The organism is Lacticaseibacillus boliensis, assembly GCF_054784775.1.
This window is the reverse complement of the sequence record NZ_BAAIHN010000016.1, coordinates 1-57484: the sequence shown is the minus strand read 5'-3', so window position 1 is coordinate 57484 and position 57484 is coordinate 1. Positions and strand designations below refer to the sequence as shown.

At 51.2% G+C, this 57484-nt stretch carries 54 protein-coding genes and 1 riboswitch (1 of these 55 cut by a window edge); of the genes, 41 read left to right on the top strand and 13 right to left on the bottom strand.

What is annotated here, in order from left to right:
* The 3 genes from aroB to ACYVRB_RS08160 form a co-directional block, all read left to right on the top strand.
* A protein-coding gene (gene aroB / locus ACYVRB_RS08170) for a 3-dehydroquinate synthase (protein ID WP_461214666.1) crosses the window boundary here: on the top strand, nt 1-1031 show its 3' portion. The gene continues 34 nt to the left of window position 1, outside the view; the window shows 1031 of its 1065 coding nt (coding positions 35-1065); the start codon falls outside the window, past its left edge; its stop codon occupies nt 1029-1031.
* Nucleotides 1032-1125: 94 nt separating this feature from the next.
* Nucleotides 1126-1854 carry a type I 3-dehydroquinate dehydratase gene (gene aroD / locus ACYVRB_RS08165; protein WP_461214665.1) on the top strand — a complete coding sequence of 243 codons (729 nt, stop codon included), beginning with the start codon at nt 1126-1128 and terminating at the stop codon, nt 1852-1854.
* Nucleotides 1851-2705 carry a shikimate dehydrogenase gene (locus ACYVRB_RS08160; protein ID WP_461214664.1) on the top strand — a complete coding sequence of 285 codons (855 nt, stop codon included), beginning with the start codon at nt 1851-1853 and terminating at the stop codon, nt 2703-2705. Before aroD ends, ACYVRB_RS08160 begins: the two co-directional genes overlap by 4 nt.
* A gap of 50 nt (nt 2706-2755) precedes the next feature.
* Here the strand turns inward: ACYVRB_RS08160 and lepB are convergent, their stop codons facing one another.
* From lepB to ACYVRB_RS08145, 3 genes are read right to left on the bottom strand one after another with little or no spacing between them, the layout of a single operon-like run.
* Complete coding sequence (lepB, locus tag ACYVRB_RS08155; RefSeq protein WP_461214663.1) at nt 2756-3343, bottom strand: signal peptidase I; 588 nt, start codon at nt 3341-3343, stop codon at nt 2756-2758.
* A 4-nt stretch (nt 3344-3347) separates the two neighbouring features.
* A complete protein-coding gene (mscL, locus tag ACYVRB_RS08150) occupies nt 3348-3713 on the bottom strand; it encodes a large-conductance mechanosensitive channel protein MscL (protein ID WP_461214662.1) in 366 nt (121 codons plus the stop codon).
* A 28-nt stretch (nt 3714-3741) separates the two neighbouring features.
* Nucleotides 3742-4782 (bottom strand): YdcF family protein, encoded by a 1041-nt coding sequence (locus ACYVRB_RS08145; protein ID WP_461214661.1) that lies wholly within the window; start codon nt 4780-4782, stop codon nt 3742-3744.
* 81 nt (nt 4783-4863) lie between these two features.
* Here ACYVRB_RS08145 and ACYVRB_RS08140 point away from each other — a divergent pair, with 81 nt between their 5' ends.
* A complete protein-coding gene (locus ACYVRB_RS08140; RefSeq protein WP_461214660.1) occupies nt 4864-5313 on the top strand; it encodes an NUDIX hydrolase in 450 nt (149 codons plus the stop codon).
* Nucleotides 5314-5897: 584 nt separating this feature from the next.
* On the opposite strand, the gene yidA is transcribed toward ACYVRB_RS08140, so the two are convergent.
* The 3 genes from yidA to ACYVRB_RS08125 are packed head-to-tail and all read right to left on the bottom strand — an operon-like array spanning nt 5898 to nt 8860.
* Nucleotides 5898-6707 carry a sugar-phosphatase gene (gene yidA / locus ACYVRB_RS08135; protein ID WP_461214659.1) on the bottom strand — a complete coding sequence of 270 codons (810 nt, stop codon included), beginning with the start codon at nt 6705-6707 and terminating at the stop codon, nt 5898-5900.
* A 13-nt stretch (nt 6708-6720) separates the two neighbouring features.
* The gene (locus ACYVRB_RS08130) at nt 6721-8049 is read right to left on the bottom strand and encodes an HD domain-containing protein (RefSeq protein ID WP_461214658.1); all 1329 of its coding nucleotides are present in this window, start codon (nt 8047-8049) and stop codon (nt 6721-6723) included.
* Entirely contained in the window at nt 8042-8860 is an 819-nt protein-coding gene (locus tag ACYVRB_RS08125) for a lipoyl protein ligase domain-containing protein (RefSeq protein WP_461214657.1), read from the bottom strand. Before ACYVRB_RS08125 ends, ACYVRB_RS08130 begins: the two co-directional genes overlap by 8 nt.
* A 110-nt stretch (nt 8861-8970) precedes the next feature.
* On the opposite strand from ACYVRB_RS08125, the gene ACYVRB_RS08120 reads away from it, so the two are divergent.
* The 6 genes from ACYVRB_RS08120 (at nt 8971) to ACYVRB_RS08095 (ending at nt 15192) form a co-directional block, all read left to right on the top strand.
* Nucleotides 8971-9417, top strand: a complete 447-nt coding sequence (locus ACYVRB_RS08120) for a YwiB family protein (RefSeq protein ID WP_461214656.1) — start codon at nt 8971-8973, stop codon at nt 9415-9417.
* Nucleotides 9418-9508: 91 nt separating this feature from the next.
* Nucleotides 9509-10051 carry a DNA-directed RNA polymerase subunit delta gene (rpoE, locus tag ACYVRB_RS08115; RefSeq protein WP_461214671.1) on the top strand — a complete coding sequence of 181 codons (543 nt, stop codon included), beginning with the start codon at nt 9509-9511 and terminating at the stop codon, nt 10049-10051.
* 280 nt (nt 10052-10331) lie between these two features.
* A complete protein-coding gene (locus ACYVRB_RS08110; protein ID WP_461214655.1) occupies nt 10332-11933 on the top strand; it encodes a CTP synthase in 1602 nt (533 codons plus the stop codon).
* 382 nt (nt 11934-12315) lie between these two features.
* Nucleotides 12316-13599, top strand: a complete 1284-nt coding sequence (locus tag ACYVRB_RS08105; RefSeq protein ID WP_461214654.1) for a UDP-N-acetylglucosamine 1-carboxyvinyltransferase — start codon at nt 12316-12318, stop codon at nt 13597-13599.
* 81 nt (nt 13600-13680) lie between these two features.
* Entirely contained in the window at nt 13681-13932 is a 252-nt protein-coding gene (locus ACYVRB_RS08100; RefSeq protein WP_461214653.1) for a type B 50S ribosomal protein L31, read from the top strand.
* Nucleotides 13933-14454: 522 nt separating this feature from the next.
* A complete protein-coding gene (locus ACYVRB_RS08095) occupies nt 14455-15192 on the top strand; it encodes an SDR family NAD(P)-dependent oxidoreductase (protein ID WP_461214652.1) in 738 nt (245 codons plus the stop codon).
* 218 nt (nt 15193-15410) lie between these two features.
* On the opposite strand, the gene ACYVRB_RS08090 is transcribed toward ACYVRB_RS08095, so the two are convergent.
* Both ACYVRB_RS08090 and ACYVRB_RS08085 read right to left on the bottom strand, forming a co-directional pair.
* On the bottom strand, nt 15411-15893 hold the full coding sequence (locus tag ACYVRB_RS08090) for a NanQ anomerase/TabA/YiaL family protein (protein WP_461214651.1): 483 nt from the start codon (nt 15891-15893) through the stop codon (nt 15411-15413).
* Between the two features lie 86 nt (nt 15894-15979).
* A complete protein-coding gene (locus ACYVRB_RS08085) occupies nt 15980-17731 on the bottom strand; it encodes a PrpR N-terminal domain-containing protein (RefSeq protein WP_461214650.1) in 1752 nt (583 codons plus the stop codon).
* Between the two features lie 230 nt (nt 17732-17961).
* Here ACYVRB_RS08085 and ACYVRB_RS08080 point away from each other — a divergent pair, with 230 nt between their 5' ends.
* The 9 genes from ACYVRB_RS08080 (at nt 17962) to ACYVRB_RS08040 (ending at nt 28956) form a co-directional block, all read left to right on the top strand.
* On the top strand, nt 17962-19194 hold the full coding sequence (locus ACYVRB_RS08080; protein WP_461214649.1) for a four-carbon acid sugar kinase family protein: 1233 nt from the start codon (nt 17962-17964) through the stop codon (nt 19192-19194).
* Nucleotides 19195-19212: 18 nt separating this feature from the next.
* On the top strand, nt 19213-20640 hold the full coding sequence (locus ACYVRB_RS08075) for a sodium:solute symporter family protein (protein ID WP_461214648.1): 1428 nt from the start codon (nt 19213-19215) through the stop codon (nt 20638-20640).
* Between the two features lie 2 nt (nt 20641-20642).
* On the top strand, nt 20643-21785 hold the full coding sequence (locus tag ACYVRB_RS08070; protein WP_461214647.1) for a sialidase family protein: 1143 nt from the start codon (nt 20643-20645) through the stop codon (nt 21783-21785).
* 1 nt (nt 21786) lies between these two features.
* A complete protein-coding gene (locus ACYVRB_RS08065; protein WP_461214646.1) occupies nt 21787-22944 on the top strand; it encodes an iron-containing alcohol dehydrogenase in 1158 nt (385 codons plus the stop codon).
* Nucleotides 22945-22965: 21 nt separating this feature from the next.
* Nucleotides 22966-23868 carry a 4-hydroxy-tetrahydrodipicolinate synthase gene (dapA, locus tag ACYVRB_RS08060; protein WP_461214645.1) on the top strand — a complete coding sequence of 301 codons (903 nt, stop codon included), beginning with the start codon at nt 22966-22968 and terminating at the stop codon, nt 23866-23868.
* A 12-nt stretch (nt 23869-23880) separates the two neighbouring features.
* Entirely contained in the window at nt 23881-24906 is a 1026-nt protein-coding gene (pdxA, locus tag ACYVRB_RS08055; RefSeq protein WP_461214644.1) for a 4-hydroxythreonine-4-phosphate dehydrogenase PdxA, read from the top strand.
* Between the two features lie 194 nt (nt 24907-25100).
* On the top strand, nt 25101-25469 hold the full coding sequence (locus ACYVRB_RS08050; protein ID WP_461214643.1) for a helix-turn-helix domain-containing protein: 369 nt from the start codon (nt 25101-25103) through the stop codon (nt 25467-25469).
* A gap of 700 nt (nt 25470-26169) precedes the next feature.
* A complete protein-coding gene (locus tag ACYVRB_RS08045) occupies nt 26170-27168 on the top strand; it encodes an aldose epimerase family protein (protein ID WP_461214642.1) in 999 nt (332 codons plus the stop codon).
* Between the two features lie 168 nt (nt 27169-27336).
* Nucleotides 27337-28956 (top strand): xylulokinase, encoded by a 1620-nt coding sequence (locus tag ACYVRB_RS08040; protein WP_461214641.1) that lies wholly within the window; start codon nt 27337-27339, stop codon nt 28954-28956.
* 61 nt (nt 28957-29017) lie between these two features.
* Here ACYVRB_RS08040 and ACYVRB_RS08035 read toward each other — a convergent pair whose 3' ends face one another.
* Both ACYVRB_RS08035 and ACYVRB_RS08030 read right to left on the bottom strand, forming a co-directional pair.
* Entirely contained in the window at nt 29018-29869 is an 852-nt protein-coding gene (locus ACYVRB_RS08035) for a patatin-like phospholipase family protein (protein WP_461214640.1), read from the bottom strand.
* A gap of 10 nt (nt 29870-29879) precedes the next feature.
* Complete coding sequence (locus tag ACYVRB_RS08030; RefSeq protein ID WP_461214639.1) at nt 29880-30299, bottom strand: winged helix-turn-helix transcriptional regulator; 420 nt, start codon at nt 30297-30299, stop codon at nt 29880-29882.
* A 166-nt stretch (nt 30300-30465) separates the two neighbouring features.
* Between ACYVRB_RS08030 and ACYVRB_RS08025 the strand changes: the two genes are divergently transcribed.
* Nucleotides 30466-30924 (top strand): universal stress protein, encoded by a 459-nt coding sequence (locus ACYVRB_RS08025; RefSeq protein ID WP_461214638.1) that lies wholly within the window; start codon nt 30466-30468, stop codon nt 30922-30924.
* 367 nt (nt 30925-31291) lie between these two features.
* Nucleotides 31292-31942 (top strand): hypothetical protein, encoded by a 651-nt coding sequence (locus ACYVRB_RS08020; protein WP_461214637.1) that lies wholly within the window; start codon nt 31292-31294, stop codon nt 31940-31942.
* 15 nt (nt 31943-31957) lie between these two features.
* On the opposite strand, the gene ACYVRB_RS08015 is transcribed toward ACYVRB_RS08020, so the two are convergent.
* Entirely contained in the window at nt 31958-32575 is a 618-nt protein-coding gene (locus tag ACYVRB_RS08015; RefSeq protein WP_461214636.1) for a hypothetical protein, read from the bottom strand.
* Between the two features lie 120 nt (nt 32576-32695).
* Here ACYVRB_RS08015 and ACYVRB_RS08010 point away from each other — a divergent pair, with 120 nt between their 5' ends.
* The 8 genes from ACYVRB_RS08010 (at nt 32696) to ACYVRB_RS07975 (ending at nt 39790) form a co-directional block, all read left to right on the top strand.
* Complete coding sequence (locus ACYVRB_RS08010; protein WP_461214635.1) at nt 32696-33436, top strand: hypothetical protein; 741 nt, start codon at nt 32696-32698, stop codon at nt 33434-33436.
* A gap of 26 nt (nt 33437-33462) precedes the next feature.
* Nucleotides 33463-34851: a UDP-N-acetylmuramoyl-tripeptide--D-alanyl-D-alanine ligase gene (locus ACYVRB_RS08005; RefSeq protein WP_461214634.1), complete on the top strand. Its 1389-nt coding sequence runs from the start codon at nt 33463-33465 to the stop codon at nt 34849-34851.
* Nucleotides 34852-35059: 208 nt separating this feature from the next.
* Nucleotides 35060-36586, top strand: a complete 1527-nt coding sequence (locus ACYVRB_RS08000; protein ID WP_461214633.1) for a DEAD/DEAH box helicase — start codon at nt 35060-35062, stop codon at nt 36584-36586.
* A gap of 183 nt (nt 36587-36769) precedes the next feature.
* Entirely contained in the window at nt 36770-37126 is a 357-nt protein-coding gene (acpS, locus tag ACYVRB_RS07995) for a holo-ACP synthase (protein ID WP_461214632.1), read from the top strand.
* Nucleotides 37127-37128: 2 nt separating this feature from the next.
* Nucleotides 37129-38244 carry an alanine racemase gene (gene alr / locus ACYVRB_RS07990; RefSeq protein ID WP_461214670.1) on the top strand — a complete coding sequence of 372 codons (1116 nt, stop codon included), beginning with the start codon at nt 37129-37131 and terminating at the stop codon, nt 38242-38244.
* Nucleotides 38245-38362: 118 nt separating this feature from the next.
* Nucleotides 38363-38611: an antitoxin gene (locus tag ACYVRB_RS07985; RefSeq protein ID WP_461214631.1), complete on the top strand. Its 249-nt coding sequence runs from the start codon at nt 38363-38365 to the stop codon at nt 38609-38611.
* Between the two features lie 21 nt (nt 38612-38632).
* Entirely contained in the window at nt 38633-38995 is a 363-nt protein-coding gene (locus ACYVRB_RS07980; protein WP_461214630.1) for a type II toxin-antitoxin system PemK/MazF family toxin, read from the top strand.
* A 227-nt stretch (nt 38996-39222) separates the two neighbouring features.
* A riboswitch (PreQ1 riboswitch) is annotated at nt 39223-39268 on the top strand.
* Between the two features lie 6 nt (nt 39269-39274).
* Entirely contained in the window at nt 39275-39790 is a 516-nt protein-coding gene (locus ACYVRB_RS07975; protein WP_461214629.1) for a QueT transporter family protein, read from the top strand.
* Between the two features lie 63 nt (nt 39791-39853).
* Here the strand turns inward: ACYVRB_RS07975 and cbpA are convergent, their stop codons facing one another.
* Together cbpA and ACYVRB_RS07965 are read right to left on the bottom strand one after the other, a co-directional pair.
* Nucleotides 39854-40522 (bottom strand): cyclic di-AMP binding protein CbpA, encoded by a 669-nt coding sequence (gene cbpA / locus ACYVRB_RS07970; protein ID WP_461214628.1) that lies wholly within the window; start codon nt 40520-40522, stop codon nt 39854-39856.
* A 174-nt stretch (nt 40523-40696) separates the two neighbouring features.
* Complete coding sequence (locus ACYVRB_RS07965; RefSeq protein WP_461214627.1) at nt 40697-41674, bottom strand: L-lactate dehydrogenase; 978 nt, start codon at nt 41672-41674, stop codon at nt 40697-40699.
* Nucleotides 41675-42060: 386 nt separating this feature from the next.
* Here ACYVRB_RS07965 and pth point away from each other — a divergent pair, with 386 nt between their 5' ends.
* The 12 genes from pth to lysS all read left to right on the top strand — a co-directional run bounded on the left by pth (nt 42061) and on the right by lysS (nt 56987).
* The gene (gene pth / locus ACYVRB_RS07960) at nt 42061-42618 is read left to right on the top strand and encodes an aminoacyl-tRNA hydrolase (RefSeq protein WP_461214626.1); all 558 of its coding nucleotides are present in this window, start codon (nt 42061-42063) and stop codon (nt 42616-42618) included.
* Nucleotides 42619-42661: 43 nt separating this feature from the next.
* On the top strand, nt 42662-46186 hold the full coding sequence (gene mfd / locus ACYVRB_RS07955; RefSeq protein ID WP_461214625.1) for a transcription-repair coupling factor: 3525 nt from the start codon (nt 42662-42664) through the stop codon (nt 46184-46186).
* A gap of 2 nt (nt 46187-46188) precedes the next feature.
* Nucleotides 46189-47766 (top strand): putative polysaccharide biosynthesis protein, encoded by a 1578-nt coding sequence (locus ACYVRB_RS07950; RefSeq protein WP_461214624.1) that lies wholly within the window; start codon nt 46189-46191, stop codon nt 47764-47766.
* Between the two features lie 45 nt (nt 47767-47811).
* Nucleotides 47812-48075, top strand: a complete 264-nt coding sequence (locus ACYVRB_RS07945; protein ID WP_461214623.1) for an RNA-binding S4 domain-containing protein — start codon at nt 47812-47814, stop codon at nt 48073-48075.
* A gap of 65 nt (nt 48076-48140) precedes the next feature.
* Complete coding sequence (locus ACYVRB_RS07940; RefSeq protein ID WP_461214622.1) at nt 48141-48518, top strand: FtsB family cell division protein; 378 nt, start codon at nt 48141-48143, stop codon at nt 48516-48518.
* A 55-nt stretch (nt 48519-48573) separates the two neighbouring features.
* Nucleotides 48574-49059, top strand: a complete 486-nt coding sequence (locus ACYVRB_RS07935) for a S1 domain-containing RNA-binding protein (RefSeq protein WP_461214621.1) — start codon at nt 48574-48576, stop codon at nt 49057-49059.
* Between the two features lie 258 nt (nt 49060-49317).
* Nucleotides 49318-50646, top strand: a complete 1329-nt coding sequence (gene tilS, locus ACYVRB_RS07930; RefSeq protein WP_461214620.1) for a tRNA lysidine(34) synthetase TilS — start codon at nt 49318-49320, stop codon at nt 50644-50646.
* Nucleotides 50636-51184, top strand: a complete 549-nt coding sequence (gene hpt, locus ACYVRB_RS07925; RefSeq protein WP_461214619.1) for a hypoxanthine phosphoribosyltransferase — start codon at nt 50636-50638, stop codon at nt 51182-51184. The genes tilS and hpt overlap by 11 nt, the downstream gene beginning before the upstream one ends.
* Before the next feature lie 55 nt (nt 51185-51239).
* Complete coding sequence (gene ftsH, locus ACYVRB_RS07920; protein WP_461214618.1) at nt 51240-53369, top strand: ATP-dependent zinc metalloprotease FtsH; 2130 nt, start codon at nt 51240-51242, stop codon at nt 53367-53369.
* A 149-nt stretch (nt 53370-53518) separates the two neighbouring features.
* Nucleotides 53519-54412, top strand: coding sequence for an Hsp33 family molecular chaperone HslO (gene hslO, locus ACYVRB_RS07915; protein WP_461214617.1), 894 nt, complete (start codon nt 53519-53521; stop codon nt 54410-54412).
* Nucleotides 54412-55428, top strand: coding sequence for a tRNA dihydrouridine synthase DusB (gene dusB / locus ACYVRB_RS07910; RefSeq protein ID WP_461214616.1), 1017 nt, complete (start codon nt 54412-54414; stop codon nt 55426-55428). Before hslO ends, dusB begins: the two co-directional genes overlap by 1 nt.
* Before the next feature lie 104 nt (nt 55429-55532).
* Nucleotides 55533-56987 carry a lysine--tRNA ligase gene (gene lysS / locus ACYVRB_RS07905; RefSeq protein ID WP_461214669.1) on the top strand — a complete coding sequence of 485 codons (1455 nt, stop codon included), beginning with the start codon at nt 55533-55535 and terminating at the stop codon, nt 56985-56987.
* Nucleotides 56988-57484: the final 497 nt, after the last annotated feature.

Here is a 57484-nt window from a genome sequence, read left to right as displayed (position 1 = left end):
CTTACGACATCATCATCGAAGCAGGGGTCAGTGAAAACCTCGGCGAGCTGGTGGCAAACCAGTGGGCCAAACGTCGGGTGATGATCGTCTCTGATACCAACGTCGCGCCGTTGTACCTCGCGGCGGCTCGGGCACAGCTCGAACAGGCAGGGTTTACGGTTGCCAGCACGGTGATCGCTGCTGGTGAAGCTTCCAAGACCTTGGCCGGTGCGCAGCAAGTCTATGCGGCCTTGATCGAAGCAGGCTTTTCCCGTTCCGATGGGGTGCTCGCGCTTGGCGGCGGGGTCGTCGGTGATCTGGCAGGCTTTGTCGCGTCGACCTTCATGCGCGGCTTGAGCTTCATCCAGGTGCCAACCAGTCTGCTTGCACAGGTGGATTCGTCTGTCGGGGGTAAAACGGCCGTCGATTTTGGCGCCGGGAAAAACGTCGTGGGCACCTTTTACCAGCCTGACTTGGTCGTGATCGATCCCGACCATCTCAAGACGCTGAGCCAGCGCAACTTGGTGGAAGGGTACGGTGAGGTCGTCAAGATGGCGGCCATGTCGACTGACCCCGAGTTCTGGGCGCTGATCGAAACCATCAACTCACCAGCAGACCTGCTCGCCAACGCCGCGGCTTGTTCGCGGTTAGCGATCGCTGCCAAGGCGGCGTTAGTGGTGGATGACGAGCACGACACAGGCGCGCGGCGCTTGTTGAACTTCGGTCACACCTTGGGACACGCGGTCGAACTGTTGGTGCCGGACACCTTGCACGGCGAAGCGGTGGCAATGGGGATGGTCGCGATCACACGGTTGTGTGAGAAACACGGTTTGACCGCCCCAGGAACCGCGGCGGCGATCAAGGCGCGGCTGGTTGCTGTGGGTTTGCCAACGGCATTTCCCCAGATCACCACTGAGCAGCTTGTGCAACAGATCCGCTTGGATAAAAAGGTCAAAAACAACACAGTCGTTTTGGTGACATTGAAGCAATTGGGCGAAACTGCCTTGCATCCCGTCGCCTTGACCGACCTGCCCGCGTTTTTGAATGTCTGATTGTAATGATGACTGGCGGTGAGACGGTGCCTCTTAGATGAAGAGACGTCGTACTCACCGTTTTGGTGCTAGGGGTCAAATATGGAGGATGATGATGAACGCATTCATTCAAGCACTGCAGCAGCCCCAGCCGGCGATCGCGGTACCGTTGACAGCCGCTGACGGTGCGACGCTACTGCAAGAAGTCGATGCGGTATGCCAAAGCCCGGCGCAAGTCGCGGAGTGGCGGCTTGATGCATGGCCGGAAGTTCCTGATAAGATCGCCCAGCTGCTGGCAAAACGGCTGCGCGAAGCAGACAAGTTGTTGTTATTAACGCTTCGCACGCGTGCTGAAGGTGGGGCGTTTGCCGGCACGGTGGCAGACTATGTCGCGTTGTACCGGCGTCTGTTGCCTTTGGTGATGCCTGACGCGATCGACATCGAAGCGAGCGTTCCGGTGGTCAGCCGCAAGGCGCTGGTCAAGCTGGCACATGATCAGCAATGTGTGGTCGTGGGCAGCCATCATGATTTTAAGCAGACCCCACCTTTTGAAACGGCACAAGCGCTGTTGCAGTCTCAAAGTCTCTGGGCTGACGTCGTAAAATTGGCGGCCATGCCCCAGATTCCAGCAGACACCTTAAATTTGTTGGCGACGAGCGCTTGGGCACGCACACATCTGTCCCAGCCTGCAATCGTGATCGGAATGGGGGCGCTCGGGCAGCTGACACGGATTGCGTCGGGGGCGTTCGCGTCGGCATTAACGTTTGCAACACTCGATCGCAATAGCGCGCCGGGACAGTTGCGGGTTCAGGTGATTCAAATGCTTCAGGAGGCAATGCAATGATCGATGGGCACACACGTTTATATGGTTTACTCGCACATCCGGCGGCACACTCGCTGTCACCGGCAATGCACAATTTAGCGTTTGAGCGCTGCGGCATCAACGCACGCTACCTCGCGTTTGATGTCACAGAGGCCACGTTACCGACCGCCGTGGCTGCGATTCGCGATTTACATATTGGTGGTGTGAACCTGTCGATGCCGTTGAAGCAGGCAGTGATCCCGTTGCTCGATGAACTGGATCCGCTGGCGGCGCTGGCGGGTTCTGTGAACACGATCGTCAACCGTGACGGCCGGCTTTGTGGTTACACGACCGATGGGGTCGGCTTGGTGGCGGCATTGCCGAAAAATATTCAACTAGATCGTAGTGCGGTGGTGCTTTTTGGTGCCGGTGGGGCGGCACAGTCTGCCGCCTTGGCGCTGGCACAAGCGGGGTTGGCTCGCCTGACGATCGTCAACCGCCACGTCGAAGTCGCCCAAGACCTGGCAACGCATTTGCGCGCGCATGTTGCGTGCGCCGTCGATGTGCTGGCGTTGGCCGACGCCACCGCCGTCAATACTGCGGTGGCGGCCAGTCAGGTGGTGATCAACGCCACCAGCATGGGAATGGGGCCTCAGCGCGACCTGTCGCCGTTGACCGATCCGAGCTGTTTGCGGCCAGACCATGTCGTCTTGGACATGGTTTACTCACCGCTTGAGACCAAATTCTTGAAGCAGGCCGAAGCTGCCAAGGTGCAGGTGTGTCTCAACGGCTTGGCGCTGTTAGTCGCCCAAGGTGCCGCCAGCTTCAAGCTGTGGACGCAGGCAACCATGCCGGTCAAAGAAGTCGAAGCTCACCTTGCGACGCTGTTGTGAAGTGAAAAAAAACAGCGTGTGACTGTTGCGGTCACACGCTGTTTTTGTCGTTAATAAGTATGCATCTGATTCAGCGGCCAATAGCGCCAGACGACGACAGACTCGATTTGGGCGCGGCTGATGAAGCCAAAGGCACGCCCATCATGGGAAACAAACCGGTTATCGCCCATGACAAAATACTTACCGGCAGGCACCCGTGTGCTGTGGGTGGCCGGGTTCGATTTGAGATCAAAGTCGTTGGTGAACGGCTTGTTAGAGCCTTCCTTGTGGTTGAGCATGGCCCAAGCCTGGATCTCTTGGCGCATGAAGCTAGGTTTGAGATAAGGTTGCGCTTGTTGTTTACCATTGATATATAACCGTTCGTTCTTAACGCGGACGGTGTCGCCGGGCATGCCGATGACCCGTTTGATATACAGCGTGCCGGCAGGAGCGTCAGGGGCTTTGATCACGACGATCTTGTTGCGCGCGATCTTGGCGTGACGAAGTGACAACAGACGATCGTTGTTCTCCAGGGTCGGCTGCATAGAGTCTCCTGAGACTTGGTTGTTGCCAAGGACCTGCGTCATCAGCAGACGAGCGGCGGCAAAGGCAATCACCATGATCAAGAGGAGTTTTAAGAACCACGGAATTCGTTTCATTCAATTACTTCTTTTCGGCTAACAAGTCGCGGATCTCAGTGAGCAAGGCTTCTTCTTTGGTGGGTGCCGCGGCTTTGGGTTTTTGAGGGAGCACGCGGTTGGCTCCTTTGACCATTAAGAACACCACAAAGGCGACGATAATAAAGTTGATGACATCGTTGATGAAGGCGCCATAGGTGAACTTAGCGCCTAACACGGTGACGCTCAGCCCTTCCAGGTTAGTGCTGCGAGTGAACAGCGCTAAGATCGGGTTGATCAGGTTTTTGGTGAGACTGGTGACCAGGCCGGTGAAGGCGGAACCGATGATGACCCCGACGGCAAGATCTAAGACGTTCCCCCGCATAATGAATTGACGAAATTCTTTCCACATGTTGTAACCCCCTTTTGTAATCAGTATATCAGAATAAGCCTTGGACGCCCACGACGCTCAGGGCTGCCAGCGTGATCAAGATGAAGGCGACGAGATGCCGGCGCTTGTGGAGAAGCACCATGGCTAAGTATTCTCGGATCACGGCATTAGGCAGAAAATAAAAGCTGGTCGCAGCGCCTTTGCCGTTGGCATTCAGCCCGGCGGCTTTAGCGAAGATTCCGGCGCGGAAGAGGTGATAATTGTTGGTGAAAAAAGCCACCTTGCCGCCACCGTCAGCGGCGATCACCTTGGCCGAAAAGCGCATGTTTTCAAGCGTGGTCGTCGAGCGGTCTTCAATCAGCGTATCTTGTTCGGGGATGCCTTGCGCTAAGGCGTAGTGCTGCATTGCTACGCTTTCTGGGAGCTTTTCATCAGCGCCTTGACCACCGGAAAAAACAAGCTTGGCGTGTTGGCCTCGCGCAAGCTGTTTGCGATAAAAGCGGATGCCGGCATTGATGCGGGCGGCGAGTAAGGGACTGACGGCATCGCCGTTGATCAACCCGGCGCCTAAGACGACCAAGTAGTCCTTGTTGTGGCGCAGCGGGCGCAGGTTATAAAGCACGAGCACTGTCAAAAAGTTATACAGCGACACCAAGACGTACCCGATCGTCAGCGTGAAGAACACGGCCAGCCCGTTGTATAACGGATCCGGCAGGAACTGGCGGCCAAAGCTCGCGCCGATTTCCAGCAACAACAGCCCCAGCGCCAACAATAAGGTCAGCATGTTACCGAGGCTGTGGCTTTCCCGACGCCAGACGATGATCGCGTTCCACGCCAGCCACAACAGGTGCAAGGCAAACATGGCCAGCACCACCAACAAGGCGATCCCAAACAACGTGACCGACACTGCGATCAAAAGCCGGTTGCGGGAGCCGATAATCAAGATGGCGGCGGTCGCCAAGGCCGCCAGCAACCACAGATTGAACAACCAGCCGTTGAGCAGGCGCCGCGGTTCAATGGTGAAACTGATGGCGAAGATGGCGCTGAATAAGATCAGCGGCAACAGCACGACAAACAGATTCGGGAGCATTGAGACACTTCCTCCTAGGAATAAGTTTTTGGTGAGTGTATAATGAGAAAAAAGTTCATGACTTGGAGGCCAGTTATTATCATGACACACGATCCAGTGTTTGGTATCAAAGATCCAAAGCTTGATTATCACAAACGTGTCGGCGTTTACGGGGTGATCCCCGATGCCAGCGGCAAACGGCTCTTGATCTTGGGGGCGCCTAACCACGCGCTATTTTTGCCAGGCGGTGAAGTCGAGCCCGGCGAAAGCGATGAAGAAACGCTCAACCGCGAGCTTTTGGAAGAATTCGGCGTGGCGGTCACAATCGGGGAGAAGCTCGGGACCGCTTCAGAATATTTTTATTCCCACCACCGCAAGACGGCGTATTACCATCCCGCTACGTTTTATGCCTGCAGCAATCTACATCGGGTGGCAGAGCCGCTAGAGGATTTCAACACGCTGATGTTAATGCCGATTCCTGAAGCTACCGCTCAACTCAAGCGCCCAACGCACCGCTGGGGTGTCGCTCAATGGCTCAACCGCAAAGCATGAACCCAAGGATCGTCCATTACGGATGATCCTTTTTGATTGGCGAGGCCGGGTGTGGGCGAAAGTGACGGAAGCAGGTTTCAATCAGTCGTAGTGACGGTGCTCGGTGAAGCTAACTCTCCGCTACGCTCCGAGTGGATCTTCACCTGCGCTCATTCTATGGCGACAAGTCGCCAAGAATGATGCCACCACGTCAGATTGACCTGCTTCCGTCACTTTCGCCCACACCCTGAATTCGATGTATCAGGATAGTTCGGTGTCATGGCCAAACGGGTCAACTCGTTGGTCACCACTAATCCATTTCTACTCTCTTAGAAATTGCCACTTCTGGGGATGACGGACGCTAACGTCAGGGTTTGGGGTGTGGAGGCCCGAGATGGCTCAGGCGCGGCATTGTTGTTAGCGGCTTGCCGCTTACAACAAAGGCGTCGAGGAAGATCCACTCAGGCTTTGCCTGAGTTAGCTTCCGAGCGCCTCGCACCGTTCCAGCCATCTCAAGGGCCGGAACACACCAAACCCGACCTATACCACCATCCAAAAGACATCCCAAAGAGGACTTACGTTGCCGGACAGCGTCAGTATTGGCGTTAGAAGGCGTAGTCGCGGATCGCTTTGGCGGCGCCGTCTTCTGCGTTGGTCGCAGTGAGGACTTTGGCGGCAGCTTTGACTTCGGGGATGGCATTGCCCATGGCGACGCCGGTGCCGGCAACTTGGATCATAGGGAGATCGTTGGCTTGATCGCCGATTGCCATGACTTCATCTAAGCTGTAACCGAGCTTGGCGGCGAGGTCTTTGACCGCGTTGCCTTTTGAAGCCTGTTTATTCAGCGCTTCTAAGAAGAACGGTTCGGAGTTGACGAAATAATAGCGGTCGAAGAAGTCTTGGGGAATCTTGGTTTGGACTTTGGCCAAAAAATCGGGTTCGTCGATGTACATGACCTTGGCGAAGCGCTTGTCTTCGGGAAATTCGTCTGGCTGCCGGTAAGACAATGGCATGTTGACGAGATACGACTCGCGGACGGAATAGCGGGAGATGTCGCGGTCTGGTGTGTACATGCGTGCTTCGTCTTCAGCGTGAGAGTGGACGCCAAGTTTGGTGGCAAGGTTGGTCAGCTCGACAAACTCTTGATAGGTCAGTGAATGTTGTAACAAGACTTCGCCGGTGTCGGCACGTTGCACCATAGCCCCGTTGTAGGTGATGGCGTAGTCGCCTGGTTCTGTCAGGCCCAAAGGTTCGAAGAATGGTTGCAGGCCGGTCAGTGGTCGACCTGAGCATAAAACGATCTTGATGCCGCGAGTCTTGGCTTCCTTGACGGTGGCGATGGTCGTTGGCGTCAAGGCGCTGTTTTCATTCAAAAGGGTGCCATCCATGTCGATGGCGATCAGGCGAATACTCATTGGGAATCCTTTCTTAATGGGTGCTCGAGGCGATCAATGCCCCATTGAGCAAGTAACGTTGAAATTGGGCGTAGGTGGCGGCGAACAGGTCACCGCCGTGTCGCAGCATGATCTTAGGAAAATAGAAGCGTTTGTCGCCGGTCATGCGCCCAGAGATGGCAGCAACCAACGGCGATTGCGTGGAGAGTTCTTCTAAAGAACCGTCAAGCTGCATGATCTCGATTTGGGTCTTGGGGTTGGCGCTTGAGGGATCGTAGGCATCGTATGGCAAATCAAACGAGTCGTTTTCTGCGGTGTAATATTCCGGATCAAAGCCGGCGTCGTTGACGAGCTGTCGTAGTGTCGGTAGCAAGCTGGCGGTTTGATCGGTGAATGTCACCGACTTCAACGGCCGGCGCGACAAGAAGCGGTCGGCGAAATCACGCAAGATCGGGTCTGGATAATCCAACCAATAGGTGAAGTAGGTGTTCAAGACGCCATCATCAAGACGCAGATAATCTTTGAGATCAAACTGGCCTTCAAAAAACGGGATCAAGAGGCGCGGGCTGAAGCTGGTATCGAAGCGACCAGCCTCATATAAGGTTTTGGCCCGGGCCAGCAGGTGAGCGAGAATCACCTCCATCCCGCGGGAAACGGGATGGAAGTAGATCTGCTGATACATCTGGAACCGGCTGACGATATAGTCTTCCACCGCGTGCATGCCGTTGGCGTCAAACGCGATGCCGTCAGCGTAAGGATGCATGACGCGCAAGATCCTGGTCAGATCAAACAACCCGTAGTTGGTGCCGGTGTTGTACGCGTCGCGCAACAGATAATCCATCCGGTCGGCATCGATCTGGCTGGAGATCATCTGCACGACTTGGGGGTTAGGATAGGTGTGGTCGATAACGCTGGCAACTTGCGCCGGGAATGCTGCCGAGACTTCGCGCAAGATACGGTTGACGTTAGTGCTTTCGTCCAACAAAATGCGGCGCGTGATCGCCTCGTGGTCGGTGTTGAAAATGTGCTCGAAGGTGTGCGAATAGGGTCCGTGGCCGATATCGTGGAGTAACGCCGCGCACAAGGCGACCAAGCGCTCGCTGTCATCCCATTGCTCCGGGTAATTGGCGACGAAGTTATCACAGATCTTGCGGGTGATCTCATAAACCCCCAGCGAGTGGGTGAAGCGTGAGTGTTCCGCGCCTTGAAACACTTGCGACGAGACCCCGAGCTGTTTGATCCGGCGCAATCGCTGAAATTCAGGGGTGTTGATCAATTCCAAGGTAATGCGGTGTCTGACGTGAATATAGTTGTGGACGGGATCACGAAAAACTTTTTCACGTGGCAATAAAGTGTTAGGCATGTAGCGCCTCCTGACGTTCTTGCATATCGCTCCTCGCAGTCGCTAGCGCGGGTTCAAATCCGGGCTGTTGCAACGCGGTCGTCAAGGCTAGCGGGTCGACGACACCTTGGCCTTCAAGAACGTGTACCAAGCGGGACTGGAGCAGGCCGACGGTGAGCGGGAGGGCCAACAAGGTGTCGAGGCTATTCATGGATCGCGGATCGACCACAGGATAGTGGAACTTCGGTGCAGTTGTCGCCTTACCGTTGGTGTAAAAGTCTTGCATCAGCCGACCACGCGCGGTTTGATCACCGCAGACGGATAGGTAGGCCATGATGGCGATACCTTGGCTGGTGCGGCGCTGGGCGATGCCGGCGAATTTTTGGCCGTTGATGCTCAAGTCGTAGGTACCCGGGCAGTACGACCGTGTGATTTCCCCGGTCGTCACCGTCACTTCCGGTAGCGACGCGGCGATCAGGTCCGCCATGAGCTGATAGGCCGCGGCGATCGACAGGTCGCTGGCAGGCAGGAAAAGGCTAAAATTCAAGACCTGATCGTCGGTCACGACGCCTAAGCCACCGGAATTACGGATAAAATAGTGCCAGTCACCAAGGGCGGTCAAGCCAGCTTCGAGTTCCGGCATGCGCAAGTCTTGCATGCCTAGGATGACCGTGTGTTCCAGTGTCCAAAAATGGGCGAACACCGGCGGTAATGCGACTGGCCGCCGCAAGAAGGCGTTGGTATACGCAAAACTGTCGAGGTTGTGATCAGGCGTAAAGTGTTGACTGAGCAACCCGATCGGTTGTTCAGCGGTGAAGTCGCGAAGTTGCATGATAAGCCGCCTTTTTCAAAAATTGAGTTGACTCTATTATAATGGATAATGTGCGGGTTGTGTTCAATACGTTATAATAGTGAAGAAACTATATGAGAGGAAGTATCGCCATGGACTTAACGCGTGGAATCCCGGTCAACATTCATTTACAGACCTACGTGACCCAAGAGGGAGAAACCGAGGAACACGTTTTTGATGAATTGGGCAGCTTGGTTGAACTCAACGATACGTTATATATCCGTTATCGGGAGATCAACGAAGAAGAAGGAACAAATTATCCGGTGACGCTCAAGCTGCGCGGAGATGGTGATATCCAGCTGACCCGTGGTGGCAGTGAAGACGATACGCAATTGAAGCTACATTTTGCCAACGAGAAGCGGATCTTGACGCGCTATCGTACCCCTTATGGCATCTTACCCGTCGAAACCGTGACGCCACGTCTGGACGTCCGCTTGACTGAAGAGCCACTGGCTGGTGAGATCTACGTCGAATATGAATTGTTTGCCAACGGCGATCATCTCGGAAATTATCGCATGCGATTGCAATTTGCCGCGTAAGCGGGTATGATGTGGAGTAGACTGTGGAAAGGGCGTGTACCGGTTGAAACTAGACGAAGTATTTGCCGACGCGATTAAATCAGAACTGTCCATGATCGAGGTGGCGCATGCCATTATCGAAGAAAAAGGCGACACCATGGCCTTCGTGGACATCGCTAACGAGATTCAGACGTATCTTGGCAAGAGTGATGAAGAGATTCGTGATCGTTTGCCGCAATTTTATACCGACCTCAACGAAGACGGCTCCTTCATCTCGTTAGGCGACAACGTTTGGGGCCTGCGCGCTTGGTACCCATACGAATCGGTGGACGAAGAAGTGAACCAGCACGACGAAGAAGACGACGCCCCGCGTCGTAAGAAGCGCAAGAAGGTCAACGCCTTCTTGGCAGATGCTGGCGATGACGATGATGTCATCGACTACAACGACGACGATCCGGAAGACGATGATTTTGACGACGCCGACGACGATGATGACGCTGCCGCCGATGATTTCGACGACGCAGCAGACGCTGACGGTGACGACGAAGAAGACGCATTGCCAGACGGCATCGAAGGACAACTCGCTGAATTTGGCGACGACGATGACGACGACGATGACGATGATTCTGATTCGGATGATGACGACAAAGCATAACAACGTAACCGGCCTCGGCCGGTTTTTTTGTGGTTTGCGGACATGCGCACCAAATCACTTGTGAAGCAAGGGTTGACGCCTTGGGGGATTTTCGTTATTATACTGCTTGGGCGCTTTACTATTCATAGTGAAGCATAACGGTTACAAGCTCCCTGTCGTACGATGGGGAGCTTGTTTTTGTTTTTAGCGCGTGAGCCGCCGTCGTTGTAAGCGTGAGGGAGTATCGTTGGCAGCAGCGGGGAGCACGTTTCCCGTCAATCAAAACAAAAGGAGTTATCACATGACCAAGTATATTTTTGTTACCGGTGGCGTTGTGTCTTCGCTTGGCAAAGGGATCGTGGCAGCCAGTCTTGGCCGACTGTTGAAGAACCGCGGCTTGAAGGTAACGATCCAAAAATTCGATCCGTACATCAACGTCGATCCAGGAACGATGAACCCTTATCAACACGGGGAAGTTTTTGTTACCGACGATGGTGCGGAAACGGATTTGGATCTTGGCCACTACGAACGCTTCATCGACATTAACTTGAACAAGTATAGTAATGTCACCACTGGGAAGATCTACTCTGAAGTTTTGGACAAGGAACGTAAAGGCGAATATCTTGGGGCGACCGTACAGGTTATCCCACACATCACCAACATGCTCAAAGAAAAGATCATGCGGGCAGCCAAGACAACGGATTCCGATGTGATCATCACCGAAATCGGTGGGACCGTTGGGGATATCGAATCACAACCATTCTTGGAAGCCATTCGTCAGATGAAAAATGACGTCGGTGCGGAAAACACGTACTACATTCATGCCACCTTGGTGCCGTACTTGCGAGCAGCCGGTGAAATGAAGACCAAGCCGACGCAACACTCCGTTAAGGAACTGCGTAACATCGGGATCCAGCCAAACATGTTGATCTTGCGGACGGAAAAGCCGGTCACGGAATCCATGAAACAAAAGATCGCGCTGTTCACGGACGTTAAGGAAAACGAGATCATTGAATCTCGCGACGCGAAGAGCCTGTATTCCATTCCGTTAGCAATGCAAGCCCAAGGCATGGATCAACGGGTCCTCGATCATTTTGGGATCGACGTGCCGGCCGCTGACATGACCGAATGGAGCGCGTTGCTGCATAAGGTCCAAAACCTCGATCATAAGGTGAAGATCGCGCTGGTCGGGAAATACGTTGCGCTCAAGGATGCGTACATCTCGGTTTCCGAGGCGTTGAAGCATGCTGGTTACTACTGGGATTCCGACGTTGAGATCGCGACCTTCCAAGCTGAAGATGTTTCCGACGATAACGTTGACGAATTGCTCGGGGATGCAGATGGTATCTTGGTACCAGGCGGTTTCGGTGATCGTGGCCTTGAAGGCAAGATCGCGGCGATCCGCTATGCGCGTGAACACAACGTCCCATTCTTGGGGATCTGCTTAGGGATGCAAATGGCTTCGATCGAATTTGCTCGCAATGTGCTTGGCATCAAGGATGCTGCCAGTGCGGAAGTCGAACCAGACGCCAAAAACCCTGTGATCTGGCTGATGCCAGACCAAGTCGACGTCGAAAACCTTGGTGGCACCTTGCGTCTTGGCCTGTATCCTTGCGAACTCAAGGAAGGTTCTGTGGCAGCCAAGGCATACGATGGCGCTAAAGAGATTCAAAAGCGTCACCGCCATCGTTATGAATTCAACACCAAGTATCGCCAAGCGATGGAAGATGCCGGTATGGTCTTCTCAGGGGTATCTCCTGACAACCGTTTGATGGAAGTCATCGAGCTCCCGAAGAACAAGTTCTTCGTTGCGGCGCAATACCATCCCGAATTCCAATCTCGGCCAAACAAGCCAGAAGGACTCTTCAAGTCCTTCATCCAAGCTGCAGGGGATTTCAAGTAATCGCTGAGCTCAACGGTTTGATATGATAGACATACGCCAGTGCGCAGAATAGTTGCGTGCTGGCGTATTCTGTTGTTGGCGCAGAGAATACCGGCTAAGTTGCAAACGATAAAGGTGAGGTAATCGGTTACCTTGATTTGTGTCTGGTTAGTTCCTGCTGAGGTTTTTTTAAGATAACGCTTCAAGCGCGGGATTCGTTGGATTCGAGCTTGTTTTTTGTTCATAACTTCATTAGAATTAAACGATGAATGTGTTTCTTATAACGGCGCTTGTGTCGTTAGCCTACCAGTGAACGAATGCGCGTGTTCGGCGCGCCAATGAAGCGTAATGGTGGTCAGCTTCAGCCAAGCATACAGTGAACGTGTTAGTGAGGAATAACGACATGAAGAAAATGCTGATTCACGGGGGCAAGAAGCTCTCGGGTTCGGTTGTCATTGGCGGTGCAAAAAATAGTACGGTGGCCTTGATCCCAGCGGCTATTTTATCGCGGACACCAGTCACTTTAGATTCGGTACCGCAAATTCAGGATGTCTATAATTTAATGGATATTCTCGAAGCCATGAACGTGCATTCAACCTTCGAAGATTGCGTGTTGAAAATCGATCCGACGCATATTAAAGACGTGCCGTTACCTGATGGCAAAATCAAGTCTTTGCGCGCCTCATATTATTTTATGGGGGCGCTACTAGGGCGTTTTGGCAAGGCCATTGTGGCATTGCCTGGTGGTGATGATATTGGGCCACGTCCGATCGACCAGCATATCAAAGGCTTTGAAGCGTTGGGTGCGACCGTGTCGAATGAACACGGAGCGATCGCTGTACGGGCCCCTAAAGAAGGTTTGCATGGGGCACGGATCTTTTTAGATATGGTTTCCGTTGGCGCGACGATCAACATTATTTTGGCTGCGGTGACTGCCAAAGGGCAGACCGTGTTGGAAAACGCGGCTAAAGAGCCCGAAATCATTGACTTGGCAACGTATTTAAATAACATGGGGGCGACGATTCGTGGCGCCGGTACCGACGTTATCCGTATTGAAGGCACGCCCGAGTTGCGCGCACATAACGCGCACACAATCATTCCTGATCGTATTGAGGCAGGGACTTACTTGGCGATGGCGGCGGCAGTTGGTGATGGCGTCAACGTCAAGAACATCATCTCGGAACACTTGGATTCTTTCCTCGCCAAACTCGAAGAGATGGGCGTGGTGATGGATGTTGGCGAAGACAGCATCTTTGTATACCCGTCCGGTGACTTACGGATGGTCCAAATTAAGACGATGCCATATCCGGGCTTTGCGACTGACCTTCAGCAACCGATCACACCGCTTTTACTCAAGGCCAAAGGCGAAGGCATCATCGTTGATACGATCTACCCTAAGCGAGTGCGGCACGTTCCGGAACTGATCCGGATGGGGGCTGACATCACCGTTGAAAACGATGTGATTATTTTGCATCATGCGGATCAGTTGCAAGGTACCGAGGTCGCTGCCGGAGAAATCCGCGGCGGGGCTTGTTTAATGATCGCCGGCTTGATGGCGGAAGGCACCACGACAATCACGCAAGTTGAACATATCCTCCGCGGTTATGATCGTGTCGTCAAGAAGTTGCATGGGCTGGGTGCTGACGTCGAGATTGTCGAAGACACTGAAGTTGCAAGCATGGGCTAGGCGTGATATAATTTTGCGGTTGAGCATCGACAAATATCTCTCTAGGTCAGGCAATGGCTTAGGGCAAAGGAGAAAAACATTATGAAGCAAGGTATCCATCCAGATTATCACGAAGTTGTTTTCATGGACTCTTCGACCGGGTTCAAGTTCTTGTCCCGTTCTACCAAGGGTTCCAGCGAAACCGTTGAATGGGAAGACGGCAAAACCTACCCATTAGTTCGTGTCGAAGTAACTTCCGATTCCCATCCGTTCTACACCGGGAAGCAGAAGTTCAACAAGGCTGACGGCCGTGTTGATCGCTTCAACAAGAAGTACGGTCTTACCAACAAGTAAACACCAATGCAAAACCAAAGGACGCTTGAAATTCATGGTGAATTTCAGGCGTCCTTTTGTATTCAGCGTTGCTAAACCCAGCCGTTTTAGGACTGATTAATTGGGTGTCAAATAAATGGCGACCTGAAACGTGAATAATATTGTTAACCTGTAGGTGCATCGACACTAGTGACTGAACGCGCCCACCACATGTTGAATTTGTTGGTCGTGTCGAGGTTATTAGGTACAGTGCGTGACTCGCAGTTTATGATGCTTTGGAGAGAAGCTTTGTTCCTGAACGGTTTACAGTGGCTTACTCATATAAGACGAACTTGACTAATAAAACGCAAATCTATAGTCAGTAGGTGTTGGCGTATATTGCTATCACCAGTTGAGGGACAGAAGAATTGTTTCGAATTGAAACTGGACGCGCAAAATTTGAGAATATTGTCTGCTTCGTTTAATTTTGAAATCTTTATAGATAGCACTTTCGAGAGCATACTGGCTATTATGTATGTAAGCGAATACAGGAGGCGCAGTAAAATGGCAAAAGTAGCATTAGTTACAGGAAGTTCACAAGGTATTGGCAAACAGATTGCATTGGACTTGGCGCAGGCTGGGTATGATATGGTGCTCACTGGGCTTGAGTCTGATGAATTAAAAGAAGTTGAACAAGCAGTCACATCAATGGGACGCAGTTGTTACGCCAAGGCTGGCGATATTACAGACCCAGATTTTACGCAAAACTTGGTTGATGAATCCGTGGCAAAATTTGGTCATATCGATGCATTGGTTAACAACGCAGGGATGATGAAGCGAACCAAGACTTTGGAGACCCCACTTGAAGATTGGGCAATGGTCATCAAAGTCAATCTCACAGGGGCATTTATCGTTTCGCAAACGGTTTTGCGGGTAATGGTTAAGCAACAAAACGGGGCAATTGTGAACATCACTTCCGCTAATGGTGTGACGCCACATCCAAATGCTGCAGCAAGTTATGGCGCTAGTAAAGCCGGACTAAACTACCTGACCAAACATTTTGCTTTGGAATTTGCGGCGGATCACATTCGTGTCAATGCAGTCCAGTGTGGTCCCATCGCGACCGAAATGACTAATCAATGGTCACAAGACTATCGCGATAAAATGTATAACAAGGTACCTTTACATCGCTTAGGTGAGCCTAAAGAAGTCGCAGCTGCCGTCGAATTTATGCTGTCTGATCGTGCTGGATGGTTTACTGGATCTATCGTTAATCTGAGCGGTGGGAAGCTGATGCAATAGTTTCTTTGCGCTCAAGTGGTGTTGGCAAAGATACAGCAATAAGCATTGTTTTAAAAATTTACGCTAAATCTTCATACAAATAGCCTTTCATCACGATAATGATACTGGATTGTGATGGAAGGCTATTTTTATTTTAAGAGACGTAGTTATCATTGCCTGAAGATTCGTTTAGTTAAAATAATCCTTAACGTGTTCATATTAACATGTTAAGGATTATTTCATTTCAAAACGGCCGACACGGGAATCTTAACGACAACCTTTTTTACTTGACTGATGGTCGTCGTTTTTAGACACGCTTCGTGCGCATCTTGTGGAAATAGCAGGACGCAGTCGCCAGGAGTAAGAATCAGAGTTGATGCTGCTTGAACGGCTGGTTTGGCATAATAGTATGCATCTTTTATTAATATTGCGTCTGTCTTTACAGTAAGCGTGGTTGCCGGTAGTACACGGATACACTCTGATCCAGAAACAATGAACTGGCAGTCAATATAGCGTCGATGGCTCTCCCATCGACCATTGGCCTCAGATTTTGTGACATATTCTTGGATGTTTGCAAAGATGTCAATATTAGTATCGATATTATATCGCCCAACTTTTAGGTTGGACAACGGCTGTGTTCGTAGAAAAGATAGTGCTTTGCGTAAGGCGTAGTTTTGTCCCATTAATGTTGCTATTGCAGAATCAAGATTAGTAACTATCATAATGGTTCCTCCTCAAATATACATTCAGGATAGACCGTATTGATGGGGAGTTACTACTTGATCTTGTTGCAATCTGTAACGCATGATTAATCGTGTTTCAAATATCGCCAAAGAGTCGCCCTGCTAATCCCAAGTTGTTCCGCCGTCAGTGCGCGTTTACCGTTATTATGGTCTAGAGCATCAACGACAGCATTATGAATGATTGTATTTAACGGCTGTACTTGAGTGATTGTAGAGTCTTTATGTGCGACTGAATGAACTTGTAGTTGCATCTGAGCATCAGCCTGAGAGAATGCAAAGCGAATTGCTTGGGGTTTGAGTTGAGCACCATCGGTAGCTGTTAATGCTTGGTTAACGAGCCGATAAAATTGGGAAAAGTTTCCAGGCCAGGGTGCTTGAAGTAGACTGTCAAGGGCCATATCAGCAATATCGATGATATTTGAGCCTTGTTTGCGGTTGTATTCGTTAATGATTGATGTGAGCACTGCCGAGAGATGTTCTCCTGTGACCTGTCTAAGTGGGGGTAAGATAAGCGTCCGAGCATGATGCATCAGTTGCCTCTGACAAGTTGTCAGTCCATCAGTGGCTGCTTGAGTCAATGTGAATACAACCAGGTTTCGATCAAATAGTCGAGTTTGCGTGACAAAATCAAATAATGTCTGCTGATCGACTGCGCTGGCAAAGTTGTAGTCTTTGATTACAATCATCTGACCCGAGTCATAAAGTGCAGAACCGTCATCTGATAAGAGCGTCCTTAAGGTACTATGGTCTGAAGAATCGATGAAGATGGGTTGCCTATCAGTGTACAGGGAAGTGCGATGTAATAACGATACTACGTACATCTTACCGGTTCCGTTCTCGCCAATCAGCATCACCGGCTGATGACTCTTACTCAAGTTTTTCAATGTTGTAAAGAAGCTCTCATCTTGAATTGTTCGAAAATATTGTTCAAAGGCGTTTCCGATACCTGGTGTATCGATGTCCATCAGCAATTTCTCTGCTGTTGGTCGGATGAAATGATGTAACGTCAATGCTATGTACCCATCAGATGGGGTACATACATCGAGTTCGTAGTGGTTGCCTTGATACTCAATGAATCGGTTTTTTCGCCGCCAGGTACTGAACATCGTTTGTGCGAGTGATTTATCTTGACTTGGCAGCCCGGTGGAAAATATCTGTCGATAGTCAGCGTTAATTAAAACAACATCTTTTTTTTGTAGTGATAAATACTGTTTCAATGTATTGATCAAACTTAGATTGTGCTCTTGTGACTCTAATAACATCAGGCCATGTGTTAGAGCTTGGCTGACGCTTTCTCGGCTGGACGTAATCAGCAGAGTGTTAAAATGGGATTCTTTTGCCCGCGGTTCAATACCGGCGTCACAGATGATTGTATTTATATCAAGGGTATGTAACTGTGCGAATAGGGGAGGGAGGTCAGTCGGTTTCTCAACCGAATATAGTGGCAAGCGAGCACGATCACCATTGATTAACTGACGGGTATTCTCGCTAATATTAGCATACGCCACTAATGCTGCATGATTGAGATGTTGGGTCGACTGGATTACGTTGAGCAAATCGTATTGCGAAAGACCAATGTCAATGATTGGAGCTGTAGATCTACTACGGATCATTGCGGCGGTCCCGCCACGAGAAATAATTAAGTCCCAAGGATGCATGTCCAGCTTTGCTTGCAGGATTGCTGCATCATCGTGGAGGTCATAACGTAAGAACGTAAAATTATAGAGTGCACCAGTTTCTGAATACGGATGACACAAGCTCTGCATCAAGTTATTGAGTCCCTCATAAGGTGAAACGCAAAGAATCTCAAAGGTCATATTAAGCGCCTCGTTTCAAAATTGAACATAAACAACCTGCCTCTGGAAATGTAATCGCTTTTTTTTGTATTTGATTCAATTTTAAACGCTTTCGTAATCTCAGTCAATTCGAGATATCGCTATCATTAAACTCGTAAGGTGATTGATGGCAGTCTCCTAGGTATCTGCAATAATCATCTTATCTAAAAAGCTTCGGTTTTTTAGCTGGTGAGGAGGTAGGTGACGATACTTTGAAGAAATACTTAATCATTGCTGATGATTTTACCGGTGCCAATGATACCGGTGTACAGCTTGCAGATGTTGGATTAGACGTCAACGTTCGCTTCGTACCAGATTCCAATAGTCCTGAAGCGATGGTAATTGATACGGAAACGCGTAATGCATCTGGTCAGGAAGCACAAGCATCTCTGCAAAAGCTTGCCGCGCAGATTCCACTTTCACAATATCAATTTGTAGTCAAGAAAGTTGATTCAACACTTCGTGGCAATATTGCCGTCGAAATTCGGGCGTTAGCAGAAATAATGGAACCTGACGTGATTGTATTTGCTCCTGGACTGCCTGATGCAAGACGTGAAATTCGCAATGGCGAACTATTCGTTGATAATGTGCCTGGTAGCAAGACTGATTTTGCAAAGGATCCGTTGAAGCCAATCGTTACTGATGACATTCGTGAATTGATGCAGCAGGCTTTTCCAGATCAAACAATCCATCTTCACACGGTCAATCAGATCCGAAAATCTGATTTTACTCTTGGAGTTAATCATCGTTATTGCGTTTTTGATACGAAAACCAATGACGACTTGGAGCGTATCGTGGACGCTGCAACTTCGACCGGGAAGCGCATATTATGGGTTGGCTCCGCAGGCCTGATGAGAGCAATGTTGGCAACGCAATATACGATTAAACCAGCATTAGCGCTGATTGGAAGTGTCAGCGCTGTTACCCGCAAACAACTACACATCGCCGAAGAGAACGGAATAAAACTAATCAACATTCCAATCTATCAGGCGTATATCCAGGGCACCTATAAAACATATGTCGATCAAGCGATGCAAGCTTTGCGTCAAGGCAAAGACGTGGTATTGATGTCATCTGCTTCTTATCAACGTAGTGAAGTGGCAAATACGCTCTCGATTTTAAAAGCAAATGGAGTTCCGGCAAATCAAGCTAATGGCGTCATTCAAAATGTATTATCGGGGATTTGTCGGCAAGTGTTGTTACACGTTGCAACTGCTGGCGTTTTCATCTCTGGCGGGGAAACAGCGAAAGGCTTATTGAACATTAGTAAAGCTGTTGGTGCAAGAGTGCTTTATGAAATTGCACCAGGGATCCCGATGATGGATGTCGTTGGGGGGGAGTTTGACGGCTTACCGATGATTACAAAGGCAGGGGCTTTCGGTGAAGATCGTCTGATATTATACGCGTTCAAAAAATTAAAATGTCGTAAACAGAGCATTTCTTGATATTTGGAGGCGACAACTATGCATTTGTTAAGCACAGGAGATACAGTGATCATCATGGGGATGATTGTTGTGTACATTCTGATTACTGGCTATCTCAGTATTCGCTGGGGTGGTAAGACTAATGATGATTTCATGCGTGCGGGCAACAAGATTCCAACAGTTGTTTTAGGGATCTTGCTAATGTCTGAATACATTGGTGCTCAGTCGACAGTCGGCAGTGCTCAATCAGCATTTAGTAGTGGCATAGCTGCTGCGTGGGCAATTTTCGCGGCAGTTATCGGGTTCGTTTTATATGGATTGTTCTTCGTTAAGCGTCTATATGGTAGTGGTGGGTTCACGATTTCCAGTGCAATTGAGAAACAATATGGGAAGTCTACTAAGATTATTGTGTCGATAATCATGATTTACGCGCTGTTCCTAGTAAACGTCGGGAATTACTTGAGTGGTGCCGGCGTATTGGTACAAATTCTTGGCATTAAGTTGCCCGTTGCCATGATACTTGTTGGTATCGTCAGCACAATCTATTTCTCTTTCGGAGGGATGAAGAGTGTTGCTTACGTCAGTGTCATCCATACTTTCTTTAAATACATGGGAATATTGGTGACTTTAGCTGTAGCCTTAGTCATGACTCATGGCTTGAGTCCGATGATCACAAAAATGCCACATTTCTACTTTACCCTGAGTGGACATGTCGGTTGGTCGACAATTATTGGCTGGATACTGACAACAATCGGTGCGGTTTTCTCCACTCAGTTCTTGGTTCAAGCAATTTCATCTGCAAAGAGTGCTAAGTCTGCTCAGCATGCTTCTTTCCTAGCTGCAGGACTGTTTATTCCATTGGCAATCGCAATCGGGCTGATTGGAGTTGCTGCAAAATTCATGTTTCCAAAGCTGAACAGCCTCTATGCCTTGCCTGTATTTTTGACCCATATGAATGTATGGGTAGCAGGATTCGTCGCCACCGCTTTAGTCGCATCTGTTTTTGTTAGTGTTTCTGCAACTGCTTTAGGATTAGTTGCGCTGGTGGTGGATGACTTCTACGTTCCGATGCGCCATCCTGAACCAAAGCAACAGTTGCGGATGACCCGTATCTTATCCGTTATCATTGGATTTCTTCCGTTAGTCTTTGCTTTTGCCGCTCCACAGATCCTTTCCATTTCCTTCTTTAGTAAAGCAATGCGCATGTCCATCACTGTAGTTGCCTTAGCTGGTTTTTATCTTCCTTACTTTGGCACTACCAAGAGTGCTAACATTGCTTTGGTCGGGACCACGGTTTGGGCAACTGTCTGGTTCTTATTAGGAAATCCGTTCGGAATCGACAACATCTATATCTCAATCTTTGCACCGATGCTATTTATGGCACTGTGTGCCCTTTGGGATAGAATATTCAAGAGTAACAAACCGAAACCAGAAATCGTCAGCGAGCCCAATGAAGGGAGCAAATAATCATGGCTTTACAAGATAGTTTAACGAGCACCTTTCCGACTGTGATGACATTACCAAAATCTGGCATTCAAAGTCATGCTTCTAACTTGCTGATGCGTCCAAATGGTGATGTATTGTGTACCTGGTTCTCTGGCACTCAAGAAGGAATGGGGGATATCAGTGTTTACATGTCCCGCTTATCTGAAGGAGAGTGGTCTGCACCTGTAAAAATGTCGAATAACCCTGGTCGTTCTGATCAGAATCCGATGTTCTTTGATGCTCCAAACGGTGATTTGTGGTTGCTCTTTACTACACAGGATGGTGGCAATCAAGATACCGCAGTCATCAAATATCGGGTTTCAAGGGATGATGGTCATATTTGGGGAAAAGAGGCGCCGCTATTTGATTCACCCGATATGGTCGGCTTGTTTATTCGACAAGAAATGTTGGTCACAGATGCTGGTGAGTGGGTTTTACCAATTTTTCATTGCGTCATCAAGGATGATGGCAAGCCTTGGGACGGTAGTTACGACTACAGTGCGGTGCTTGTCACTAATGATGACGGTAAAAGTTGGCAAGAGTTTGTCGTACCCGACAGTCTTGGGTGTGTGCATATGAATATTGCAAAACTGCATGATGGTGGTTATGTTGCCTTTTATCGGAGTCGCTGGGCAGACAATATCTATCGTAGTGTCTCCAAGGATGCAAAGCATTGGAGTAAACCACAAAAAACGAGTTTGCCAAACAATAATTCTTCAATTCAATTCACAGTTCTTGAAGATGGAAACATTGCTATTGCTTTCAATAATGCTAGTGCTAAGGATGCAACTGTGCGTCGAACTTCCTTATATAGTGATGGGCTAGAGGCCAAGGATGCTGAAGATGCTACAGAAGGTCCACGCGCATTTTGGGGGGCACCACGCGCACCGATGACTATTGCACTGTCAGAAGATGGTGGGCTGACATGGCCTTTCCAACGTGATGTGGCAGTTGGAGATGGATTTGCATTAACGAACGACTCGAAAAATAAGAAAAATCGTGAATTTTCTTATCCGTCAATCAAGCAAGCCAACAACGGATTATTAACACTCACGTTCACATATTTCAGACAAGCAATTGCATATTTGCAATTCAGCGAAAACTGGGTTATGGAGGGAAAACAATAATATGACAGAAGCATTTCTAAAGATGCCACGTAGCGTTTACGCAGGTGAAGGACTGACTGCCCATCTTGGCGAACTACTGGCCAGCCAAACTAACAAAAGTGTCTTATTGTTCACAGACAAAGGGATCGAAAAAAATCATCTGACTGAACCTATCGTGCAATACTTAGATGAACAAAAGATTCCTTATCAGGTTGAAGACGAGATTAAGCCGGAGCCAAGCTATGTACAAGTCGATGAGCTGTTGCAAAAGGTGAGTCAGTTCAACTTCGGTACGATTATTGCTATCGGCGGTGGGAGCGTCATGGATGCTGCTAAACTGATTTCGTTGTTACGTGGTGCGAATTACACAATCAAAGATTTATTAGATAATGCCAATATTGCGAAAAAGCAATGCGCAACAGTGATGATTCCCACTACTGCTGGGACTGGGTCTGAGGCGACCATCAATGCTATCGTGACAATTCCAGAAAAGCAAGTGAAGTTCGGGATTGTATCTGAAGCTATGTTGCCAGACCTCGTGTTATTGGATGTTAACAATGTCAAGAAGTTACCAAAATCTATTTTGGCAGCATCAGCTGTCGACGCATTGAGTCACTGTGTAGAATGTTACACTGCTAAGAATGCAACGGCATTTAGTGATGATATCGCGGCAATTGGTGCTCGGTATATCTTTAAAAACCTAATTCCCGCATATGCTGATCCGACAAATGTAAAAGCGCGCGAAGCACTGCTCATGGGGGCTTTTTACGGTGGGGTAGCCATCACGGCCTCTGGGACAACAGCAGTACATGCGTTGTCCTATCCGCTTGGTGGCAAATTCCATATCGCCCATGGAGTCTCGAATGCGATTTTGTTTAAGTCGGTCATGGAATTCAATAAGGATGCTATCGTTGATCGCTTAGCAGCATTAGCTGATTTTGTTTTTGCTGACAATGACCGACAAACCGCTGATGCTAAAGCTGATTTCATGATTTCTAAGATTACTGACATCGTGGCTTCCGTAGAGATTCCAACCAGCTTGGCGCAATACGGTGTCACTGGCGATGATCTTGATTTCTTGACGGACTCCGCACTGGCACAGACCCGGTTACTAGCGCATAATCGTAAGCCGCTTTCGCGGATTGACGTTGAAAGTATTTATCGTACCGTTCTTGGATAACTGACAGAAAGAAGCTTAAATATGACCAAAGAAATCGCACATGGTATTATTGCCGCGATGGTGACACCGTTGGATGAAAGTGGCAAGCTTAATTTGAAAGAACTTCGTAATCAAGTAGATCGGCAGGTGGCTGCCGGCGTCGATGGAATCTTTACGTTAGGGACCAATGGTGAAGGCTATATCTTGAGCCACGAAGAGAAACTCCAAGTCTTGAAGACTGTAGTGGATCAAGCAGCACACCGCGTGATTGTCTATGGTGGCACTGGATGCGTCTCGACTGAAGAAACTATCCAACTGTCCTTAGAAGCGCAAGAGATTGGGGTCGACGCTTTATCGATTGTTACACCATCATTTGCTCAGGCTTCTCAAGAAGAGCTTTACCGCCACTATAAAGCAATCAATGACGCTGTTGAATTACCGATTTTGTTGTACAACATTCCTGCGCGTACAGGGAATGCACTGGCGCCGCAAACTGTTGCTCGATTAGCAGACCTACCACATATTGCTGGGGCAAAGGATTCTAGTGGTGACTTTGATAATATTTTACAATACATTGAACTGACCAAGGACAAGAAATTCTCTGTAATTTCAGGCAACGACGCTTTGATTTTGTGGACTTTGCAAGCAGGCGGGACTGGCGGTATCACTGCTGTAGCCAATGTTTTACCAACCGTCATGGTTTCAATTTACACGAAATGGGTTGCCGGCGACTTTGCGGGTGCAAAAGCGGCACAGGATTCGATTCGGCCGTTGCGCAATTGCTTCAAACTGGGGAACCCAAACACCATTATCAAACGCAGCACCAACATTATCGGTTATCCAGTTGGGTCAACTCGTGCACCATTCAACTATCTCTCAGAAGAAGCTGAGGCGGCGTTGGTCAAAACGTTGCATAAATTTTACTCAGAATATTTTGTAAAGTAGGAAGCGAAAAAAATGGAAAAGCCAATTGTTGCAATCACGATGGGCGATCCGGCAAGCATCGGCCCCGAGATTTCGTTGAAAGTATTTCAGAACCCGAAATTGTTTGAACGTTGCCGTCCCTTGCTCGTTGGTGATGCGTCAGTCTTAAATAAAGTCATGGAAGTGTTGCCTGATCGAAAGATCAAGTTACACATCATCAATTCGGTATCTGAAGCCCTGTTTAGACCTGGTACCATGGATGTGTTAGATATGGGGCTGGTTGATGTTAACCAATTGAAATTCGGTGTCGTCAGCAAGATGGCTGGGAATGCTGCATTTGCCTACGTAAAAAAAGTGATCGATCTAGCGATGGATAAGCAAGTTGATGCAACAGTTACCAATGCACTGAATAAAGAAGCGATGAATCTAGCTGGCCATCATTTTGCTGGTCACACCGAGATATATGCACACTATACGCATACGAAGAATTATACAATGATGTTAGCACACGGTAATGTCCGTGTAGTTCATAACTCGACGCATGTTTCATTGCGTGAAGCGTGTGATTTGGTGAAAAAGCCTCGTGTTGCTGAAGTCATTCGTATTGCTAATGATGCTTGTAAACGTTTAGGAATTGCAGAACCCAAAATAGGGGTTGCTGGCTTGAATCCGCATAGTAGTGAAAATGGTCTGTTTGGTTCGGAAGAAGCCGAGGAAATCATCCCAGCCATCAACCAGACCAAGGCTGAGGGTATCAACGTGGAAGGTCCGGTCCCGCCGGATACGATTTTTCCTAAAGCCGTTGGTGGTTGGTATGATATTGTTGTTGCAATGTACCATGACCAAGGCCATATTCCATTGAAACTTTTAGGCTTTAAGTACGACGAAGTCAAACAACGTTGGAATAGTGTTGCTGGTGTTAATATCACCCTCGGGCTACCAATCGTTCGTACGTCTGTGGATCATGGTACAGCGTTCGACCAGTCACTCAAAGGAACTGCTAATGAAATTAGCCTAGAGAATGCAATCGATTATGCAATCAAGTTAGCCAAAGATTAGTTGATAGGTTTCTAATTGTTATCGTAAATCATGCTCAATATTATTACTCATGAGACACTGTACGCAAATAATGATTTTTGATCTAGAGATATCACTATTACAAAACATTTGTAAGAAAAAAGTAAGACGCGTTTTGGACTTGAAGTGTCCTACAATCATTAGACAAGAAGTCTAATGATTGTGGGGCTTTTCTTATGACCAAAGAATACTCTCAAGCTTTCAAGATTTCAGTGGTAGAGTATGTGCATACACATCAAGTTAGCCGGGCGCTTACTGCAGCTCACTTTGGTATCTCTCCCAGCCAGGTCAACGCTTGGGATCGGATTGTGAGAGATCAAGGGATAGCTGGGTTACGCCCAAAACATAAAGGTAGGCAATCAGTCATGGGTAAGCACAAAAAAATCAAACCGATCAAGCGGCTTGAACCAACGCAAGAGGAGAAGTACAAACAAGAGATCTTGGAGCTCAAAAGTAAGCTACACGAGGCTGAGATGGACCGTGATATTTTAAAAGTGCTCGCGACCCTGACGAAGAATTCGCCGAAACATTCTCCACGAAAGTGAAGGCAAGTATCATTACTTCGTTAAGGCCGCAATACAATCTCAAGGCGCTACTTAAAGCGCTCAATTTGCCGCGGGCAACTTACTATGACCGTATCTAAATTGTCTAACTTTTCTATTGCACTTCAAATTCTGGACGCCTTTTTTGTATCGGGAGAAACCGAAATGAATCTCTAGTTGTTATTATTTATTTGTCAAATACGATGAACCAATTTCATATGTTTCCGATACTTGTGAATATATATACCGAAAACACGGCAAAAATGATGCCATATACCAATTCGAAAACATTTGAAAAAACCGCTTGCATTTAGCTTGTGCACGTGTTATTTTAATAACGAATTCATCGTGTCTCCTTGAAGCGGCACTGCAGGGTCGCTTGCTTCCTTGGAGGCATACTGGATCGGGTTCGCCGGCCTTGGCCGGGATCCTACTACCCAGAGCGCACGCGCCATGAAGCTGTGTGACCATACCACGGCAAGGACAGGGTAATCGAACCGTACCACCAATATAAGATGAATAAAAACAACGAAGAGCTAGGCAAGGATTGGCCTGCCGAGACGCGTTTTGACACCTCAAAACGCGTCTTTGTCGTGCCTAAGATCCGAGTAACGATGGCGGCGTTTTGGAAAACGGTTGCAGAACGATTCTTGCTCAGCTAGAATTTATCCTAAGGCGATACGAAACAAAGGGGGACGATTGTTTGGTTGAGACACATGGATTTGGTCAGGTGCATGGCATTCCCGTCACGGCTTATACGATAGCGAATCGTAACGGCGTGCGCTTAACTTGTTTAGATTATGGCGCAACTTGGTTAAAGCTGGAGGTACCGGTGGCGGGTAAACCTCAGAACCTGTTACTGGCATCGCCAGATATCAGTGGTTATGTTGATTCGCCAACCAATCACGGCAAGACGATCGGGCGGGTTGCCGGTCGGATCGGTGCGGATCAATATCCGGTGGCGCTACCGCACAATGAAGGAAGCACGACCATTCACGGTGGGCCTCACGGGTTTAGTACGCTGATGTGGCAAGCTCAGGTCGAAACCAATCAGTTGGTATTTTCGCGCCATATTACCAGCGTTGAAGACGGGTTCCCAGGCGATATTGATGTGACGGTGACTTATACGCTAACAGACACCGACGATGTTGTGATCAGTTATGACGCCACCAGCGATCGGCCGACACTATTCAATCCCACCAATCACGCCTATTGGAACCTGAACGCAGGTGATGACACCATTGAAAACCATCAGCTGACCTTGAGAAGCCGACAGCGGTTTGCCGTTCAAGCTGATAAAGTGCCTACGGGAGAATTGTTAGCTAACGTGAATACTGGGTTTGATTTCTCTCGCCCAACCATTCTTGGTGAAGCACTCGCAAGGATGCAGAAGACCAAAGAAAAAGGGTACGACGATATTTTTTTGGTTGCGCGACACGATCCGGCTGACCCAGTTGCGCAGTTGACCCAAGGCCGCGTCGGGGTGACGATGTATTCGAAGCGGAACGCGCTGGTGGTGTTCACCGCCAATCAGTTCGACGCGACGTTAGATTTCGGTGCGAAGACGTCGCGGCCATATATTGGGATTGCGATGGAAGCACAGACTGCCCCCAGCGCGGTGGCGGATTCGCGTTATGGCGATATCACTTTGCGACCGGGACAACCTAGGCATGAAGAGATTCGTTACCATTTTAATTATTGACTGCCACGGGGTCTGTTGCTTTGCGACGCGCACAGCTCAGAAAAAGGCGCGCGCATTGAGTGAACGTGAGTGACGTCTTGCGCGCTTTGGAAAATAATTGTGCAAGCGATTACATTATCTGATATTCTTTGCTTTGTGAGTAAGTGAGCACCTAACACAAAAGGAGTGATGATAATGACGATGACGCCAGTCGAGGCCATTCAGGCGGGTAAAGCGACGCTTGGCATCGAGCTTGGTTCGACAAACATTAAGGCTGTGCTGATTGGGCGTGACTTCAACACCTTGGCCAGCGGTAGTTTTAGGTGGGAGAATCAGTTTGTCGAAGGTAATTGGACTTATGATTTGAACCAGGCGTGGGTGGGGATTCAAGCGAGCTACACCGCGTTGCGTGAGCAGGTACAAGAACGATACGGGGTCGCGATCAGACAAGTCGGTGCGATTGGGATCAGTGGGATGATGCACGGCTACTTGGCTTTTGACCGCGCGGGGAAGCAGCTTGTCCCCTTCCGGACTTGGCGCAATAATACGACTGCGCAAGCGGCGGCCGAGTTGACAACCGCTTTAGCATTTAATATTCCTGAGCGTTGGAGTGTTGCACATTTTTACCAGGCGATCTTAAACCAAGAGGCGCATGTCAGTGACGTCGATTTTCTCACGACACTTGCAGGTTATGTGCACTGGCAATTGTCCGGCCAAAAGGTTTTGGGAATCGGGGATGCGTCGGGGATGTTTCCAATCGATTCGCAAACGCGGAATTTTGACGCAGCGCGGTTGGCGACATTCGATCGCCTCTTGCAGCAGCACGGGTTAAATCAAAAACTAGCGGCACTTTTACCCCAACCATTGGTAGCTGGGGTGGTTGCAGGACATCTGAGTGAAGCAGGGGCACGAATGCTCGATGTCAGCGGTACGCTTGCTTCAGGGGCGATGATGGCGCCGCCTGAAGGAGACGCCGGTACTGGAATGACCGGGACTAATGCCGTGCGGAAGCGGACCGGTAACATCTCGGCAGGGACATCAGCGTTTTCGATGGTTGTGCTGGAAAAGCCGTTACGCCGATTTTATCGCGACGTCGATCTCGTGACGACTCCGGCCGGAGAAGCGGTCGCGATGGTTCATGCCAACAACTGCACCTCGGACATTAACGCTTGGGTCGACTTGTTGAAACAATTCGCTGAGGTAGCAGGCGTCGAGCTCAAAGACGATGAGCTTTATGGCAAATTGTTTGCGCACAGTGTGCAAGGTGATGCTGATGCCGGTGGCTTGTTGAACTATGCGTACTTATCCGGGGAAAACATCACTAACGTTGATGCTGGCAGGCCATTGTTCATGCGCACGCCTAACAGTCGCTTCACATTGGCCAACTTCATCAAAAGTCAGCTATACTCCGCGTTTGCGCCATTGAAGATCGGTAACGACCAGCTTGCGCAAAAAGAACAGATCCCGATGGATGTGCTGGTTGCGCAAGGGGGCATTTTCCGCACGCCAAAAATTGCCCAGCAAGTCTTGGCGGATGCGCTGAACACACCGATCACTGTGATGGCTAACGCAGGTGTTGGTGGTCCTTGGGGGATGGCAGTGCTGGCGGCGTATGTTCAAGACCATCGTGGGGCCCACGAGCTTGCAGATTATTTGGATGACCATGTTTTCATCGATGTTCAAAGCACCACGCTTACCCCAAATCCTGAAGGGGTCGCCGGCTATAATACTTACATCAAAGCCTATCAGGCCGGGCTCACGGCTGAGCGTGCGGGTGAAGCGGTTGCGGATTACAGTAACGCGCAGTGACCAATAAGCAGCTTCTAAAGCACACAAATAGCGGCAACCATCCAGACGGTTACCGCTATTGTTATGCCAAGTAGCCGGCCATGGCGTCGAGGGACTGCTCGGCGTCGGCCATGCCGGTGGCGTGTAGTGCTGAAAGCTTGTCTGGATCGCGTTCGAGTCGCGAAACGGTGACCGGCTGATCTGGCGCGATGACGAAGACGTCGCCATTTTTTTCCAGTTGTTGTAGTGTTTCAGCTTGATGATTGTACATCTCCGGCCGCCCAATCGCGGTGGTGACAAACTCGGGATAGGCGCTGAAGGCCTGACGGTAAGCGCGGCGAAGCACTGCGCTGGTCGGCGACTTGCGATATGCTCGCTGGCGAGTGCGGATCACGACGATTTTGTCGAAACCCTGGGCCCGGGCGTAGGCGTAAGGAATCGAATCTGCGATACCGCCATCCAAACATGGCCCGAAACCAGTATAAACCGGGGCTGAGATGAACGGCATCGCCGAGCTGGCTTTGAGGTTGGCGACGAGATCTTTGCCTTGCGGGTGATGGAAGTAAACTGCCCGTCCATGTTGCATGGCCGTCGCCGCAACAACGAATTCCATTGGGCTGGTGCGGTAGGCTTGGTCATCGAAGTCCTGCCAGTCGCCGTCATGAGGTTCAAAAAGGTAATCGAGGTTGATGATATCCTGGCGCCGCAACGCGCGGCGTAATGAAATATAATTGCGATCTGTGCGGTGGTAAACGTTGACCTGATTGGTGCGCCCGGGCTGGTTGGCGATGTAGTTGGTGCCACACAGTGCACCTGCAGAAACGCCGATGACGGTGGCGAATTGGATGTGATGGTTCATGAAGGCGTCCAATACGCCGGCTGTGTATTGTCCGCGCATGGCGCCGCCTTCTAAAACAAGAGCTGCCTTGTACATGTTTTTCTCCTTAACGTGGTGTGGCGTTGACTTGAGAGGTGGCTTGTTCGTTAGCCGTGAACTCGGGAATGATTTGTAGCTGCGCGATGCGCGCTTCTCCCCATGCACACATGGCAGAAATGATCGGCATCAGAGAATGGCCCAATGTTGTGATTTTGTAGGTCACCTTGACACCGCCGTCAGGATCGGGGTGGCGGCTGATCAGCTGGTCTTGTTCCAATTCCCGCAACTGATTAGTCAACACCTTGTGCGTGATCGTTGGCAACAGCCGGCGCAGTTCGTTGAAACGGTAAGGACCGTGTTCATCGAGGTGACAGAGGAGGACGAGCTTCCATTTGCCGGAAAACATGGCGAGGGTTAATTCTTTGGCGCATGAAAAATCACCGTTTTGTAGGCGAGCAAGGGCATCTTTGCGGACGATATCGGTCATTGGCGGCCTCCTTGATAGGTTTGATACGTAGGCAATCAGCCTTCAGTATAAATTAGATACCTCGTTGGCACAAGTCAGCGGCAAAGTCGCACTGGCTGCTGCTGACTTGTTATAATGAAAGTGGATACAGGTAAGTAGGCAGACACATTAAAAGGAGGACACCACAATGTTTCATCGCATTTTGGTACCATTGGATGGGTCACATAACGCTTATGTCGCTTTGAGCAAGGCCAAGGAGCTGGCGGAGCTGGCGCATGCCGAGATCGTTTTGCTGAATGTCGTCGACAGCGATCATTATTCGACCTATGCGCGGGATGTCAACTACTATGATATTTTCCGGCAGATGAGCGATGTCGGGGCGAAGATGCTGGCATCGGCCGCTAAGCCACTGGAAGCTGCGGGATTGAAGGTCCAACAGTACATCGTCGAAGGCAGCCCCAAACCGATCATTGCCGATACCGCGCCGAAGAAATATGATTGCGACCTGATCGTCATCGGGAAATCGGGGATGAACGCCTTAGAGCTGTTCTTGACCGGGTCGACCACGGCTTATGTGGTGCGCAACAGCGCCGCGAACGTCTTGGTGATCAATGACGATCAAGACGTCGATGTTGTCGGCTACTGATTCTGGGATAAAAGACTAGTTTTTTGGTAAATTCAACTTCTGCTAGATGATCAAAACGTCTAGGCTTATCCGAAAATTCCGCTATTTAACGGGATTTGTGGGGTTAAAAGGGTAAGCACCAGTTCATTTCCTTCAAACGATTTTTATTAATGTTGGCGAAAAATATAATTATCGCCGTCTATAATAATAACCATAGAGTAAGGCAACAGTAGTCAGCCTTATGCTTACACATTAACTTACACTCCCAAAAAAGTTCCCCCAAACTTTTCCGCCAGCAATGGCGGTTTTTTTTATGCGCGACAGCGGCTGAAGATAAGTTGCGCGGTGAGAACGGAGTCGTTAGACTAAAAGCATAAGGAGGTCGACTATGCGGACAACGTATCGGGTACTTTATTGGCTGAATGTGATTGGGGCAGTGGTTTATTTGCTAGTGTGTGGTGGCGGTCTGCTCCTCGGCCATCAATTTTACCCCGGTCAGGCGATGCTTTTGGGGCAGGTAGGTTTTGGCGTCGTCTTGACGATTTTGCCTGGAGCCGTTGGCCACTGGCGGCATTTCCGCTTTCCGTTGCTGCTTTTGTTATTGTGGGAAGCGTTTATTTTAGGCGCGGTGTTGCTTGGCACCGGGATGCAGTTTTATAACATTCCTTACTGGGACAAGTTCTTACATCTGTTCTCGGCGTCGATGTTGGCAGGCCTTGGACTTGCAATCTTCGGCGCGTTGACCCCGACGCCCCAACTGTTGAAAACAAAGCCGTTGTTGCTGGCAATCGTCGCAGTGTCATTTGGGACGATGATGGGTGTCTTGTGGGAGTTCTACGAGTTCACCGGGGACGGTTTGTTAGGCTTAAACATGCAACGCACGATGGCCCATGGCATCAAGTTGCTGGGTCGCGCCGCTTTGATGGACACGATGGGCGATCTGTGTGCAGACTTTCTCGGGTCGCTTGGTTTAGCGGTCTGGTGTTATTTCGGGGTCAAGCGCAACCGCGCGTGGTTGGCGTCGTTTATGTTCAAATGAAAACAAAAAAACACCTCAGCGGGTGTTTTTTTGGTGCAGTTGTTTCAGTGCCTGTTGTTGGGTGACACGCAACGGCAGGTAGGTCAACGCAAAAGTGATTTCTTGTTGCGTCGCCGGCTGCTGGCGATGATAAACCAGCCACTGCGTGTAGGCCTCCCAGTCGGCGGCTTCACGCAGAATATCAAATAGCGCCGGCAGCGAGTCGTTATCCGCGACTAACAGCGCGTGGGCGAGTTGCTGTGCGGAATAAGGCGCAGCCAGCACCGGCGGGCGCCATTGTAATTGTGCGACAAAAGCTTCCCAGGTCAAAGCCACCGTGAGCCACTGGTCGACTTCGAGATCCACGTAACGAATGTTACCGTTGGCTGCGACGGCAAAAATTTGTTGGCCGTCGACGGCGATCGGACGCAGGGTTTCAGGAAGCCCTGCGATGCGTGTCTGAGGGCCAGGCGTGGCGAAGGCGTGGATTGCAACGCCGTCTAGCCCGTCACTGGTAGGCTCTTTCGTGGGTAGCCAATAGCGTTTTGGCCAGCGGCCGCGCGCAACGGCTTGCCAGTAACTGGCCGGCAACGGTGCCGCCGGTGAAATCGTTAAGGGTGCGGGTTCAGGGGTTGTCAATGGCCAAGTTAGCATAGTGGCTCCTTTCAGGATATGTGTTGCACCAAGATTGCAATTCAACCACATGATACCAGAATTCGAGCACAACGCGTGGAATTGCAGTATAATCGTGCTTGTTCATATAGGAGGAAAATCGTGCGTAATTCAGTAATCTATGTCCATTACGAGCCGCTTGCCCACATGTTTTTGACCGCGGGGATTTCTGCAAGCGACGTGTTGACGGCGACGCCGACCCCGATTCGGCACCTCTTGTTGTTGCCTCCCATCAATGAAGACGAGTTCATTGATCCGCATACGGGTTTCAACGAGATTTCTGGTGTCGAGGCGGTGGCCACTTTTTTGCGCGGCAAAGATGCCCGCAATCGCTCGTGGCTAGATTACCAGCACGGCACGTATTTGCGCGAACTGATGCCGACGGAAATCGCAGAGCTTTTATATCTCGGCCATGCGAAGACGCATATTCAGCCGCCTTTCTATTATAAGCTTCAGAATAACTTGGTTTTTTTGCCGTTGCGCAACGATATGGTGACGATGTATTGCCGCCAAGTCACGTTCTTTTCCAAAACGTTGGCGGCTTCGATCGTGAAGCACTTGCGCTGGGCGGCCAATGATCAACCGTTTTGGCTGCGGTTGCGGCAGCAACATTTTCAATCGGTTCCTGAAAAGGTCTTGGCCCAACTGTTGCCAAACCTTGAAGACGGCGTGTTGTTTGATTTCGGTGGGGGGATCTTCAGCCGTGACACCGTCAGGATCCCGCTGATGAGTTTGGTCGATCGGTTCGTTCCGGATCAACCATTAGACATGGAAACGGCGACGCAGATCGGCGAGCTGGTCCTCGATCGGAAAAACTCTGCGTGGCATTTGAATCTTAACTAGTATGGGAATGTAAGGAGTATCACCACATGAAAATGAAGTTATCTGAAATCGCGCGCGTTGTTGGCGCCGATTGCCCATTGGCCGAAGATGATTGTCCAACCATCACCGGCGTTGCGTTCGACAGTCGGAAACTGACCGCTGGCGATTTATTCGTTCCCTTGCAAGGCGAGCGCGATGGTCATGAATTTTTGGCTTCAGCAGAAGCCCATGGTGCCGCCGCGACGTTCATTGCCGCAGACAAGGCCCCGCTGACCACCGGCATGCCGCAGCTGATCGTGCCGGATCCTTTGAAGGCTTTACAAAAGCTGGCCAGCTATTACTTATTGATGAAGGTCAATCCTAAAGTCGTCGCGATCACCGGTAGCAACGGTAAAACAACGACTAAAGACATGACTGCCGCAATCTTGGCGACCCAATATCACGTGGTGAAAACCCATGCGAATTTTAACAACGAAATCGGCGTGCCGTTCACGATCTTGAGCATGGACACGAATACGGAAGTGCTCGTGGTCGAGATGGGGATGGATCGCCCGGGCCAGCTCGAAGCCCTCAGCCGGCTGGCGGAACCAGACGTGGCGGTGATCACGATGATCGGCGAGGCCCACATCGAATTCTTCAAGACGCGCGATAAGATCGCGGACGCCAAGATGGAGATCATCACCGGGCTCAAAGAAGACGGCCTGTTTGTTTACAACGGCGACGAGCCGCTACTGAAAGAACGCGCTGAGCAAGTCGAACAAGACACGAAGACATTCGGCCTGGCCCCGGAAAACAACCTGTATGCGCGCAATATTCAGACGTTTGAAGATCACACCGAGTTTGATCTTTCTCGGTGGCCGGATCTGCACTTCACGATCCCTGTGATGGGCGAATACAACGTCTCCAACGCCTTGGCCGCGATTTTGGTTGGGCGCCGGTTCCATGTGAAGCCGGAAGCCATCCAGCGGGCGCTGCGGCATTTTGACATCACCGCCAACCGCACCCAGTGGCTTGAAGGCGACGCCGGTGAAGCGATCTTGTCTGATGTCTATAACGCCAACCCGACGGCCATGAAGGCAGTGCTTCACGATTTCAGTGAATTTCCGTGCCAAGGCCGCCGAATCGCGGTGTTAGGCGATATGCTTGAACTTGGTAGCGCCAGCGCCGACCTGCATGCGAGCGTCGCTTCGGCGATCGATCCCGCCAAAGTCGCAGAAGTTTATCTGTATGGCGACGAGATCTACCCGCTGTATGAGGCTTTGGCCCCTGAATTTGACCCTTCACGGTTGCATTATTTCAAAAAAGGTGACCAGCAGGCGTTGATCAACGCTTTGCAAGAAGATGTATCGTACAAAGATATGGTGATGTTGAAAGCCAGCCACGGCCTGCATCTTGAAAACGTCTTGGCGGCGTTGCTCGACGGCGACCATGATTAACGAATAGGGGTGTCTCTTTCTTGGTTTTTTGAGGAAGGGGCATTTTTATTATGAAGAAAAAATCAGCTTACGTTGTGTTAGTGAGACAATCGTGTTAAGATGTTTAAGATGCTGTTTTCAGAAAAGCAGTTACGTAAACGAGATTTACAAGGCAGACTCCAGGATTGCTCTGTAGATCGGGTGTTACACATTCCAAGGAGGAAACCATTTGAAGTTTAAAGAACTAGGTTTAGATCACGATTTACTCAAGGCCATCACCCGTGCGGGGTTTGAAGAAGCGACACCGATTCAAACTGAAACTATTCCGCTGGCCTTACAAGGTAAAGATGTGATCGGCCAAGCGCAGACCGGTACCGGTAAGACGGCTGCGTTCGGATTGCCAGTGTTGCAAGCGATCGATAAAGCTGATCGCGACGTGCAGACGTTGGTTATCTCGCCGACACGTGAATTGGCAATTCAGACTCAAGAAGAGCTTTACAAGCTGGGTCGCGACAAGAAGGTTAAGGTCACAGCCGTTTATGGTGGTGCCGATATCCGTCGTCAGATCAAGCAACTCAGCGACCATCCGCAAATCATTGTGGGCACACCAGGCCGTTTGCTCGACCATATCAACCGCCACACTTTGAAGTTAGGCGGTTTGAAGACGTTGGTGCTTGATGAAGCCGACGAAATGCTCGACATGGGCTTCATCGATGATATCGAAAGCATCGTGAAGACCGCACCGGAAACGCGGCAGACGTTACTGTTTTCTGCAACGATGCCGGCGCCAATCATGCGCCTGACGACAACGTTCATGCATGATCCGATCACGGTTCAAATCAAGTCCAAAGAACTGACCGCCGACACGGTCGATCAGTACTATGTCCGTTCACGCGATTTCGAAAAGTTTGACATCATGACGCGTCTGTTCGACGTCCAAGCACCAGACCTGGCCTTGATCTTCGGCCGTACCAAGCGCCGTGTCGACGAGTTGACACGCGGCTTGAAGGCGCGTGGCTACAAGGCTGAAGGCATTCATGGTGATCTGACGCAACAAAAGCGGATGAGCGTTTTGCGCCAATTCAAGTCCGGCGAGCTGGACTTCCTGGTTGCGACCGACGTTGCCGCTCGTGGCTTGGATATCAACAATGTCACGCATGTGTACAACTATGATATCCCGCAAGATCCAGATTCTTACGTTCACCGTATCGGCCGTACCGGTCGTGCCGGGAAGTCTGGCGTCTCTGTCACCTTCGTTGTGCCTAACGAAATGGGTTACCTGCGGACGATCGAAGACTTGACCAAGAAGCGGATGATGCCACTCAAGCCACCAACAGCCCAAGAAGCATTCTTAGGCCAGATCTCGACTGGTTTGCAAACCATCAAAGACCAGGTCGAAGCAGGCGATACTGAAAAGTATGAAGCCATGGCTGAAGGTTTGTTGGAAGAATATACGCCGTTACAACTTGTTTCAGCGTACTTGAAGGCCGTTTCACCTGACGACGCTTCTAGCGTGCCAGTCAAGATCACCCCAGAACGTCCGTTGCCTAACCGCGGCGGTCATGGTGGTGGTCACGGTAACTACCGTGGCGGCTACAAGGGCGGTCATCGCTCTAACTCCGACCATCGCAACGGTGGCGGCTATCGCGGCCACCGCGACGGCGAAAAGCGGCCGTATGACCGCAATCGTCGTGACGGCAAGCGACCAAACGATCGCTCCGGTAAGCGCGGCTACTCAAACAGCCACAAAGATTAACAATTTGAACGCCTTTGGTGCATGACCCGTTTTTGGGGGTCGGCGCCAGAGGCGTTTTTTTTAGTTTGCGCCCGAGCTGCTCACGTTTGCATGATGAGTTTTCACGCGCGACATGCATCTGATGAGGTGTTTTGGGGCTATAATGGTAAAATGTGATTAGGAAACAATACAGGAGGGCGAGCAATGATTTATGGTATTGGCGTGGATCTGACCCAAATCGCGCGCATTGTTGCGGCACAAACTAAAAACGCGCATTTTGCCAGTAAGATCCTGACCACCGCAGAGCTCGCTGCTTTTTCTCAGCTGAGCGGCGTGCACGCGGCGGAATTTCTGGCGGGCCGCTTCTCTCTCAAAGAAGCTTATGCCAAGGCGTATGGGACTGGTCTGGGACCGGTGAACCTGCACGACGTCGAATGTCTCAATGATGACGTCGGCAAACCGGTGATCACCAAGCATCCATACGCAGGCAAGGCGTTCGTTTCGATCTCGCACACTGATGAATTGGTAATGACAGAAGTAATTTTGGAGGTAGCCCCATGACAATGGTGACAGCAACGCTTCGACCGACGAAGATCTTGGTTTCGGAGCAGGCAATCGCCCATAATATTCAACACGCACTCGCACAAGCGGATCCAAAGACGCGTTTGTTTGCGGTTGTAAAAGCAGATGCATACGGCCACGGGCTGTTGCGGGTCGCAAAAGTGGCGGCCAAGGCGGGGGCAAGCGGCTTTTGCGTGGCGGTGTTAGAAGAAGCCTTGGCACTGCGGCAGGCGCACTTCACGCAACCAATCTTGGTATTGGGGATCGTGCCACCGACGCTGGCGCCATTGGCGGCAGTTCAACATATCGCGTTGCCGGCAGGCGATCAGGCATGGCTTGATTCGGCCGAAGCCGCCTTAAGTGCCGCCAACGCGCCAGTTTTACATGTTCACCTGGCAGTCGATTCTGGGATGGGCCGGATCGGCTTCCGCCAGCCGGCAGCCATCAAGGCGGCGGCTGAATATGCCGAGACGGCAGCGCACTTGGCAGTCACCGGGATCTTTACGCATTTTGCCACCGCCGATGAGGCCGACACGACCTATTTCGATGCGCAAAGCGCGAAGTTCAACGCATTGTTGGCGGCGTTGCCAGAACGCCCGCGCTACGTGCATGTGGCCAATTCAGCCACGAGCATGTGGCATCGCGCGACGAATTCTGACATGATCAGATTCGGGATCACGATGTACGGACTGAATCCGTCGGGCCGGGCGCTGGCAGAACCGTATCCACTCGAGCCGGCCATGCAAGTGGTTTCCGCGTTGAGTTTTGTCAAAAAAATCGAAGCCGGTGCGGCGATTTCTTACGGGGCGACTTATCACGCCAGCGAAGCCGAATGGATCGGGACCGTGCCGATGGGTTATGCTGATGGCTGGCAGCGGCGTCTGCAAGGCTTTCACGTGCTAGTTGATGGCCACGTCTGTGAGATCGTCGGGCGCGTCTGCATGGATCAATTCATGATCCGCCTGCCTCACGAATATCCAGCCGGCACGCCGGTGATCCTGGTCGGCACAAGCGGTGATAAAACCATCACGCTGCAAGATGTTGCCGACTATGCGCACACGATCCATTATGAGATCGCCTGCGGGCTGACAGTCCGTGTGCCTCGCGTTTCGATCTAAGTTTGCATCACGTGTGGCTTTGGGTCGGCACGAAGGATCTTTTGTAACATTTTTTCATGTTGTTTTTTCATTCTCCTGTGGTAGGATTATTCTTGAATAAGGCCACGGGAGGTGCGACATGGCACAAGCGGAGTTTCTAACAGTAAGTATGACGGAAGGGCTGCGGGCAAAGCTCGACAGCTATTGCAAGACGTGTGTAATGGATCCGAGTGATGTGATCGATAAGGTTCTGGCAGATTTCTTGGCGAACCGGGAACCAGAAGTTCAAAGCCTGGTGAACGGGTACCGTGAGATGGCGACCTTGAATACCGAAATTTGCCACGAATTTACCGCCTGTGAAAGCGAGGCGTACGATCAGATCCGTTAGACCGTTGTTAGGGGTTGGCCAATGGCTCTGATAATCAAACGCGGTGACATTTTCTTTGCTGACCTTTCACCCGTGGTTGGCTCTGAACAAGGCGGGATGCGTCCAGTCTTGGTCGTTCAAAACAACGTTGGCAACCACTACAGCCCGACGGTGATCGTTGCCGCCATCACCAGCAAGATCGATAAGCCCAAGATGCCGACGCATGTTGGCTTGCGTGCTGGGCGCGATGGCGTACAGCGGGATAGCGTCGTCTTGTTAGAACAGATTCGCACGATCGATAAACAGCGGTTAAGTGATAAAATTGCCGAGCTTGACCGCGCAAAAATGACGGCAGTTGATCGCGCCTTATCAGTATCGATCGGTCTGAAGCCGATTGGAGGCTGAGCCATCAAGCAGTTTTAGCCCATAACACCAGTGCCTCTACTCCACGATTTGCTTTTGAATCGCGGGGCAGAGGCACTGGTGTTTTTCGGTGTTGCTTTGGGGAACGCGACGATGTGATTGATGCCTTGCCCACATTTTTGTTATTAAATCAGTAATAACACCGACAGTTTTAATCTTGTGTGACGTATCCGGTCAATATTAAAATCATCATTTTTCTGGTATACTTAGCACCCGTGGTTCGCAACCCATCCCACGCAAAAAAACTAGGAGGAACAAAATATGCAACAATCTCGTACCAAGACGCTGGTCGTCAGCGCCTTGATCGCGGCCTTATACGTCGTTTTGTCCGTCGTTCCTGGCGTGTTCAACCTCGCCAGCGGCGCGATTCAATTTCGGATTTCTGAAGGGCTCAACCATTTGGTCGTGTTCTCACGCAAGTATGTGTTCGGCGTTGTGCTCGGGGTCATCGTCTTCAACGCGATCTTCAGCGCGATGGGCTGGCTCGACGTCGTCTTCGGTGGTGGCCAAAGCCTGATCGGGTTGGTCATCGTCGCCTGGCTTGCCCCGAAGCTGCCTAACCTGTGGCTGAAGATGGGCTTGAACATCGTGGTCATGACCTTAACGATGTTTTTAATCGCTATCGAGATCGTCTGGACCAGCCATCTTAACATGGGCGTCGCTTTTTGGGGCATTTATGGCAGCCTGATGTTGTCTGAGGCGGTCATCATGGCCGTCACCGCACCGATCATGGCGGGGTTAGACCGGGTCTTACATTTCAAAAAAGTGATCGCTTAAACGCGCAAAAAAGAAGCAGCTACGTCTCTGTGTTTACCAGACGTAGCTGCTTCTTTTTGCGTGTTATTCGTCACTTCTTAAGGGTAATCCCGACTGCAGATCGTCGATTTCGACGACTTCATAGCCTTTGCGTTCCAGCTTGGCGACGACGGTGTTCAGGGTCGTTTCGCTGGTTCCTGCAGGCAAGGTGAACAAGGTACGGCGCAAGGCTTCGTTACCTTTGGCATCGAGCGTGATCGCGCTGGCCAAGTCGGTATACTTGGCTAAGATCTTACTCATCGTGGCCAAGTCACCACGGCCGCTGGGACCGCTGGAAGACGTCACGGTCAACACATAAGACCCGACATCGACGTGCCAAGATTCGCTGAGCATCGCCAATAAGGATGAATGCGTCAAGATACCGTAGAAATTGGCGTTTTCGTCGAGAACGGCGATGTAAGGCAGATCTTTGATGTTGAAAAAGACCTTGAAAAACGGCGCGTTGATCGGGATGGTTTTCGTGGCATTTTTCAGCAAATAGGTCACTGGAAGACTCATGTCACCGCCTTGGGACTTGTGCCGGTAGAGATGCATCTTATAAATATTACCGCGGAAAATCTGCCCGCTTTCATCAAGGATCGGCACGCATCGGAATCCGGAATCCTCTAAAATTTTCAGTGCGTCCGACAAGGTGACAGTCTCTTTCACGGTCGTCAGGAATTCCTTCTTGAGTACCAGGGACTTAATTAGCATGTTTAACCTCCATGATCGATTCAAAGCCATGAGGAGCATACGGCCTAAAATGAAAATATTCTAATGATAATCATACCACACCATTGCTGGGACACAAGCAAGACGCAACAGGCTTGACGAGCGCAAAAAAAACACCATCCGGATTGGATGGTGTTTTTGATAACGCTTGGCGAATTACTGACGAGTTTCGATGTCAGCTTCAGCAAAAGCGTTGTTGATGATTTCCTTGAGCTGCTTAGCAGACTTGTCCATGGATTCTTGTTCATGGTCGGTCAGCGGGATTTCAAGGATGTTTTGGATCCCGTTACGGTTGATCACGGCAGGGCTACCGATGTAGATGTCGTTTTGACCGTATTGGCCTTCCATGTAAACGGACAGCGGCAGAACCGCATTTTCGTCACTGAGGATGGCCTTGGAGATCCGTGCCAAGGCAGTTGCGATCCCGTAGAAGGTCGCACCCTTGAGCTTGATGATTTCGTAAGCGGCGTCACGAACGTCTTCGAACATGTCAACCAGCTTGGATTCATCGATTTCTGGATGTGACTTAACCCATTCAGAGATCTTGATACCACCGATGTTAGCGTGGCTCCATACAGGGAATTCGGTATCACCGTGTTCGCCCATGATGTAAGCATGGACGGAACGAGCGTCAACGCCGACCATCTCAGCGATGGATTGACGGAAACGAGCGGTATCCAAGGAAGTACCGGAACCAACGACGCGGTTCTTAGGGAAGCCGGAAAGCTTCCAAGTTGCGTAGGTCAAAATGTCAACTGGGTTAGCAGCAACCAAGAAGATCCCGTTGAAACCAGATTCAACGATCGGGTCAACGATGGACTTCAAAATCTTGAGGTTCTTGTTAACAAGGTCGAGACGGGTTTCGCCTGGCTTCTGCGGTGCGCCGGCGGTGATGACAACAAGGTCAGCATCTTTGGCGTCACTGTATTCAGCGGAGTAGATCGTCTTAGGACTTGTGAATGGAAGCGCGTTGCTTAAATCGATCGCGTCACCCTTCGTCTTGTCCTTAAAAATATCAACAATCCCGATTTCTTGAGCGATGCCTTGCAAAACCATTGCGTAGGCGTAACTGGAACCAACGGCGCCATCACCAACAAGAATTACTTTTTGGTGATCTGTTTGAGCGTTTGCCACGGTGATATCATCCTTTCTTATTTGCAATCATGCAATTCGTTGTTAGTATAGCACAATTATTCTTGTGTGCGCGACTTTTCACCAGATTTTTTCATTTCTAATATGAATCTTACAATTCAGCCGAGACTAGTAATATCGGGCTTTTGTGAATGTTGAAGGAAGCTGTGATATCACCGAGTAATCGATTTCATGCACTTGTTTTCACAAAGAATGGATGCCCTTTCATAACTGTACCATCATCAATGGGCAAACTGTTGCGCTACCGGCTTCGCATCAGCCTTTGTGGTATAATGTGCAGGAAATGTCGGGAAAGCTTGCTTTCCGACCATTTTTTGCGTCAGCACATTTTTTAATTATTAACTCATAACTAATATGGAGGCTTTTTTTTGAAAATGATCGTTGGCCTGGGAAATCCAGGGACCAAATACGCCAAGACGAAACACAACATTGGCTTTATGACTATCGATGCGTTGGCAGACCGGCTCGATATCGCCTTAACGAAGCACGAGTTTGATGCCTTGACCGGCACCGGCATGGTCGATGGTGAAAAGGTGATGTTGGTCAAGCCGCTTACCTATATGAATGATTCCGGACGGGCGGTCGGTCAGCTCAAGGCCTTCTACCGCTTTGAACAAGATGAGATCATGATCATCCAAGACGACATGGACATGACGATGGGGCGTCTGCGCTTGCGGCCAAAAGGCTCAGCCGGCGGCCACAACGGGATCAAATCGATCATCAGCGTGTTAGGCACCGCAGAGTTTCAGCGGGCAAAGATCGGCATCCAACATCCCGCCAAGCAGAAGGTGGTCGATTGGGTGTTGACGCCGTTTAAAGGCGACGATGCGATCGCCATCGCCGCTGGGATCGATAAGGTCCAAGACGCGTTGGTCGACTGGATCCACGGGATGCCATTTGGGCAACTGATGAATAAGTACAATTAATTGGCGACGTTTCGCCAGAAAATCTCAACACGGAGGTGAACCCATGGATCTTATCGATCTTTTTGGTCAAGAACAAGCGGTCAGTGATTTATGGCCCCAGCTCAACGCCGGCCGGCATCTGGTCACCGGGCTTAACGGCAGTGCCAAAACGCTATTTTTGGCGACGGCTTTGCGCCGCTTGAAGCGCCAGCTCGTGGTGATCGAAGACGACCGCTACCACACGGAAGAACTCGTCGCCGATCTTGTCGATCTCCTCGGCGAAGAGCGCGTCTGGACGTTTCCGGTTGAAGACGTGTTGGCCGCGGAAGTGGCGGTGTCATCTCCTGACACGAAAAACACCCGAATCAACACCTTGAACTGGCTGGCAACCGAGCAGCCGGGTGTTGTTGTGACCAGCCTTGCCGGCTATAAGCGGTTATTGCCGCCGAAGTCTGTATGGACGCAGGCGACCATTCATCTGGATATGGATTCAGAGGTGGATCTGGCGGCGTTGTCTCAGCAATTGATCGACGCCGGTTATCAGCGGGACAGCCTGGTCGGGGTGCCTGGGCAGTTTGCGGTGCGTGGGGGCATCGTCGATATCTATCCGCTCAATGCAGACGACCCCGTGCGGATCGAGCTTTTTGACACCGAGGTGGATTCCATTCGGCGGTTTGACATGCGTACTCAGCGCAGTATCCGGCAGCTCAACGCCGTCGACATCGCCCCGGCGACCGACTTGATCGCTAGCAAAGCGGTGCTCCAGGCGGCCGGCGAACGGTTAGCTGAACAAGCGACCAAGGCCAAGGCGGCGGCCAAATCTAAAGTCACCAAGCAGGCACTGACCGACGGCATCTTGGCCGTTGCAGAAGCGCTGAAGGCCGGCGAGAAGGTCGATCAGCTTGCCTTATATATGCCTGCGCTGTATCCAGACGCACAACGGTTGATCGATTACGCGCAAAAAGACGCGGTCGTCGTGTTTGACGATTATTCGCGGTTGATGGATAGCGACGTCAGCTTGGTCCAAGAAACCCAAGATTGGTACGCCGGTTTGCAAGAAGGTGGGCGCCTGCTGGCCGGCCAGCCTAACTTGACCGTGCAAGAAGCCGATCGTCAAGATCACCACGCCCATTTGTATCTCAGCCTTTTTCAAAAAGGGCTCGGCAATTTGCGACTACAATCGCTGACCAACGTTGTCAGCCGTAACATTCAGCAGTTTTTCAGTCAAATGCCACTGTTAAAAACCGAAGCCGATCGCTGGCGCAAACAGAAAATGACGGTGGTTTACTTGATCCCCGAACAGGCGCGCTTGGAAAAGCTCGCCGGTAATTTGCGTGATTTTGAAATCGACACGGTGATCTCAGCGCCCGATGCTTTGTTAGCCCAGACGCAACAGTTAGTCACCGGTAATTTGCAAAACGGCTTCGAACTGCCGGATCTGCACCTGGTGGTGGTCACCGCCCATGAGCTGTTTAACACCAAGACCAAACGCAAAGCGCGGCACCAGACACTCGCCAACGCAGAACGCCTGCGGTCGTATACCGAGCTGTCCCCAGGCGATTATGTCGTCCACGTCAACCACGGGATCGGCCAATACGTCGGCTTAGAGACGCTGGAAGTCGATGGCGTGCACAAAGACTACATCACGATCTTGTACCAAAAAGGCGACAAGCTGTTCATCCCGGTGAGCCAGCTGAACCTCGTGCAAAAATATGTCGCCGCCGATGGTAAAAAGCCCAAGATCAATAAGCTGGGCGGGGCGGAGTGGCAGAAAACCAAGCGCCGCGTGGCTGCCAAGATCGAAGATATCGCAGACGATCTGATCAAGCTTTACGCGGATCGCGAAGCAGAGCCTGGGTTTGCCTTTTCGCCAGACGATGATTTGCAACAGCAGTTCGAAGCCGAATTTGCCTACCCGGAAACTGCGGATCAACTGCGCTCGATCAAAGAGATCAAACAAGACATGGAAAAGCCGCGGCCGATGGATCGCCTGTTGGTCGGCGACGTCGGCTTTGGGAAGACCGAAGTGGCGCTGCGAGCCGCGTTCAAAGCCGTTGAAAATAACAAGCAAGTCGCGCTGCTGGTGCCGACGACGATTTTGGCGCAGCAGCACTATGACACGATGGTCGATCGCTTCAGCGACTTCCCGGTCAACATCGGGATGCTGTCACGGTTCCGTTCGCAGGCGCAGATCAAAGCCACGCTGAAAGGCTTGGCCGCAGGTGACGTCGATATCGTGGTAGGCACGCATCGGCTCTTGTCCAAAGACGTGAAGTATCACGACCTGGGCCTTTTGATCGTCGATGAAGAGCAACGCTTCGGGGTCAAGCACAAGGAACGGTTGAAGTCGTTGCGTGAAAACGTCGACGTCTTAACGCTGACGGCGACGCCGATTCCGCGGACGCTGAACATGTCGATGCTTGGCGTGCGGGACCTGTCTGTGATCGAGACGCCACCGACTAACCGCTATCCGATCCAGACGTTTGTCATGGAACAAAACGGCGGTACGATCAGAAGCGCGATTCAGCGCGAACTCGAACGCGGCGGGCAGGTGTTTTATCTGCACAATCGCGTCGAAGACATCGAGCGCACCGTCGCCGAGCTCGAAGCACTGGTGCCGGAAGCCACGGTGGCCTATGCGCATGGGCAGATGACCGAAACCCAACTGGAAAACGTGATCTATGACTTTTTGCATGGCGCCTATGACGTCTTGGTGACCACGACCATCATCGAAACCGGCGTCGACATGCCCAACGTCAACACGCTGATCATCGAACATGCAGACCACTACGGCTTGTCACAGCTGTATCAGCTACGTGGGCGGATCGGACGGTCCAGCCGGGTGGCTTATGCCTACTTCATGTACCAACCGGACAAGGTGTTGTCTGAAGAAGCGGAAAAGCGGCTCCAGGCGATCCGCGACTTCACCGAGCTGGGCTCGGGATTCAAGATCGCGATGCGTGATCTAGCGATCCGTGGCGCCGGGAACCTGCTGGGGTCTCAGCAACACGGCTTCATCGATTCCGTCGGCTACGATCTGTACACGCAGATGCTTAACGAAGCCGTCGCGGCCAAACGCGGCAACGCCGCGCCTAAAAAGCTCGACACGGAAGTCGATCTGGACCTGGAAGCTTATCTGCCAGACAGCTATGTCAGCGATTCGCGCCAAAAGATCGAACTCTACAAGCGTCTGCGCGAATCAAACACCGAAGCTCAGCTCAATGAGATCGAAGGCGACTTGGTCGATCGCTTCGGCGATTACCCAGAGCCGGTGGTGAACCTGTTGGCCGTCACAAATCTCAAGCGCTATGCCGATGCTGCATTGGTCGAGCGGATCACGCAAAACGCGCAGACGCTCGTGGTGACCTTGTCGCCGCAAACGAGTGCCAAAGTCGAAGGCGTCGCGATTTTCAAGGTGTTACAAGCCACTACGTTGAAAGCACGGGTGGCCCAAGACAAAGCGAAGATGAAGGTCAGCCTAGTGATTCCTAAAACCATGGCGACCAAAGACTGGCTGCACGAGCTGGAAGCTTTCCTTGAGGCGCTCGCCCACCTGGTGGCGCCAGACAGCGAAACGGTTGAGGTTTAAACATGCAAAATCCCCAGATGAGGCGATTGCTAAAAGGGGCCTGGACGCTGAGTCTGGCCGCCTTGATTGCGAAGATCTTAAGCGCCGTGTACCGGGTGCCTTTCCAGAATTTGGTGGGCAACACTGGTTTTTATGTTTATCAGCAGATCTATCCGCTGTATGGGATCGGGATGACGTTTGCCCTGTCTGGTTTCCCTGTCTTTATCTCAAAGTTGGTCGCTGAAGCACGCGAAGCCAAGGCGCAGGCGGCCGTGACGCACCAGGCATTGGTGTTGTTGACTTGGTTATCGCTGGCGATGTTCATTGGGCTGTATGCCTGTGCCGGGTGGCTGGCACAGGCGATGGCCGATCCGGATCTGGCCAGTTTGATCCGAATGGTGGCGTTCATGTTCTTGACGATGCCGCTGTTGGCGACTGGGCGTGGGTATTTTCAAGGGACGTTTGACATGAGCAAAACGGCGGTCAGCCAGGTCGTCGAACAGGTGATCCGGGTGGCCGTGATCTTGATCGCTGCGGCAGTGGCGGTCCAGCACCACTGGAGTCCTTATCAAATGGGGACCGTGGCGATGAGCGGGGCGTTTTTTGGGGGCTTGGCCGCGGTCGCAACGCTGTGGCCGGCTTACCGGCGGGTCTTTGCCAAACGCCGGTTCGCCTGGCCGGGGCTGGCGACTTACCAGCGTTTGTTGCGCCGCTTCGTTCGTGAAGGTGGTTCGATCGCGTTGTTTGCGGCGATGCTGATTGTCTTGCAGCTAGTCGATTCTTTCACCGTGACCCGCGGGTTAACGGCCAGCGGTGTCAGCATTGCAGCAGCGAAGAACCTTAAAGGGATCTATGATCGCGGCCAGCCGCTGGTACAGCTGGGGCTGGTGGTGGCAACGTCGCTTTCCGCGACGCTGTTGCCGAGCTTGACGACCGCCTATGCCACCAAACGGCTGCGACGGTTTGACCAAACCGCCGCGCAACTGATCCGCTTCAACCTTGCCTTGTCGCTGGCGGCGACGGCAGGGCTGGCGATGTTGATGCCGGCGGTCAACTGGTTGCTTTTTGGGGATACGGCAGGGCAAGCGGCGCTGGCAACTTATGTCGTCGCCATCTTGCTTGTCGCCATGATCAACGCCTATAACGCGATTTTACAAAGCCTCAACCGCTATCGTGGGACGACGCGCACCTTGTTTATCGGGTTTGTTGTCAAGATTGCGATCAATCAATGGTTGGTCTTTCGCCTCGGCACGTTGGGGGCCAGTGTCGCGACGCTGATCGCGTTAGGGGTAATCATGATTTTGCTGGCGATTCAGGTGCCCAGGTCGATCCACCAGTCGGCAAACAACGACCATTTCGTTGCCAAGCTGATCGCGATCACCGCGGTGATGGTCGGCGGTGTCTGGCTATTGATGCAGCTTTTACCGTTTGCCAGTCGTTGGGAAGCAATCGTGCAGGCGGTAGCCGGCGTCATCTTAGGCGTGGTGATCTTCATTGCCGGTGCCACCGGCAGTCGGTTGTTTACCGCGCGGGAAGTGTTGTCCTTGCCACTTGGGCGTCGCTTCCTTAAAATGATGAGTGGGTACCGTCACAACCACTGATAACGATACCAAGGCACTTACACGCAGAATTGAAGGAGAACATGGATGCGATTAGATAAGTTTTTGAAGGTTTCTCGGATCATCAAGCGCCGTACCGTGGCCAAAGAAATCGCGGATAAAGGGCGAATCACCATCAACGACAAGCCGGCGAAATCCAGTAGCGATGTGGCGGTCGGAGATGTTTTGGTCATCGTGTTTGGCAACAAGACCCTGACGGTGAAAGTCGATGCCTTGGTGGAATCCACCAAGAAAGAGGATGCTGGTCCGATGTATAGCGTCGTGAGCGAAACCTACAAAGAAAGTTACTAAATAGTAACGTACGGGCACCCGGATGCTTTGGTATACTAAGGCTAGTGAATAAGGGAGGTTGCGTGATGGAACGGTCAAAGCTTAAGTTAGTGTCGCAGGCGACGCCGCGCGCGACCAAGCCGAAGATGAGCCGGCTACACAAAAAACGGCTGATCTGGCTGATCAGTCTGTTCATGATCATCTTGGCCTTAGGTGGTTGGCAACTCTACCGCGTCCATTCGCAGATCACCACCAGCCAGGTGGCGGTCAAAAAGGCGCAGTCGGAATTGCATCACGTTAAGGCAAAGAAATCAGATCTGAAAGTGCAAGTCGATCAGCTGCGCAACTCCGATTATCTTGCGAAGCTGGTACGCCAAAAGTATATGGTGTCTAAATCGGGTGAGGTGATCTTCGAGTTACCCGGTACCGCGGGCCAACTCGATACGCTTCAAGGGACGAACTAACCGAAACGATATGTTATACTAAGAGACACAAAATATACGGAGGACTATTTTTTATATGGCAGTAGAAGTTGGCGCAAAGGTTTCTGGCAAGGTCACAGGGATCACGAATTTCGGCGCCTTTGTTGATCTGGGAGAAGGCAAGACCGGCTTAGTGCATATCAGCGAGATCTCTGACAGCTATGTCAAAGATATTCATGATGTGCTGAGCGTCGGGGATGCGGTGACAGTCTTGGTCATGCAGATCAAAGACGGTAAGATCGGCTTATCGATTCGCAAGGCAGTCGATAAGCCGCAAGGACAAGAAGAGCATCAGCACAATCATGCTCCCCACGCACCACACGGGGGTGCCACTTCTCAGCCACATTTCCAAAAAGGCCCGCACCAAAGTCATGGTGCTCCGCGCCGGGCAAGCAAAGAGGCCCCAAAGAGCGATTTTGACTCGATGATGTCAGGGTTCTTGAAAGAAAGTGAAGATCGCCTGAGCAGTCTTCGTCGTAACACCGAAGGCAAGCGCGGCGGTCGCGGCGGTCGCCGTAGTTAATGCATTGCGGGCTGAGGAAAGCCCGAAGTTCAAGCGTCTCTGGTGCATGCCTGTTCACGGCGTGCGCAAGAGACGCTTTTTGCGTGTTGCCAATTGCCACTGTGCTGGCCGGAAGCGGCGTGAGAGCTGCTTGGTAAAAATTGGTCAAAAACTTGTGACGCGACGTCGCAATTCAGCCTTAAGTCCCACGTCAGCTTCTTGAGTGAGTGGTAAGGTGAATGCACAAGTGATTTAAACCTATTGGAGAAGGGAGATAACATGTTAACGGGTACCCAATTGCTTGCGCCATATGGATTAGCGCCGACCGACAAGTTGGTGGTCGCGGTATCTGGTGGTGTTGATTCGATGGTGTTGCTGACGTTGTTGGCCGCTTGTGAACAGCCGGTGATCGCGGCTCATTTTAACCATCAGCTCCGCTCAGAAAGTCCCGCAGAAGCACAGATGGTGCGAGATTATGCCGCGAGCTTGAAGGTGCCGTTTGTTCAAGGTCAATGGCCGCAGACAATGCATCCGCATAGCGGCATTGAAGCCGCGGCCAGAAGTGCCCGGTATCGGTTCTTGCTGGTGACCGCAGCTAAAGCCGGGGCGCAGTATCTGGTGGTTGCCCACCATGCAGACGATCAGCTGGAGACGATCTTGTTGCAACTCGCACGGTCGGGCAACGTCATGAAGATGGCAGGGATGCCGGCTGTTAGGTCGATGCAAGGGGTGAGCGTGTTGCGCCCGCTATTGGGGGTGGCTAAGGCGGATCTGTATGCCTATGCCAAAGCCCAAGACGTTCCGTATGCCGAAGACGCGACGAACGCTTCGGTGGTCTTGCGACGCAACCGGATCCGCCACCGGGTGGTTCCTGAGCTGAAACAAGTCAATCCTGCGATTTTGGCACATACTGAACGCTTTTCCGCGGCATTGCGCGGCGTGTTGGCCTTGGCCGAGCCGCAACTGGCGAAGCTGGCTGCCGCTTGTGTGACCGACCACCACGCAGATTGGGCACCTTGTCTCGACCAGCCGCCGGAAGTGCAGCGGCTGGTGCTGGAGCGAGTCCTACAAGACTGGCAGGTCCGGGCCGCACCGGAAAGCGTCACGCAGGTGCTGGTAGCGTTGATCGCAGGCGTCGGCAACAAGACATTCGCGGTCCACGGCCACCAGCTGATGGTGAGCTACCACGGCTTGCAGCTTGATCCGGTGGCCCCAAAGCCGTTAGCACCGCTCACGCTGACTTGCGATGATACGTGGCATCAACTCGATGCCACGCGGCAGGCAGGCTTATTCCATCAGGTGCCCCAAGCGGCCAGTGGCTGGGCGTTCGTCCCTGTAACGACGCTGACGTTGCGGACACGTTTGCCAGGCGATGAGGTCTGTTTTCCAGACGGCCGCAGACGCGCTTTACGGCGGCTGTTGATCGATCACAAAGTCCCACAGACGCAACGCGCGCAAACGCTGGTTGCGGCGACGCCAGACGCATGCGTCTGGGTTGCTGGAGATGCCTGGGTGGAATTGTTTCAGCGCCAGCAAACTGATATAATTCAACCTGTACTGGCATTTCGAACAACGGTAGATGATAGTGAGGATAATAATGGAAAATGACATCTTAAAAGTCTTGTACTCCCAAGACGATATTCATGACATCACGACCCGTTTAGCGGCTGAGATTCGGCGCGATTATGCAGGTAAGAACCCGTTAGTCATCTGCATTTTAAAAGGGGCGATCATGTTCATGACAGATCTGGTCCGGGAAGTAGATGATTATCTGGAAATCGACTTTATGGATGTTTCCAGTTACGGTAACGCGACGGAGTCCAGCGGAGAGGTCAAGATCTTAAAGGACCTCGATACCTCAGTTGCGCATCGCGACGTGTTGATTGTCGAAGACATCGTCGATACAGGGCGCACCTTGCATTATCTCAGCGAGATCTTTAAGACTCGCCAGGCGAACTCGATTAAGATCTGCACGCTGATGGACAAACCAGAACGCCGGGTGGCCGATGTTCACGCTGACTATGTTGGCACCACTGTACCAAATGAATTTGTGGTTGGTTATGGCTTGGATTATGCCGAGCGTTATCGTAATTTACCTTATATCGGGGTATTAAAACCTGAAGTTTATACCCCATCAGCGGACTGATGTAGTATGATGACTACTAAGCACGCGTTGAACCTATTGTCGCTGGAGGTTATGTATGAATAAAAAACCAAACGGGCTATTTAGCAGCACGTTGACCTATGTCATCTTGTTCGTGTTGCTAGTGACCGGCTTTGCTTATTACTTACGTGATAGTGGCGGGTCCACTACCCAAGAGTTGCAAACAAGCCAGTTCATCAGCCAACTCAAGAACAATGAAGTGAAATCCTTTGAGATTCAGCCTTCTGGTGGCGTCTACAAGGTTACTGGGGAATATCGCAAGGCCCAAAAAGCGACGAGTGATTCCGCCAATAGTAATAGCTTTTTGAGCCAAGCACCATCTAAGACCAAGAAATTCTCTGCTTATGTGCCATCTAATGACGCAACGATTTCGACAATCACCAAGGCCGCCGAGAAAAATTCGGTAAAGTCGAACACCTTGAGTGAATCGCAATCGGGAACTTGGATCTCGTTGTTACTGACAATCGTGCCGATGGTCGTCATCATGGTCTTCTTCTATATGATGATGAACCAAGCCGGCCAAGGCGGTGGCAACGGCAGAGTGATGAACTTTGGCAAGTCCAAAGCCAAGCCTGCGGATAAGAAGACGAACAAGGTCCGCTTTGCGGATGTTGCTGGGGCCGAAGAGGAAAAGCAAGAACTCGTCGAAGTGGTTGAGTTCTTGAAAGATCCGCGGAAGTTCTCCGGTTTAGGGGCACGAATCCCAGCCGGGGTGCTTCTCGAGGGGCCTCCTGGTACTGGTAAAACGTTGCTGGCCAAGGCGGTTGCCGGTGAAGCCGGGGTGCCGTTCTTCTCGATTTCTGGGTCAGACTTCGTTGAAATGTTCGTCGGGGTCGGGGCAAGTCGTGTCCGTGACTTGTTCGATCAGGCGAAAAAGAACGCCCCTGCGATCATCTTTATCGATGAAATCGATGCGGTTGGTCGTCAGCGTGGTAGCGGCATGGGCGGCGGCCATGATGAACGTGAACAGACCCTCAACCAGTTGCTGGTTGAAATGGATGGGTTCACGGGCAATGAAGGCGTCATCGTCATGGCGGCCACCAACCGTTCTGACGTCTTGGATCCGGCGCTGTTGCGGCCTGGCCGTTTTGACCGGAAGATCTTGGTCGGCCGGCCTGACGTCAAAGGGCGTGAAGCGATCCTCAAGGTTCACGCGAAGAACAAGCCTTTGGCAGACGACGTTGACCTTAAGGAACTTGCCAAAACGACGCCTGGTTTTGTCGGGGCGGATCTAGAGAACCTGCTGAACGAAGCGGCCTTAGTTGCCGCCCGTCGGTCAAAGACGAAGATCGATGCCACTGATATCGATGAAGCCGAAGATCGTGTGATCGCCGGACCTGCCAAGAAAGACCGGATCATTTCGCCGAAAGAGCGCGAGATCGTGGCCTATCATGAAGCTGGGCACGCGATCATCGGCCTGGTGCTTTCGGATTCTCGAGTCGTGCGTAAAGTTACCATCATCCCTCGCGGCCGTGCAGGCGGCTATGCGATCACCTTACCTAAGGAAGATCAGTTCATGCTGACCAAAAAGGACATGATGGAACAGCTGACCGGGTTGATGGGTGGCCGGACCGCTGAAGAGATCATCTTCAACGTGATCGCCACTGGTGCGTCTAACGACTTCGAACAAGCCACACAGATGGCGCGGTCGATGGTCACCCAGTACGGGATGTCAGAACGTCTTGGCACCGTCGCGCTGGAAGGTCAGTCAGCAATGAACGCGTATGGTCAAGTCATGTATTCGCCTGAAACCGCAGCGGCGATCGATGAAGAAGTACGTAACATCATCGATGAAGCCCATCGCCGGGCACACGACATTATTGAAGCCCATCGCGAGCAGCACAAGGCGATCGCATTGGCCTTACTCGAACATGAAACCCTGAACGAAAAGGAAATCTTAGCGATTTTCAAGACAGGGAAGATGCCAGAGAAGACGGATCAGTTCCCATCTGAAAAAGCAGCGACCTTCGAAGAATCCAAGAAGGCTGTTGAACAAAAAGATGCCGAAAAGCAAGAATCTGAAGCCAAGGGAAATCTTGATGATCCTGATGCCCCACTGGCACGGATCAAGCCAGATGAACCTGATACACCTGCCAAGCCTGACGATAAGCCTGATACCAAGTCAGACGATGATTCAGATCAGGATAAACCAGACGATCAGGACTGATTCTGAAGATAAGGAGCACCAACCCGCCACGGGTGGTGCTTTTTTTCTTGCGACAAGGGTCTTTTGCGCAAAGTGCGGGTTTCTGGTATTATATTTGCGTTTACGTCAGCGTGAGAAGCGCCTGAAGACAAAAGGGAGAACAATAAATAATGGCAGATGAAATCATAACGGGAATCAGTGCGGATGGCATGTTTCGGGTGTTTGCTGTCGATGCAACGGCGACGGTGCAAGAAGCCCATACCCGCCACGACACATGGAGTGCTGCCAGTGCCGCACTGGGGCGAACACTGATTGCAACGAGCCTGTTGAGCGCAGCGGGTCTGAAGAACCAAGATGACCTTTTGACGGTACGGATCAAAGGCGATGGCCCAGTGGGCGCGATCGTGACCGACGGGACGGCTGATGCGACCGTGCGCGGGTATATCCAAGAACCGCATGTCAATTTGCCGCTGAATCTTGTCGGTAAGATCGACGTCGCCCGCGCGGTGGGCACCAAAGGCCTGCTCGTGGTGACCAAGTCTTTGGACGGCGCGGAACCATTCTCCGGGCAGGTGCCTTTGGTTTCAGGGGAGCTGGGAGAGGATTTTGCGTATTACTTGGCGCAATCAGAACAGATCCCGGCAGCCATCGGCTTGTCGGTGTATGTCAACGCAGACAACAGCATTGGTCATGCCGGCGGCTTCATGGTGCAGGCACTGCCGGGGGCAAGCGATGATGCTTTGGCCAAGCTAGAAACGAACGTCAAGACGCTACCGTTGGTTTCTGAGATGCTCAAGTCTGGCATGGACGCCACCGCGATCGCAACGCGGGTATTGGGCATGGGCGATCCCGGCTTGAAGGTTTTGAGTAGCAAGCCGCTGGCGTTTGCCTGTACCTGCTCGAAAGCCCACTTCGCCAACATCATCGCCACGTTGGCGAGAAAAGACGTCCAAGCGATGATCGATAACGATCATGGCGCCGAGGCCGTCTGCAAGTTTTGTGGGGCCAAGTATCACTACACAGAAAAAGAATTGATCGCCTTGCGCGATCGGGAGGAAGATTAATGGCAACGACACAAGAATGGCAAATCGGGAATGTCACCATTCCCAACCGTATCGTCGTGGCGCCGATGGCAGGCATCACGAACGCGAGTTTTCGCGTCACCGCCAAGGAATTCGGTGCCGGCTTAGTGGTTTGTGAGATGATCTCCGATCGCGGCATCATGTATGGTAACAAGAAGACGTTGAGAATGATGTTTGTCGATCCGCGCGAGCATCCGGTATCGATCCAGATTTTTGGCGGCACCAAAGAGACCTTGGTGAACGCGGCGAAGTTTGTCGCTGAAAATACCGCGGCAGACATCATCGATATCAACATGGGCTGCCCTGTACCTAAGGTCACCAAAACTGATGCCGGCGCACACTGGCTGTTGGATCCCAACAAGGTTTATGAAATGGTGGCGGCGGTGGTCGATGCCGTCGACAAGCCGGTCACCGTTAAGATGCGGACGGGCTGGGATGAAGACCATGTCTACGCCATCGAAAACGCCTTGGCTGCCCAGCGTGCCGGCGCCTCTGCCTTGGCGATGCACGGGCGGACCCGCAAGCAAGGCTATTCTGGCCACGCCGATTGGGATATCCTCAAGCAGGTTGCGTCTGAATTGACGATCCCGTTCATGGGTAACGGGGATGTGCGCACGCCCCAAGACGCCAAGCGGATGCTGACGGAAGTCGGTGCTGACGCGGTCATGATCGGTCGCGGGGTGCTGGGCAATCCTTGGCTCTTGACGCAGGTCGAAGCTTATCTGCGCACTGGTGAGTTGATCGACGAGCCGACGCCGCGTGAGAAAGTCGAAACCGCGAAGCTCCAACTGCATCGCTTAGTGGAACTCAAGGGAGAAAAAGTGGCCGTGCCGGAATTTCGGCAACTGGCGGCTTACTATCTCAAAGGTATCCCGCGTTCCGCACGCACGAAAAATGCAGTCAACTCGGTCGACACCGAACAGGAGGTCGATGACATCTTCGACCGCTTTGTGGAAGAAACTGAGGCCCGAATCGCTGCAGCACATGCACGGGCGTAATTCCCGATTGCATTTTGCTGAAAATAAGGGCACACTCAAATTGGATATTATGAATGGAGGATTAATCGGTGGCAAATGAACAGCAACCAGAACTGAACGATCAGATGCGCGCACGGCGCGAGAAGATGGACGCCTTGCGTGAAGCGGGGATCGACCCATTCGGTCATCGCTTTGAGCGGACGCACTCTGCCGCGCAATTGCACGCTCAGTTTGATGATATGGATCACGACGCGGTATTGGCGGATGAAACCGAAGTGAAGATCGCCGGGCGGATGATGTCCAAGCGGGGCAAAGGGAAAGTCGGTTTTGCCGACATCCGTGACCGTTCGGGTAAGATCCAGCTTTATGTCCGCAAAGACGTTGTCGGCGATGAGAACTACCAGATCTTCAAGAAAGCTGATCTTGGGGACTTCTTAGGGATCCAAGGCGACATGATGAAGACGAATGCAGGCGAACTAACGGTGCGGGTCAACCACGTCACCCATCTTGCCAAGGCTTTGCGCCCGTTGCCGGACAAATATCACGGCTTGACCAATGTGGAGCAGATCTATCGTCAGCGTTATCTCGACTTGATCGCCAACCCAGAATCTTTTGATCGCTTCACCAAGCGTTCCAAGATCGTCAGTGCGGTGCGGGAGTACCTTGATAAGAACGAGTTCCTCGAAGTGGAGACGCCTGTCTTGCATAACCAAGCCGGTGGTGCTTCTGCGCGCCCGTTCATTACTCACCACAATGCTTTAAACATCGACTTGTATCTGCGGATCGCGCTTGAGCTGCACCTCAAGCGTTTGATCGTCGGTGGCATGGAACGTGTCTATGAGATCGGACGGGTATTCCGTAACGAAGGGATCGATACGAAGCACAACCCTGAGTTCACGATGCTGGAAACTTATGCGGCCTATTGGGACCTGACAGACGTTATGGATGAAACCGAAGGCATTTTCCGTTATGCTGCGCAGAAGGTCCTTGGTACCGGAAAGATCACCTATCAAGGTCAAGACCTCGATTTAGACCAGCCGTTTGCACGGGTGCACATGGTCGATGCCATCAAAGAAAAAACCGGCGTTGATTTTTGGCAACCGATGACGACCGAAGAGGCACGTAAGGTTGCAGATGAACACCATGTCCATTACGAACCTTACTGGCAGACTGGCCACATCATTAACGCGTTCTTTGAAGAATTCGTTGAAAAGACACTTGTCCAGCCGACGTTCCTATATGGACATCCAATCGAGATCTCACCGTTGGCCAAGAAGAGCCAAAAGGATCCGCGCTTTGTCGACCGTTTCGAACTGTTCATGCACGGTAATGAATATGCAAACGCCTTTACCGAATTGAACGACCCGATCGATCAACGGCAACGGTTCGAAGCCCAGGCAGCTGAAAAGACTGCCGGTAACGATGAAGCCCAAGGGATTGATGAAGATTACATCGAAGCACTCGAATATGGGATGCCGCCAACAGGTGGTCTTGGGATCGGGATCGATCGGTTAGTGATGTTGCTGACCGACGCGCCATCGATTCGCGATGTGCTCCTTTTCCCAACATTGCGGCCATAATGTTTTTAGATTAGGTCAATAAAAAAGCGTTGTTTGCGTCGTGCCCGCCGAAGGCACCATGCAAAGACGCTTTTTTTCATGCAGTGAATATGCAACTTTTGAATTGAAGGTCCGTGCGTGCTGCTATTTTTACCGAATGACACGCACCGATTGTTGTGCGATTGTCACTCAAACCCATACAATGCTATCGTGTCGAAAAATCAGTGTTCGCATTTTTGAAAAAGTTTCAAAAAACGTTGACGTGATGCGGTTTGCCTGATAATATAAAGAACGTCGTTGAGGCGATGAGGTGCTTCACGGCGCCGAAGATATTAAAACTTTTGATTGACAATTGGTTAATCAAATGATAAGATATCTAAGTTGTCTTTTGGACAAGGTAGTCCTTTGAAAACTGAACAAAGTTTCGTAAATGTGATAGGGCTTTTCTTAAATGAAAAGAATTAAACATGAGCGAAGTCAATTTCGCTAGTAAATCTCGGATCTAAGGTTTCGGCCTT

Coding starts and splice junctions, on each gene's coding strand:
- aroD (WP_461214665.1), top strand. CDS start 1,126: ATGAACGCATTCATTCAAGCACTGCAGCAGCCCCAGCCGGCGATCGCG.
- ACYVRB_RS08160 (WP_461214664.1), top strand. CDS start 1,851: ATGATCGATGGGCACACACGTTTATATGGTTTACTCGCACATCCGGCG.
- lepB (WP_461214663.1), bottom strand. CDS start 3,343: ATGAAACGAATTCCGTGGTTCTTAAAACTCCTCTTGATCATGGTGATT.
- mscL (WP_461214662.1), bottom strand. CDS start 3,713: ATGTGGAAAGAATTTCGTCAATTCATTATGCGGGGGAACGTCTTAGAT.
- ACYVRB_RS08145 (WP_461214661.1), bottom strand. CDS start 4,782: ATGCTCCCGAATCTGTTTGTCGTGCTGTTGCCGCTGATCTTATTCAGC.
- ACYVRB_RS08140 (WP_461214660.1), top strand. CDS start 4,864: ATGACACACGATCCAGTGTTTGGTATCAAAGATCCAAAGCTTGATTAT.
- yidA (WP_461214659.1), bottom strand. CDS start 6,707: ATGAGTATTCGCCTGATCGCCATCGACATGGATGGCACCCTTTTGAAT.
- ACYVRB_RS08130 (WP_461214658.1), bottom strand. CDS start 8,049: ATGCCTAACACTTTATTGCCACGTGAAAAAGTTTTTCGTGATCCCGTC.
- ACYVRB_RS08125 (WP_461214657.1), bottom strand. CDS start 8,860: ATGCAACTTCGCGACTTCACCGCTGAACAACCGATCGGGTTGCTCAGT.
- ACYVRB_RS08120 (WP_461214656.1), top strand. CDS start 8,971: ATGGACTTAACGCGTGGAATCCCGGTCAACATTCATTTACAGACCTAC.
- rpoE (WP_461214671.1), top strand. CDS start 9,509: ATGATCGAGGTGGCGCATGCCATTATCGAAGAAAAAGGCGACACCATG.
- ACYVRB_RS08110 (WP_461214655.1), top strand. CDS start 10,332: ATGACCAAGTATATTTTTGTTACCGGTGGCGTTGTGTCTTCGCTTGGC.
- ACYVRB_RS08105 (WP_461214654.1), top strand. CDS start 12,316: ATGAAGAAAATGCTGATTCACGGGGGCAAGAAGCTCTCGGGTTCGGTT.
- ACYVRB_RS08100 (WP_461214653.1), top strand. CDS start 13,681: ATGAAGCAAGGTATCCATCCAGATTATCACGAAGTTGTTTTCATGGAC.
- ACYVRB_RS08095 (WP_461214652.1), top strand. CDS start 14,455: ATGGCAAAAGTAGCATTAGTTACAGGAAGTTCACAAGGTATTGGCAAA.
- ACYVRB_RS08090 (WP_461214651.1), bottom strand. CDS start 15,893: ATGATAGTTACTAATCTTGATTCTGCAATAGCAACATTAATGGGACAA.
- ACYVRB_RS08085 (WP_461214650.1), bottom strand. CDS start 17,731: ATGACCTTTGAGATTCTTTGCGTTTCACCTTATGAGGGACTCAATAAC.
- ACYVRB_RS08075 (WP_461214648.1), top strand. CDS start 19,213: ATGCATTTGTTAAGCACAGGAGATACAGTGATCATCATGGGGATGATT.
- ACYVRB_RS08070 (WP_461214647.1), top strand. CDS start 20,643: ATGGCTTTACAAGATAGTTTAACGAGCACCTTTCCGACTGTGATGACA.
- ACYVRB_RS08065 (WP_461214646.1), top strand. CDS start 21,787: ATGACAGAAGCATTTCTAAAGATGCCACGTAGCGTTTACGCAGGTGAA.
- dapA (WP_461214645.1), top strand. CDS start 22,966: ATGACCAAAGAAATCGCACATGGTATTATTGCCGCGATGGTGACACCG.
- pdxA (WP_461214644.1), top strand. CDS start 23,881: ATGGAAAAGCCAATTGTTGCAATCACGATGGGCGATCCGGCAAGCATC.
- ACYVRB_RS08050 (WP_461214643.1), top strand. CDS start 25,101: ATGACCAAAGAATACTCTCAAGCTTTCAAGATTTCAGTGGTAGAGTAT.
- ACYVRB_RS08040 (WP_461214641.1), top strand. CDS start 27,337: ATGATAATGACGATGACGCCAGTCGAGGCCATTCAGGCGGGTAAAGCG.
- ACYVRB_RS08035 (WP_461214640.1), bottom strand. CDS start 29,869: ATGTACAAGGCAGCTCTTGTTTTAGAAGGCGGCGCCATGCGCGGACAA.
- ACYVRB_RS08030 (WP_461214639.1), bottom strand. CDS start 30,299: ATGACCGATATCGTCCGCAAAGATGCCCTTGCTCGCCTACAAAACGGT.
- ACYVRB_RS08025 (WP_461214638.1), top strand. CDS start 30,466: ATGTTTCATCGCATTTTGGTACCATTGGATGGGTCACATAACGCTTAT.
- ACYVRB_RS08020 (WP_461214637.1), top strand. CDS start 31,292: ATGCGGACAACGTATCGGGTACTTTATTGGCTGAATGTGATTGGGGCA.
- ACYVRB_RS08015 (WP_461214636.1), bottom strand. CDS start 32,575: ATGCTAACTTGGCCATTGACAACCCCTGAACCCGCACCCTTAACGATT.
- ACYVRB_RS08005 (WP_461214634.1), top strand. CDS start 33,463: ATGAAAATGAAGTTATCTGAAATCGCGCGCGTTGTTGGCGCCGATTGC.
- acpS (WP_461214632.1), top strand. CDS start 36,770: ATGATTTATGGTATTGGCGTGGATCTGACCCAAATCGCGCGCATTGTT.
- alr (WP_461214670.1), top strand. CDS start 37,129: ATGGTGACAGCAACGCTTCGACCGACGAAGATCTTGGTTTCGGAGCAG.
- ACYVRB_RS07985 (WP_461214631.1), top strand. CDS start 38,363: ATGGCACAAGCGGAGTTTCTAACAGTAAGTATGACGGAAGGGCTGCGG.
- ACYVRB_RS07980 (WP_461214630.1), top strand. CDS start 38,633: ATGGCTCTGATAATCAAACGCGGTGACATTTTCTTTGCTGACCTTTCA.
- ACYVRB_RS07975 (WP_461214629.1), top strand. CDS start 39,275: ATGCAACAATCTCGTACCAAGACGCTGGTCGTCAGCGCCTTGATCGCG.
- cbpA (WP_461214628.1), bottom strand. CDS start 40,522: ATGCTAATTAAGTCCCTGGTACTCAAGAAGGAATTCCTGACGACCGTG.
- mfd (WP_461214625.1), top strand. CDS start 42,662: ATGGATCTTATCGATCTTTTTGGTCAAGAACAAGCGGTCAGTGATTTA.
- ACYVRB_RS07950 (WP_461214624.1), top strand. CDS start 46,189: ATGCAAAATCCCCAGATGAGGCGATTGCTAAAAGGGGCCTGGACGCTG.
- ACYVRB_RS07945 (WP_461214623.1), top strand. CDS start 47,812: ATGCGATTAGATAAGTTTTTGAAGGTTTCTCGGATCATCAAGCGCCGT.
- ACYVRB_RS07940 (WP_461214622.1), top strand. CDS start 48,141: ATGGAACGGTCAAAGCTTAAGTTAGTGTCGCAGGCGACGCCGCGCGCG.
- ACYVRB_RS07935 (WP_461214621.1), top strand. CDS start 48,574: ATGGCAGTAGAAGTTGGCGCAAAGGTTTCTGGCAAGGTCACAGGGATC.
- tilS (WP_461214620.1), top strand. CDS start 49,318: ATGTTAACGGGTACCCAATTGCTTGCGCCATATGGATTAGCGCCGACC.
- hpt (WP_461214619.1), top strand. CDS start 50,636: ATGGAAAATGACATCTTAAAAGTCTTGTACTCCCAAGACGATATTCAT.
- ftsH (WP_461214618.1), top strand. CDS start 51,240: ATGAATAAAAAACCAAACGGGCTATTTAGCAGCACGTTGACCTATGTC.
- hslO (WP_461214617.1), top strand. CDS start 53,519: ATGGCAGATGAAATCATAACGGGAATCAGTGCGGATGGCATGTTTCGG.
- dusB (WP_461214616.1), top strand. CDS start 54,412: ATGGCAACGACACAAGAATGGCAAATCGGGAATGTCACCATTCCCAAC.
- lysS (WP_461214669.1), top strand. CDS start 55,533: ATGCGCGCACGGCGCGAGAAGATGGACGCCTTGCGTGAAGCGGGGATC.